The sequence below is a fragment of the Paenirhodobacter populi genome, assembly GCF_004022215.1.
Taxonomy (GTDB): domain Bacteria; phylum Pseudomonadota; class Alphaproteobacteria; order Rhodobacterales; family Rhodobacteraceae; genus Rhodobacter; species Rhodobacter populi.
Genome location: NZ_SAUZ01000010.1, coordinates 1 through 55,412, shown reverse-complemented (window position 1 = coordinate 55,412; position 55,412 = coordinate 1). Strand labels below are relative to the sequence as shown.

The 55,412-nt window shown below is 66.4% G+C and carries 55 protein-coding genes and 4 pseudogenes (1 of these 59 running past the window's edge); 30 read left to right on the top strand and 29 right to left on the bottom strand.

The features are described 5' to 3' along the window. The 3 genes in view from D2T30_RS09555 to D2T30_RS09545 are tightly spaced (at most 58 nt apart) and all read left to right on the top strand, a layout consistent with a single transcriptional unit that may run on beyond the window. A protein-coding gene (locus tag D2T30_RS09555; protein WP_128208686.1) for a gamma-glutamyltransferase family protein crosses the window boundary here: on the top strand, positions 1-83 show its 3' end. It extends 1,516 nt beyond the left edge of the window; 83 of the gene's 1,599 nt are visible here — the last part of the coding sequence; the start codon falls outside the window, past its left edge; the stop codon is at positions 81-83. A 26-nt stretch (positions 84-109) separates the two neighbouring features. Next, positions 110-1,528, top strand: coding sequence for an amidase family protein (locus D2T30_RS09550; RefSeq protein ID WP_128208685.1), 1,419 nt, complete (start codon positions 110-112; stop codon positions 1,526-1,528). Positions 1,529-1,586: 58 nt separating this feature from the next. Next, positions 1,587-2,276, top strand: coding sequence for a GntR family transcriptional regulator (locus D2T30_RS09545; protein WP_128208684.1), 690 nt, complete (start codon positions 1,587-1,589; stop codon positions 2,274-2,276). Between the two features lie 53 nt (positions 2,277-2,329). Here D2T30_RS09545 and D2T30_RS09540 read toward each other — a convergent pair whose 3' ends face one another. Next, positions 2,330-2,515: a hypothetical protein gene (locus D2T30_RS09540; RefSeq protein ID WP_128208683.1), complete on the bottom strand. Its 186-nt coding sequence runs from the start codon at positions 2,513-2,515 to the stop codon at positions 2,330-2,332. Positions 2,516-2,844: 329 nt separating this feature from the next. On the opposite strand from D2T30_RS09540, the gene D2T30_RS23050 reads away from it, so the two are divergent. Further along, on the top strand, positions 2,845-3,015 hold the full coding sequence (locus D2T30_RS23050) for a hypothetical protein (RefSeq protein WP_164884270.1): 171 nt from the start codon (positions 2,845-2,847) through the stop codon (positions 3,013-3,015). 267 nt (positions 3,016-3,282) lie between these two features. Here D2T30_RS23050 and D2T30_RS09535 read toward each other — a convergent pair whose 3' ends face one another. From D2T30_RS09535 to D2T30_RS09490, 10 genes are all read right to left on the bottom strand, one after another. Beyond that, entirely contained in the window at positions 3,283-4,578 is a 1,296-nt protein-coding gene (locus tag D2T30_RS09535) for a TRAP transporter large permease (RefSeq protein WP_128208682.1), read from the bottom strand. Then, a complete protein-coding gene (locus D2T30_RS09530; RefSeq protein ID WP_128208681.1) occupies positions 4,578-5,087 on the bottom strand; it encodes a TRAP transporter small permease in 510 nt (169 codons plus the stop codon). Before D2T30_RS09530 ends, D2T30_RS09535 begins: the two co-directional genes overlap by 1 nt. 69 nt (positions 5,088-5,156) lie before the next feature. Then, a complete protein-coding gene (dctP, locus tag D2T30_RS09525; RefSeq protein WP_128208680.1) occupies positions 5,157-6,182 on the bottom strand; it encodes a TRAP transporter substrate-binding protein DctP in 1,026 nt (341 codons plus the stop codon). Positions 6,183-6,310: 128 nt separating this feature from the next. After that, positions 6,311-7,165, bottom strand: a complete 855-nt coding sequence (locus tag D2T30_RS09520) for a fumarylacetoacetate hydrolase family protein (RefSeq protein ID WP_128208679.1) — start codon at positions 7,163-7,165, stop codon at positions 6,311-6,313. Between the two features lie 53 nt (positions 7,166-7,218). Continuing rightward, positions 7,219-8,274, bottom strand: coding sequence for an amidohydrolase family protein (locus tag D2T30_RS09515; RefSeq protein WP_128208678.1), 1,056 nt, complete (start codon positions 8,272-8,274; stop codon positions 7,219-7,221). Positions 8,275-8,326: 52 nt separating this feature from the next. Beyond that, positions 8,327-9,634 carry an FAD-dependent monooxygenase gene (locus D2T30_RS09510; RefSeq protein ID WP_128208677.1) on the bottom strand — a complete coding sequence of 436 codons (1,308 nt, stop codon included), beginning with the start codon at positions 9,632-9,634 and terminating at the stop codon, positions 8,327-8,329. A gap of 24 nt (positions 9,635-9,658) precedes the next feature. Beyond that, positions 9,659-10,876, bottom strand: coding sequence for an MFS transporter (locus tag D2T30_RS09505; protein ID WP_128185482.1), 1,218 nt, complete (start codon positions 10,874-10,876; stop codon positions 9,659-9,661). A gap of 161 nt (positions 10,877-11,037) precedes the next feature. After that, a complete protein-coding gene (locus D2T30_RS09500; protein WP_128208676.1) occupies positions 11,038-11,433 on the bottom strand; it encodes a nuclear transport factor 2 family protein in 396 nt (131 codons plus the stop codon). Beyond that, positions 11,433-12,215: an SDR family NAD(P)-dependent oxidoreductase gene (locus tag D2T30_RS09495; RefSeq protein ID WP_128208675.1), complete on the bottom strand. Its 783-nt coding sequence runs from the start codon at positions 12,213-12,215 to the stop codon at positions 11,433-11,435. Before D2T30_RS09495 ends, D2T30_RS09500 begins: the two co-directional genes overlap by 1 nt. 8 nt (positions 12,216-12,223) lie before the next feature. Next, positions 12,224-12,934: a dienelactone hydrolase family protein gene (locus D2T30_RS09490; RefSeq protein ID WP_164884269.1), complete on the bottom strand. Its 711-nt coding sequence runs from the start codon at positions 12,932-12,934 to the stop codon at positions 12,224-12,226. 215 nt (positions 12,935-13,149) lie between these two features. Between D2T30_RS09490 and D2T30_RS09485 the strand changes: the two genes are divergently transcribed. Next, positions 13,150-13,539: a 5-carboxymethyl-2-hydroxymuconate isomerase gene (locus D2T30_RS09485; protein ID WP_128208673.1), complete on the top strand. Its 390-nt coding sequence runs from the start codon at positions 13,150-13,152 to the stop codon at positions 13,537-13,539. 71 nt (positions 13,540-13,610) lie between these two features. Here D2T30_RS09485 and hpaD read toward each other — a convergent pair whose 3' ends face one another. The 3 genes from hpaD to D2T30_RS09470 form a co-directional block, all read right to left on the bottom strand. Beyond that, positions 13,611-14,618 (bottom strand): 3,4-dihydroxyphenylacetate 2,3-dioxygenase, encoded by a 1,008-nt coding sequence (gene hpaD / locus D2T30_RS09480; RefSeq protein WP_128208672.1) that lies wholly within the window; start codon positions 14,616-14,618, stop codon positions 13,611-13,613. A gap of 124 nt (positions 14,619-14,742) precedes the next feature. After that, the gene (locus D2T30_RS09475) at positions 14,743-15,552 is read right to left on the bottom strand and encodes an IclR family transcriptional regulator (RefSeq protein ID WP_128208671.1); all 810 of its coding nucleotides are present in this window, start codon (positions 15,550-15,552) and stop codon (positions 14,743-14,745) included. Between the two features lie 48 nt (positions 15,553-15,600). Further along, positions 15,601-16,248, bottom strand: coding sequence for a GntR family transcriptional regulator (locus tag D2T30_RS09470; RefSeq protein WP_128208670.1), 648 nt, complete (start codon positions 16,246-16,248; stop codon positions 15,601-15,603). A 189-nt stretch (positions 16,249-16,437) separates the two neighbouring features. Between D2T30_RS09470 and D2T30_RS09465 the strand changes: the two genes are divergently transcribed. From D2T30_RS09465 to D2T30_RS09445, 5 genes are all read left to right on the top strand, one after another. Next, complete coding sequence (locus D2T30_RS09465; protein WP_128208669.1) at positions 16,438-17,688, top strand: DUF3500 domain-containing protein; 1,251 nt, start codon at positions 16,438-16,440, stop codon at positions 17,686-17,688. Then, the gene (locus D2T30_RS09460) at positions 17,685-18,536 is read left to right on the top strand and encodes a fumarylacetoacetate hydrolase family protein (RefSeq protein ID WP_128208668.1); all 852 of its coding nucleotides are present in this window, start codon (positions 17,685-17,687) and stop codon (positions 18,534-18,536) included. Before D2T30_RS09465 ends, D2T30_RS09460 begins: the two co-directional genes overlap by 4 nt. Beyond that, positions 18,533-19,351 carry a 2-oxo-hept-4-ene-1,7-dioate hydratase gene (gene hpaH, locus D2T30_RS09455; RefSeq protein WP_128208667.1) on the top strand — a complete coding sequence of 273 codons (819 nt, stop codon included), beginning with the start codon at positions 18,533-18,535 and terminating at the stop codon, positions 19,349-19,351. Before D2T30_RS09460 ends, hpaH begins: the two co-directional genes overlap by 4 nt. Position 19,352: 1 nt before the next feature. Next, positions 19,353-20,129, top strand: coding sequence for an aldolase/citrate lyase family protein (locus tag D2T30_RS09450; RefSeq protein ID WP_128208666.1), 777 nt, complete (start codon positions 19,353-19,355; stop codon positions 20,127-20,129). Positions 20,130-20,261: 132 nt separating this feature from the next. Beyond that, positions 20,262-21,413 carry an autotransporter domain-containing protein gene (locus D2T30_RS09445; RefSeq protein ID WP_128208665.1) on the top strand — a complete coding sequence of 384 codons (1,152 nt, stop codon included), beginning with the start codon at positions 20,262-20,264 and terminating at the stop codon, positions 21,411-21,413. Positions 21,414-21,548: 135 nt separating this feature from the next. Here the strand turns inward: D2T30_RS09445 and D2T30_RS23045 are convergent, their stop codons facing one another. Beyond that, positions 21,549-21,701, bottom strand: a complete 153-nt coding sequence (locus D2T30_RS23045; RefSeq protein WP_164884268.1) for a hypothetical protein — start codon at positions 21,699-21,701, stop codon at positions 21,549-21,551. Here D2T30_RS23045 and D2T30_RS23595 point away from each other — a divergent pair. The 5 genes and pseudogenes from D2T30_RS23595 to D2T30_RS09420 form a co-directional block, all read left to right on the top strand. Beyond that, positions 21,700-22,473: pseudogene (locus tag D2T30_RS23595) on the top strand (NtaA/DmoA family FMN-dependent monooxygenase); the annotation flags it as partial. The gene D2T30_RS23045 and the pseudogene D2T30_RS23595 overlap by 2 nt on opposite strands. A 115-nt stretch (positions 22,474-22,588) precedes the next feature. Further along, on the top strand, positions 22,589-23,629 hold the full coding sequence (locus D2T30_RS09435) for an ATP-binding cassette domain-containing protein (RefSeq protein ID WP_128208664.1): 1,041 nt from the start codon (positions 22,589-22,591) through the stop codon (positions 23,627-23,629). Positions 23,630-23,638: 9 nt separating this feature from the next. Further along, the gene (locus D2T30_RS09430; protein WP_128208663.1) at positions 23,639-23,836 is read left to right on the top strand and encodes a hypothetical protein; all 198 of its coding nucleotides are present in this window, start codon (positions 23,639-23,641) and stop codon (positions 23,834-23,836) included. Beyond that, complete coding sequence (locus D2T30_RS09425; RefSeq protein ID WP_128208662.1) at positions 23,836-24,246, top strand: Rossmann-fold NAD(P)-binding domain-containing protein; 411 nt, start codon at positions 23,836-23,838, stop codon at positions 24,244-24,246. Before D2T30_RS09430 ends, D2T30_RS09425 begins: the two co-directional genes overlap by 1 nt. After that, positions 24,129-24,743 (top strand): NAD(P)-dependent oxidoreductase, encoded by a 615-nt coding sequence (locus D2T30_RS09420; RefSeq protein ID WP_241651236.1) that lies wholly within the window; start codon positions 24,129-24,131, stop codon positions 24,741-24,743. The genes D2T30_RS09425 and D2T30_RS09420 overlap by 118 nt, the downstream gene beginning before the upstream one ends. Positions 24,744-24,812: 69 nt before the next feature. Here D2T30_RS09420 and D2T30_RS09415 read toward each other — a convergent pair whose 3' ends face one another. The 4 genes from D2T30_RS09415 to D2T30_RS23590 form a co-directional block, all read right to left on the bottom strand. Then, entirely contained in the window at positions 24,813-26,423 is a 1,611-nt protein-coding gene (locus D2T30_RS09415; RefSeq protein WP_164884266.1) for a GMC oxidoreductase, read from the bottom strand. 198 nt (positions 26,424-26,621) lie between these two features. Next, entirely contained in the window at positions 26,622-27,386 is a 765-nt protein-coding gene (locus D2T30_RS09410; protein WP_128208660.1) for a DeoR/GlpR family DNA-binding transcription regulator, read from the bottom strand. Positions 27,387-27,418: 32 nt separating this feature from the next. After that, on the bottom strand, positions 27,419-28,165 hold the full coding sequence (locus tag D2T30_RS09405; protein WP_128208659.1) for a cysteine hydrolase family protein: 747 nt from the start codon (positions 28,163-28,165) through the stop codon (positions 27,419-27,421). 7 nt (positions 28,166-28,172) lie between these two features. Next, positions 28,173-28,358 carry a hypothetical protein gene (locus D2T30_RS23590; RefSeq protein ID WP_241651234.1) on the bottom strand — a complete coding sequence of 62 codons (186 nt, stop codon included), beginning with the start codon at positions 28,356-28,358 and terminating at the stop codon, positions 28,173-28,175. 398 nt (positions 28,359-28,756) lie between these two features. Here D2T30_RS23590 and fabG point away from each other — a divergent pair, with 398 nt between their 5' ends. After that, positions 28,757-29,473, top strand: coding sequence for a 3-oxoacyl-ACP reductase FabG (gene fabG, locus D2T30_RS09395; RefSeq protein ID WP_128208658.1), 717 nt, complete (start codon positions 28,757-28,759; stop codon positions 29,471-29,473). A gap of 29 nt (positions 29,474-29,502) precedes the next feature. Here fabG and D2T30_RS09390 read toward each other — a convergent pair whose 3' ends face one another. From D2T30_RS09390 to D2T30_RS09380, 3 genes are all read right to left on the bottom strand, one after another. Continuing rightward, positions 29,503-30,792, bottom strand: coding sequence for an aspartate aminotransferase family protein (locus D2T30_RS09390; protein WP_128208657.1), 1,290 nt, complete (start codon positions 30,790-30,792; stop codon positions 29,503-29,505). Continuing rightward, positions 30,789-31,778, bottom strand: coding sequence for a phosphotransferase enzyme family protein (locus tag D2T30_RS09385; RefSeq protein WP_128208656.1), 990 nt, complete (start codon positions 31,776-31,778; stop codon positions 30,789-30,791). The genes D2T30_RS09390 and D2T30_RS09385 overlap by 4 nt, the downstream gene beginning before the upstream one ends. An 854-nt stretch (positions 31,779-32,632) precedes the next feature. After that, on the bottom strand, positions 32,633-33,823 hold the full coding sequence (locus tag D2T30_RS09380; protein WP_128208655.1) for an MFS transporter: 1,191 nt from the start codon (positions 33,821-33,823) through the stop codon (positions 32,633-32,635). On the opposite strand from D2T30_RS09380, the gene D2T30_RS09375 reads away from it, so the two are divergent. Beyond that, positions 33,822-34,226: an ArsR/SmtB family transcription factor gene (locus D2T30_RS09375; RefSeq protein WP_241560524.1), complete on the top strand. Its 405-nt coding sequence runs from the start codon at positions 33,822-33,824 to the stop codon at positions 34,224-34,226. The genes D2T30_RS09380 and D2T30_RS09375 overlap by 2 nt on opposite strands. Positions 34,227-34,296: 70 nt before the next feature. On the opposite strand, the gene D2T30_RS09370 is transcribed toward D2T30_RS09375, so the two are convergent. Continuing rightward, positions 34,297-35,019, bottom strand: a complete 723-nt coding sequence (locus tag D2T30_RS09370) for a DeoR/GlpR family DNA-binding transcription regulator (protein ID WP_128208654.1) — start codon at positions 35,017-35,019, stop codon at positions 34,297-34,299. A 165-nt stretch (positions 35,020-35,184) separates the two neighbouring features. Here D2T30_RS09370 and D2T30_RS09365 point away from each other — a divergent pair, with 165 nt between their 5' ends. The 13 genes from D2T30_RS09365 to D2T30_RS09305 all read left to right on the top strand — a co-directional run bounded on the left by D2T30_RS09365 (position 35,185) and on the right by D2T30_RS09305 (position 50,404). Further along, complete coding sequence (locus D2T30_RS09365) at positions 35,185-36,231, top strand: autoinducer 2 ABC transporter substrate-binding protein (RefSeq protein WP_128185521.1); 1,047 nt, start codon at positions 35,185-35,187, stop codon at positions 36,229-36,231. A gap of 75 nt (positions 36,232-36,306) precedes the next feature. Then, positions 36,307-37,800, top strand: a complete 1,494-nt coding sequence (locus D2T30_RS09360; protein ID WP_128208653.1) for a sugar ABC transporter ATP-binding protein — start codon at positions 36,307-36,309, stop codon at positions 37,798-37,800. Positions 37,801-37,808: 8 nt separating this feature from the next. Next, positions 37,809-38,786 carry an ABC transporter permease gene (locus D2T30_RS09355; protein ID WP_128208652.1) on the top strand — a complete coding sequence of 326 codons (978 nt, stop codon included), beginning with the start codon at positions 37,809-37,811 and terminating at the stop codon, positions 38,784-38,786. Positions 38,787-38,798: 12 nt separating this feature from the next. Beyond that, positions 38,799-39,809 carry an ABC transporter permease gene (locus tag D2T30_RS09350; RefSeq protein WP_128208651.1) on the top strand — a complete coding sequence of 337 codons (1,011 nt, stop codon included), beginning with the start codon at positions 38,799-38,801 and terminating at the stop codon, positions 39,807-39,809. After that, positions 39,806-40,900, top strand: coding sequence for an aldose 1-epimerase family protein (locus D2T30_RS09345; protein WP_128208650.1), 1,095 nt, complete (start codon positions 39,806-39,808; stop codon positions 40,898-40,900). The genes D2T30_RS09350 and D2T30_RS09345 overlap by 4 nt, the downstream gene beginning before the upstream one ends. Before the next feature lie 3 nt (positions 40,901-40,903). Next, a complete protein-coding gene (rbsK, locus tag D2T30_RS09340) occupies positions 40,904-41,851 on the top strand; it encodes a ribokinase (protein ID WP_128208649.1) in 948 nt (315 codons plus the stop codon). Further along, positions 41,848-42,822: a deoxyribose-phosphate aldolase gene (gene deoC / locus D2T30_RS09335; protein ID WP_128208648.1), complete on the top strand. Its 975-nt coding sequence runs from the start codon at positions 41,848-41,850 to the stop codon at positions 42,820-42,822. The genes rbsK and deoC overlap by 4 nt, the downstream gene beginning before the upstream one ends. Before the next feature lie 9 nt (positions 42,823-42,831). Further along, positions 42,832-45,210 (top strand): aldehyde dehydrogenase family protein, encoded by a 2,379-nt coding sequence (locus tag D2T30_RS09330; protein ID WP_128208647.1) that lies wholly within the window; start codon positions 42,832-42,834, stop codon positions 45,208-45,210. 277 nt (positions 45,211-45,487) lie between these two features. Further along, the gene (locus D2T30_RS09325) at positions 45,488-45,889 is read left to right on the top strand and encodes a hypothetical protein (RefSeq protein WP_128208646.1); all 402 of its coding nucleotides are present in this window, start codon (positions 45,488-45,490) and stop codon (positions 45,887-45,889) included. An 8-nt stretch (positions 45,890-45,897) separates the two neighbouring features. After that, positions 45,898-46,128, top strand: coding sequence for a hypothetical protein (locus tag D2T30_RS09320; RefSeq protein ID WP_206612904.1), 231 nt, complete (start codon positions 45,898-45,900; stop codon positions 46,126-46,128). Beyond that, on the top strand, positions 46,128-47,099 hold the full coding sequence (locus D2T30_RS09315) for an ROK family protein (protein ID WP_164884264.1): 972 nt from the start codon (positions 46,128-46,130) through the stop codon (positions 47,097-47,099). The genes D2T30_RS09320 and D2T30_RS09315 overlap by 1 nt, the downstream gene beginning before the upstream one ends. Then, on the top strand, positions 47,096-48,193 hold the full coding sequence (locus tag D2T30_RS09310) for an N-acetylglucosamine-6-phosphate deacetylase (protein WP_128208644.1): 1,098 nt from the start codon (positions 47,096-47,098) through the stop codon (positions 48,191-48,193). The genes D2T30_RS09315 and D2T30_RS09310 overlap by 4 nt, the downstream gene beginning before the upstream one ends. Positions 48,194-48,754: 561 nt before the next feature. Next, positions 48,755-50,404, top strand: a complete 1,650-nt coding sequence (locus D2T30_RS09305; protein ID WP_241651233.1) for a flavin-containing monooxygenase — start codon at positions 48,755-48,757, stop codon at positions 50,402-50,404. A 34-nt stretch (positions 50,405-50,438) separates the two neighbouring features. Here D2T30_RS09305 and D2T30_RS09300 read toward each other — a convergent pair whose 3' ends face one another. The 6 genes and pseudogenes from D2T30_RS09300 to D2T30_RS09275 all read right to left on the bottom strand — a co-directional run. Continuing rightward, positions 50,439-51,320 (bottom strand): helix-turn-helix domain-containing protein, encoded by an 882-nt coding sequence (locus D2T30_RS09300; protein WP_128208643.1) that lies wholly within the window; start codon positions 51,318-51,320, stop codon positions 50,439-50,441. Positions 51,321-51,428: 108 nt separating this feature from the next. Further along, complete coding sequence (acmB, locus tag D2T30_RS09295; protein WP_128185543.1) at positions 51,429-52,622, bottom strand: methyl acetate hydrolase AcmB; 1,194 nt, start codon at positions 52,620-52,622, stop codon at positions 51,429-51,431. Positions 52,623-52,729: 107 nt separating this feature from the next. After that, on the bottom strand, positions 52,730-53,734 hold the full coding sequence (locus tag D2T30_RS09290) for an AraC family transcriptional regulator (protein WP_128208642.1): 1,005 nt from the start codon (positions 53,732-53,734) through the stop codon (positions 52,730-52,732). 151 nt (positions 53,735-53,885) lie between these two features. Further along, positions 53,886-54,197 (bottom strand): annotated as a pseudogene (locus D2T30_RS24095) (aldehyde dehydrogenase family protein); the annotation flags it as partial. A gap of 167 nt (positions 54,198-54,364) precedes the next feature. Further along, positions 54,365-54,778 (bottom strand): annotated as a pseudogene (locus D2T30_RS09280) (sugar phosphate isomerase family); the annotation flags it as partial. 22 nt (positions 54,779-54,800) lie between these two features. Further along, a pseudogene (locus D2T30_RS09275) lies at positions 54,801-55,104 on the bottom strand (transposase); the annotation flags it as partial. Positions 55,105-55,412: the final 308 nt, after the last annotated feature.

Sequence of the window (55,412 nt, the reverse complement as noted above, 5' to 3'; positions counted from 1 at the left end):
GGAACGGCGTGAACGAAGGCATGGCGGAACCCTGGCATCTGTGGTCCGATGCGGTCGCCGAAGGCGAACCGCTGCTGCCCTGAGAGATTGAAACCAACGGAGTCGCAAGATGACATCCACACCCGAAGGCCCGCTCTGGAGCCTGCCCGCCAGCCGTATCGCCGCATTGGTCCGCGCGGGCACCGTCTCGGCGACCGAGGTCGCGAAATCCGCGCTTGGCCGGCTTGATGCCGTGAATCCGGCGATCAACGCGGTGATCGAATGCCGGCCCGAGGATACGCTGGCGGCCGCGGCCGCCGTCGATGCGGCGGTGGCGCAGGGCCGCGATCCCGGCGTTCTGGCCGGCGTGCCGATCACCATCAAGGTCAATGTCGATCAGATCGGCTATGCCACGACGAACGGGCTGAAGGCGCAAAAGGACCTGATCGCGAAAACCCACAATCCGGTGGTGGCGAACCTTCTGGGCGCGGGGGCGGTGTCGCTGGGGCGGACCAACACGCCGGCGTTCAGCTATCGCTGGTTCACCGGAAACCTGCTGCATGGCCATACCTTCAACCCGCGCAACAGGGCGCTGACGCCCGGCGGATCCTCGGGTGGCGCGGGGGCGGCGGTGGCGGCGGGGATCGGCTCGATCGGGCATGGCACCGACATCGCCGGATCGGTGCGCTATCCGGCCTATGCCTGCGGCGTGCACGGGCTGCGCCCCACCATCGGGCGGATCGCCGCGCATAACGCCACCGGCAAGAACCGCACCATCGGCGGCCAGATCATGGCCGTGTCCGGACCGCTGGCCCGCAGCGTGGACGACCTGCGGCTGGCCTTCACGGCGATGGCGAAGACCGATCCGCAGGACCCGTGGTCCGTGCCCGTGCCGCTGTCCGGCCCCGCCGTGCCGCGGCGGGCGGCGCTCTGCCTGAAGCCCGACGGAATGGACACCGCGCCCGAGCTGCAACAGGCGCTTCTCGACGCGGCGGCAAGGCTGCGCGATGCCGGCTGGCAGGTGGACGAACTGGACGCCCTGCCGCCGATCCGCGAGGCCGTCGCCGTGCAGCTGACCCTGTGGATGGGCGACGATTACGCCGGTCTGGTCGCCGCCGCCGACCGCGAGGGCGACCCCGGCGCCATCGCCGCCCTTGCCGGGCAACGGGATTTCGCGCTGTCGATCGGGCTGCCGGAATTCTCCGCCGCGCTGAGCCAGCGCATCGGCATCGCCCGGGCCTGGTGCGAATTCACCGAAAGCTATCCGGTCGTCCTGCTGCCGCCCTGCGCCGAGCTGCCCTTTGCCGACGATCTTGACCTTCGCAGCGCGGCGGATTACCGGCGGGTATGGGATGCGCAGATGTCGATGATCGGCCTGCCGGTCAACGGCCTGCCTGCGCTGACGCTCAACACCGGGCTGACGGCGGATGGAACCCCTGTCGGGATCCAGATCGTCGCCGGCCGGTATCGCGAGGATATAGCCCTCGCGGCCGCAGAATCGATCGAGGCGCGCGGCACGCCGGTGTCGATCGCCGAACCGCAGCCCTAGCCCGGGCGTTGCGGTGCCATAACCGCGCCGGGGACGCCCCGGCGATGAAAGAGGTTCCATGTCGCTCAGCAAGTTGCGCCCCGTCGCCCGTCAGTCGACCGAATCCATCGTCACGGACAACCTGCGCGACTTCATCCTGTCGGGCGAGGCGCGCCCCGGCGAGCGGCTGACGGAAATCGCGCTGGCCGATCAGCTTGGCGTCGCGCGGGCGACGCTGCGCACCGCGCTGCACCGCCTGACGGTCGAGGGGATCGTGGTGCAGATCCCCTATACCGGCTGGCAGGTGGCCTCGCTCACCCCGCATGACGTGTGGGAGATATGGACCCTGCGCGGCAGCCTCGAAAGCCTCGCCTCGCGGCTTGCGGCGCAAAGGCGGGAACCGGAAATCCGCGCCGCGCTGGAAACGGCATTCTCGGCGCTGAGGACGGCCTGCGAGGCGGGCAACCTGAAAGAGATGATCGACGCCGATTTCGCCCTGCATCAGGTCATCATCGACAGCAGCGGCCACCGCCGGCTGGCCGCGCAATACCGCATCGTCGAACAGCAGGTCCGGCTGTTCATCGCGACCAGCAACACCCATGTGGCGACCGGCCCCGGGGATATCATCGCCCAGCACCAGCCGCTGATCGCCGCGCTGCGCGCGGGCGATGCCGAAGCCGCCGCGGCCGCCGCCTGGGAACATGACGAGACCGAGGGGCTGCGCCTGACCGCATGGCTCCGCGGTCAGGGGGACACGCCCGCCGCCTGACCAGCACCCGGGCGCGGCGCGCCTTCAGCCCGGGGGCGATTGCCCCGACAGGGCTAGGGCGAAACGCTCCGGCCATCCGCGCCGAAGAAATGAAGCTTGTGCGCCGGAAGGGAAACCCTGTCCGCCACGGCAAAGCCGCCGCCGTCCTCGCGGTCGATCACGGCGCTCAGATCCCCGCCCGGCGTCGCGAGACGCACGATGACCTGCCCCCCGACCAGCTCGTGCGAGATCAGCCGCACCGGGATTTCCAGATCCCCTGCCGCGCCCCGGCGGACGGCACCACCCCGGCCGGGAAGATGGCGGCATCAAGCATGTTCATGCCCGGCGATCCCGGAAACCCCGCGACGAAGGCGCGATGGGCGTTCCTTGCGGCGGATCAGCGCCACGCGCCCGATAGAATCGGCGGCCTTAGATTTCAACGCACAGCCGCGCGAACGTCTGTCCGGGATCCTGCTCCAGATCGAGAACAGCCATTTCCACGCAAGGCACCTTGCGGCAAAGATGTCCCGCGCCGAGACGACGAACCCGTTACCGTACTGGCGGCGATGAAGTGGGGGGCAGATGCCCCATGCCTTCGGCCCACGCGCTGGTGGGAGAGCGGCCGGTCGTCACGATCCGTAACGGGCGGGTGTGGATCGCCGAATTCGGATACGTCCTCGACGGGCTGGACCGGCACGAGGCGCTGAGGCAAGGCCAGATGACCGGTCTGGTTCAGATATGGCATCAGCGCAGGGGCTGATCCTTCTGCGAGAGCAACCCTGAAGGCAGGCGTTCATCCATCCCGTATTCCTACGCAACGATGCGCGTGGTCAGCGTATCGATCACATGGTGCATCGTCGCGCCGAGGACGGGTTACGGGACCGGGGCAAGACGGCGGGGGATCGACGCAGCGCAAGCCTTCCGTCGTTGCGGCCCGGGGATCCCGGGCCGGCATCGGGACAGCGTGGCAGACCGCCGGTGTCACGGCCCCCCGGGCCGCCCCCTCGCGCCCCGAGGCGCGAAGGGATCACATCATGCTGGGCAGCCATAGCGCCAGCGCCGGAAAGCCCAGCAGCAGTGCCAGCCGCAGCACATCCGCCGCCACATAAGGGGCGATCCCCTTGAAGATCTGCTGCACCGGCAGGCTTGGCAGCATCGCTTTCAGGATGAAGACGTTCAGCCCGACCGGCGGGGTGATCAGGCTGATCTCCACCACCAGAACGGTGACGATCCCCCACCAGACCAGATCGAATCCCAGCCCCTGAATGATCGGGGCGATGATCGGCACGGTCAGGAAGATCATCGCGAAACCGTCCATCAGGCAGCCCAGCACCACGTAGAACACCACGAAACAGATCACGATCATCATCGGGCTGAGGTCGAGCGACTGGATGAACCGGATGGTGTTTCCCGAAATCCCCGACAGGTTGATGAACTGGTTCAGCACCAGCGCCCCCGCCGCCACGATGAAGATCATGGTCGAGATCTTGGCCGCCTCGACGATGCTGTCGACGAAAACCTTCCACGTCAGCTTGCGGCGCAAGATGAGGAACAGGAACGCCCCGCCCGCACCGATGCCGCCCGCCTCGGTCGCGGTAAACCAGCCGCGCGTCAGCCCGCCCATGATCAGCGCGAACAGCACCAGCAGGCCCCAGATCTTGCCAAGCGCGGACCAGCGCTCGGCCCGGCCGTAGCGGGTGCCGACCGGCACCCAGTCGGGCTTCAGCGCGGCGATCGCCATCATCACCCCGATATAGATCACCACCTGCACCAGTCCCGGAAGGATCCCCGCGACGAACAGCGCGCTGACGCTCTGCTGGGTCAGCAGCGCATAGATGATCAGCGCGCCCGATGGCGGGATCAGCACCCCCATCGTGCCGCCCGCGGCGATGGACCCGGCGGCGAAACCCTTGTCATACCCCGCCTTTTCCAGTTCGGGCAGCGAGATCTTGGCCATCGTCGCGGTCGAGGCGGAGGAGGAGGCGCACATCGCCGAAAACCCGCCGCAGGCGATGATCGTGGCCATGCCGAGCCCGCCGCGGAACCGGCCGAGCCAGCGGCGCGCCGCCTCGAACATCTCGTCGGCCAAGCCCGCCTTGACGATGAACACCCCCATCAGGATGAACAGCGGCAGCACCGAGAACTGGTAGTTCAGCGCCAGCTTCATCACCTGCTGTTCGGAAATGGCCAGCGCCGCCCCGAAGCCGCGCGGATGGATCGTGGCGATCCCAGCGGTGCCGACGAACATCATCGCCAGACCAAGGGGAACCCGCGTGAAGGCGATCAGCCCGACCAGCGCGGAGAGGACGAAAAGGGTCAGCATCAGGTGTCTTCCTCGTCGGGCAGGGCATGAGGATGCGGATGGGGGTCGGTGTCCAGATGGCGCAGCCGGATCAGCGCGAACCAGGTGGCGACGACGGTGAACACGCCCGCCGCCATCACCCAGGGCGCCATCGGGATTTCAAAGAACACCGACAGCGTGCCGAAACGTTCCAGCCGCGCCGCCTGATCGAACATCATCCAGGCGAAGGCGGCAAAGGCCGCGGTTTCCAGAATGGCGGTGAAGTACCGCTCGATCCGCATCAGGCGCGGCCGGTAGAGGTCGGAAAACAGCCCGACCCGGATATGCGCATCGTCCTTCACCACCACCGGCAGCGCGGCGAAGAAGAAGATCATCAGCGCGAAGCTGACATATTCGCTGGCCCCCGGCAGGGGATGCCCCAGCGGCCGGCCGATGCTGTCGACAAAGGCGATCGCCCCCATGAAGACAAGGGCGATGCCGGCGATCGTGGTGCAGATGCGGATGATCCAGAGGTTGATTTTGGCAATCATGGCGGTCTCCAGTCGTTCCTTCCATGCAGCCCGGGAAGACCCGGGCGGCGTCGGAGGGAACGTGCGAGATCAGTCGAGACTGTCTCTGGTTTCACGGGCAAGGACGTCGCGGTAGAAGGCCAGAACCTCGTCGGGGTTCTGCAGTCCCTTGGCGGCGGCGCGCGTCTTCCAGTCGTCGATCCGGGCCTCAAGCCTGGCCTCGAACCCCGCCAGCGACGCGCCTTCGAGCTTGTGCGTCGGGATCTTCGCCATCACCGGGTCCAGTTCGCGTTCGGCCGCATCTGCCGCCGCCCCGGTGCGTTCCGGCAGGCCCTCGGCCGCGCGCAGCACCGCCGCCTGCTGATCCGCGTCGAGTTCGTTCCACCGCTCGCCCGAGATGAAAACCGCGAAGGACAGCGAGCCGAGCCCCCCCGGCACCTCGGTGACCGAGGTGACGTAATCCAGAACCCGCGCGCTGCTGGCGGAACCCGCCGCCATCACCATGCCGTCGACCGTGCCCTTGGTCACATATTCCTGCAGGTCGGTGAATTCCGAGTTGACCGGCACCGCACCCAGCAGCCGGACGGTTTCGCTCAGCGCGCCGGGCGGCGACCAGAGCTTGACCCCCGACATGTCGCCGACCTCCTGCACATCGGTCCGGCGCAGCGACAGGATCTGCCGCCCCGGCAGCACGCTGGTCGACAGCACCTTGACGCCCTTGAATTCGTCGAAGGGCAGGAAATAGGTGTTATACGTTTCCCACAGCGCGATCGAGGCGGCACGCGCCGAGGGCGAATTCATCGGCAGATCGGCGATCCGGTTCAGCGCCACAAGCTGCGGCACCCCGCCCGAGGACACCAGCGCCATATCGGCGATGCCGTCGCGGACCATCTCATATTGCCGGTCCGAGGGCGCCAGCGAGGCATCGGGAATGACGACCTTGAGACTGCCCGCGGATTCCCGCTCGATCGCGGCGGCGAAATCGCGCACGGCGATCTGATACAGCTCGTCATGCGGCGGCAGGTAGGTGTTGAAGATCAGGCTGGTTTCGGCCATCCCCAGCCCCGGCGCAAGCGCCAGAACGGATGCGGCCAGCGTCGCACGGAATGCGTTCATGGTATCCTCCCCAATTGCCCCCGGCTCCCATCCGGGGTTGAACGTCGATCTTGGTCGGCGGCGCCGCGCCTGCCAAGGCGCGCGGCGCGAGTCTTTCACATTGCGGACAATGGCGGCATGGCCGCGCCTCAGGCGCGGGTCTCGGCGACCACGGTGGCCTCGATCGCGCCCAGACGCTCGATCTCCAGTCGCATCACGTCGCCCGGCAGAAGGAAGATCCCTTTCGGCGCGCCGATGCCCGAGGGCGTGCCGGTCGCCAGAATGTCGCCGGGTTCCAGCGTCATCACCGTGCTCAGGTAGGAAATCTGGTCGTAGATGTCGTAGATCATGTCGTTGGTGCGGTCGTTCTGGCGCAGCTCGCCATTGACCCAGAGCTTCATCCCCAGATCAAGCGGATCAGGGATTTCGTCGTCGGTGGTGATCCACGGGCCGACCGGGCCGTGGGTGTCGAACGACTTGCCCAAGGTGAAGGTCGGCGATTTCGGCAGCCAGTCGCGCGCCGAAACGTCGTTGACGATCACATAGCCCGCGATGACGCCTCGCGCATCCTCGCGCGCGACATGGCGGCAGCGGCTGCCGATCACCACGCCCAGTTCGACCTCGTAGTCCATCTTGTCCGAGGCGTCGGGCTTGACCACCGGATCGAAGGGCGCGTTCAGGCAGGAGACCTGCTTGTTGAACCACATCTGGCTCGACGGGATCGGGATGCCGGCCTGCCGCGCCTCTTCGGCGTGCTTGGCGTAGTTCATCCCGATGGCGAGGAATTTCTGCGGATCCGGCACCGGCACCTCAAGCCGCACGGCATCCAGCGCATAAGCCGGGCCGTCGAACGCCTCGAGCGCCGGGCGCAGCGCCGCCAGATCGGCGATGACCCGGCGCATCGAGGCGCCCTCCCCCACGACCGGCGTCAGATCGACGATGCTTTCGTCAACGACCTTGCCGATCCGGGTCCGGCCGGATTCGGTGAAACGGGCAATTTTCATGGGAAACCCCTGTCGGAAAGGGGGCGCCGCGGTTACGGCGCCCGATAGGTCGTTCAGATGCCGAACAGCTTTTCGGCGTTCTTCGAAAAGATCTTGGCCTTCGCCTCGTCCGAGATGTCGAGTTCCTCGACCACCGGCACCCCGTCGAAGAACCAGTCCTTGCGGATCGGATAGGAGGCTCCGTAAAGGATGTTGTCCTCGCCCAGCACCTCGACCGCGCATTCCAGCTGCTTCTTGCCCCATTGCGGAGGCCCGGAAATGTCGAAGAACAGGTTGTTCTTCAGCTGCTCGCGCAGGTTGGAATTGCCGGTGTCGAAACGGTCGACCGCATCGCCATAGGCATGGCGCGGCTTCGGCACCAGCATGTCGACGAAGGCGAAGAAGCCGCCACCCAGCATCGAATGGCTCAGCTTCAGGTTCGGGAAGCGGTCGAACAGGCCCGAGAACAGCTCGCGCCCGACGGCCGTGCCCTGCGCGATGCAGCGGCCATACTGGCGGCGCTGGTTGTTGTAGGTCAGGATCGAATTGTAATCCACCGGCAGCGGCGTGTGATGCACCACGGCGGGGATTTTGCGGTCGTTCAGGAACTCGAAATAGGGGAAGAACGCCTCGTCATCGAGGAAGATGTCGCCATATTTGCAGGCAAGCTGGACCCCCTTGAAGCCAAGCTGGTCGATGCAGCGTTCGACCTCGGCGATCATCGTCTTGTCGCCCCAGGGCGGGCAGACGGCCAGCGCGGTGAACCGCCCGCCCGAGCGGCTGACGTAATCCGCCAGACCGTCGTTGATGCGCTTGGAACAATCCAGATCCAGCCATTCCTGCCACACGGGGATACGGAACACCGCATGGTCGATGCCCGCCTTGTCCATGTCGGCCAACTGGCTTTCGATGTTGTACTGGCCCTCGGCGTAGTTGATGTTCACATAGCCCTTGGGTTCCTCGATGATGATCTGGTTGAGGTTCTTGCCTTTGATCGGCGTCATCGAGACATGGATGTTGTTCTGCCGCGGAATGCAGCGCATCATCTTTTCGCGCAGATCCTCGTCGGTGAACAGCGTATCGGGCAGCCAGTGCATGTTCGCATCGATCACGCGCGGTTTCGTCGTCATATTCATCACTCCCTTTTCGGATGAAAGTATGCAGCGCCAGGGCAGCGCCGTATCAGCGGATGTCTTCCTTGAAGGCGGTCTTCTTCATCGTTTCCTCGGTGAAGACCGGCTTGAAGGCATTGTCTTTCGCGGCATCGTCGGGACGCTTCATCCCGGCCATGCGGTGGTATTCCATGAACAGCGCCTCGATCTCGGCGCGCGGGATGATCGCGTCGATGTCGTCAAAGGGCTTGCCGCCGGATTTCTCCTCGACCAGACGGCGGATCACCTCGGGACCTTCGCCGCGGTTGGCGATGACCAGCCGGTTGACGCTTTCGCGCCGCGCGCCCTCATAGGCCTGCAACGCGGCGACGGGATCGGCGATTTCGGCCAGCTTTTCCGCGATGACGCGGGCATCGACGAAGGCCTGACACACGCCGTTGCCACCGCGCGGATACATGGCATGCGCCGCATCGCCCAGCAGCGTGACCCGCCCGAAGGACCACTGGTCCAGCGGATCATTGTCGATCAGCGGGTAGATATAGATCTCGCGCGCGTTGCGGATCATCTCGCCCACGTCGAGGAAATCCAGCTTCACCTCGTCGAAGACATGGGCGATGTCCTCGGGGCCGACGCGGACGGACCAGTCCTCGATCCCCTTGGGCTTGCCGTGCTGCTCGCACACCCAGTTGATGAGCTGGCTGCCTTTGCCGTCGACGTTGTTGGCAATCGGATAGACGATCAGGCTGCCCTGCCGGATCGGATCGCCGATGTGCAGGATCGTGCCGCCGTCGCGGTAGGGCGGCATCACGGTGACGCCGCGATACATGGCGATGCCGGAATAATGGGTGCGCCTGCTGTCGGGCAGGACCTGCTTGCGCACCGCCGAATGGATGCCGTCGACGCCGATCACCACATCCGCGCGGATGCTGGCCGGCACGCCGTCCTGCGGGGCGAAATGCACGGTGACGCCGGTCTCGTCCTGCTCGAAGCTCTGGAACCGGGCGCCGTAGACGATCGCATCGGGGCCAAGCCGTTCGATCACCGCCTCGCGCAGCATGAACTGCAAGGTGCCGCGATGGACGAAGCGCTGTTCGTGCTCGTAGCCGATGTGGCGGCCGCATTTCTCGCCGAAGATCTCCTGCCCGTGACCGGTGTAGAAGATCGATTCCGTCGCCTCGACCGAGATTTCGCGGAAGCGGTCGAGCAGGTCCAGCTCGGTCAGTTCCTTGGTTCCGTAGACCTTGATGTCGACGCCGACGCCAAGCGGCTTCAGGTCCGGGACCGCTTCGTAGATCTTCGGGCGGAAGCCCTTTTGATGCAGGCGCAGCGCGGTGGCGAGGCCGCCGGGGCCGGCGCCGATGATGGCGATATCAAGCATGTTTTCCTCCAGATCGGTATGGTCTCAGGCGACCGGCACTTCGGCCGGCGCGCCATGGGCAAGGCGGGGCGAACGGTCGGCAAGGCGGCAGACCGGATAGCGCAGAGCACAGACGGCGATGGACATCAGGAACACCGTCAGGATCGGCCCCGGGCCAAGCGCGGCCTGCGCGGCAAAGAACAGCGGCGGCCCGAGCAGCACCCCGAACAGCGTGAGCTGCGTCACGAGCCCGCTGGTCGCGCCGGTGCTTTCGGGCGAAGGGGCCACGCCGGGCACCAGCGCCCACATGCCCACCAGCAGGCCCGAGCCGAACATCAGCACCCAGACCGCGATGATCGAGGGCATGAAGCCGATATGGCTGCTGTAAAGCACGATCCCCGGCACGGCGGTGACGATCAGGCCAAGGGTGGTGATCGCCGTGCTCGACACGCCCCGGCGCAGCATGATCCCGACACCCAGACAGGCGGCGGCATTCACGATCATCGACACCGCGTTCCAGTGTTCCACCGCGACTTCCTCGACGTGGTATTTCGCCGAAAGGTAATGCCCCAGCGTCGCCAGCACCCCGGTCTGCAAGAAGGCGTCGCCGGCGAAGGAAATCCCCAGCAGGTAGACCATGGGCGCGCGCAGCACCCGGCCCACGCCGCGACTGTGATCGGGGCGGCCCTTCACCTCGGGGCGCGGGATGGCCAGCGCGGCCAGGATCAGCAACCCGGTCATGAAGGCGATGTGAAAACCGAAGGCCGCCCGCCACGTCCCGATCGCCCCGGCAATCCCGGCCGAAACGAAGGGGACCAGAAAGCTCATCGGCACGAAGGTCGACCACAGCGCCAGCGCCATGGTCCGCTGCCCGCCCGAGGTCAGCCGGATCAGCGCGGTGACGGCGGCGACGGCGGTCAGCACATAGCCCACCCCGGTCAGCGCCCGCGCCGCCAGCAGCAGGTGCAGCGAGGGCGCGACGATCACGCACAGATCACCCAAGATCATCACCACCACGCCAAGGAACAGGATCCGCCTGTCGCCCACCCGGTCAACAAAATACCCGGCCAGCAACGCCCCAAGCGCGACGATCATCGCCGGCATCGACATGATCAGCCCGACGACAGCCCGCGAGGGGGGATGGAACTCCGCGGCGATCTTGCCCAGTTCGGTCACGGCTTCGCTGACGCACATCGCGGCGGCGACGCCAAGGCCATACACAATCAGCACCCGCGCCAGCGGGGCCTTGATCAAAGTCGACATGTGAGTTCCTCCCAGAACCTCGGCGGGGCCGGTCTTTCCGCATCTGCGCGGAGTCTCCCTGGCCGGCCTGCCTTCACTTGCGCCACATTGCCCCGGATCGTTCGCCTGTCCTAACGGAACTTCCGCATCGTTTCATATTGCGGAAGGGGGCGGCGGACGGATCATTTCCGCAAGGTGATCTGCGACAGCAACACCTGCCAGCCATCGCCCCCGCGCAGCGCGACGACGGTGCCGAAGGCGGTCAGATCGACGATCTCGCCACTGTCGAGCCGGCGCACCCGGTTCACCGTCGGCCCGGTCATCAGCGCGCCGTCCGCCCCGGTCGTGCGCAGCTCGACCGGGCCGCGCGTGATGTCCACAAAGCCGCCCATCCGCCCGACATGGGCGATGAACTCCGCCTTGCCATGCACCATGCCCGAGGAATGCACATGCACCAGATCCGGATGCAGGATCCGGTCGAGCGCCGCCGCATCGCCAGAGATCAGCGCCCGGCGGCGTTCCCCTTCAAAGGCCATAAGCTCCTGCCCAAGGGGGCTGTCGTGCGCGATCAGCCCCATCAGATCAGCCCCTCGTAGGTGCCGCCGTCAAGCTGCAGGTTCTGCCCCGAGATATAGCCCGCCTGCGCCGCGCACAGAAAGGCGCAGGCATCGCCGAACTCCGCCGCCTCGCCAAAGCGCTTCGCCGCGATGGTCGAGATGGTGCGGGCGCGGACCTGATCGCGGGTCAGCCCCTCGGTCTTCATGAAATGCGCGGCGATGGCGTCTTGCCGCGGCGTGTCGATCTTTTCCGGCATCAGGTTGTTGACGGTGACGTTGTCGGCCACCACTTCGCGCGCCACGGCCTTGGAAATCGCCGTCAGCGCGGTGCGCGCCGCGGTCGACAGCCCCATGAAATAGCGCGGGCTCTTGACCATGGCCGAGGTGATGTTGACGATCCGCCCGAATTTGCGCGCGCGCATGCCGGGGATATAGGCCCGCATCAGCTGCACGGCGGGGATCATGTTCATCTCCATCGCGCCGATCAGGGCCGCCTCGTCCCAGCTTTCCAGCCCGCCGGGTTTCGGCCCTTCGTTGTTGGTGACGAGGATATCCACCTCGGGCAACTGCGCAAGGATCGCTGCGCGTCCCCCGGCGGTGTTCAGGTCGGCCGCGACGTAATCGACGCGGGCGCCCGGAAAGGTGTCGCGCAAGTCATGCGCCACGCGGGCAAGCTTTTCCGCGTTCCGCCCGTTGAGCGTGACCGCCGCCCCCTCGCGGGCAAGCGCGGTGGCGCAGGCAAGGCCAAGCCCCTGCGAAGAGGCGCAGACGAAAGCGGTGCGGCCGGTAAGTCCCAGATCCATGATATTCCTCAGGCGAACAGATGCGCAAAGAAGTCCGACATCGCGGCCCAGGAGCGGCGATCGGCATTCGCGTCGTATTTGGCGAAGGGCGGGCGGCGGGGGTCGTCCGGTTCGGTGAAGGCGTGCTTCACCCTGCCGTATAGGTTCAGCTCCCATGGCAGGCCCGCAGCCTCCATCCCGCTGGCGACGCGCCCCAGATCCTCGATCCCGGACATCGGATCGGCGGCACCGGCGCAGATAAGCAGCGGGCTTTTCGTCGCGGCGCTCCAGTCGCTCTCCACAAGGTCGAGCCCGGCGTGGAAACTGACCCCGCCGGTCAGCGCCCCACCCGAGCGGATATATTCCAGAACCGTGCTGCCGCCGAAGCAATAGCCAAGCGCGCCGCTGCGCGCGCCATCGACCTCGGGCTGGGCGGTCAGGGCGGCGCGGGCGACCTCGACCCGGGCCATCCAGCCCGCGCGGTCGCGCGCACAGCCGCCAAGCGCCGCGCCGACCTCATCCGGCCCCTGCGGCCGTGCCCGCCCACCCCAGAGATCGAGCGCGAGCACCGCATAGCCCTGCGCCGACAGGCGGCCCGCGACGCCGATGATGAAATCGTCCAGACCATGCGCCCCATGCACCAGCAGGATGCCCGGGCGGGGGCCGCCGTCCGCGGGCGGCTCGAAATGCCCCAGCATCCCGATCCCCGCATGGCTATAGGCAATGTCTCTTGCGGGCATGGCCCTTCCTCCTCCTGTCATTGCGGCGATTGAACGGCGCGGGATGGGAGGGCACAAGCGCGGCGGCGGGTTTTGTTCACATTGCGAAAACGCGGGGGCGGGTGGCGCCGGGCATCCACATCGTGAACAGATCGGCGTCCCGCGCTTGCATCCCGCGCGCCCGCGCGCTGCCATGCGCGCGAGGCCACCAGGGCCCTATCAGACAGGACGCCGTCATGCCCCATTGCATCGTCGAATATTCCAGCAACCTCGAATCCAGCGGCCGGATCGGCGAGTTGCTGGAAAAGATCGCCGCCCATTTCCGCACCGCCCCCGATGTCTTTCCGACCGGCGGCGTGCGGGTGCGGGCCTGGCCCGTGTCGCAATACGTGATCGCCGACGGCAATCCCGAACATGCCTATGTCAACGTCACCTGCCGCATCGGCGCGGGCCGCCCGGCCGAGGTGCGCAAGGCCTTCTTCTCGAAAGCCTATGAGATCGTCGTCGCGCATTTCCGCGAGGAAAGCGCCCGGCGCGGGCTTGGCATCACCTTCTACGTCGATCAGGCCGATCCGGAAGGATCGTGGAAGACCAATTCGATCCACCAGCACATGAACAAGGGCTGATCTGCCCGCAAAATGAAACGCCGGGCGATCCCCTCGCCCGGCGTTTTGCAATATCCACAGGCCCCTGCCCTTCAGTCCGTCATCTCAAGGAATTTCTCCAGCGTCGGCACATCGGCGGCCAGATCCGGCTCCACCGGCTCGGCGCCCTCGAACACGGTCGCCTCGTTGAACCATTTGGCGCGGGCGGGCATGCCCCACTGATCGGCGCGCTTCGGGTTGCTCAGGCTCCAGCCGATCGGCGGTTCAAGGTCGATGTTCTGGTAATGGGTGTTGAACAGCTCGATCCGATGCCCGTCGGGGTCGCGGAAATAGATGAACATCGCGCCCGAGATCCCGTGCCGCCCCGGCCCGCGTTCCAGCCGCCGGCCAAGACCGAGCGCGCCCGCCACGTCGCAGGCATGCATCAGATCGGCGGTGTCGCGCAGCAGATAGGCGAAATGGTGCAGCCGCGGCCCGGGCCCGTTGGTGAAGACCTGATCGTGCGGATTGCCCTTGCGCTGCATCCACACGCCCCAGAGGTCGACGCCCCCGCCCGGCTCTTCGGAATAGGTGTATTCCGAGGTGCGGAACCCCAAAGGATGCCAGAAATCAAAGGCCCGGCGCACGTTCTGCGCCTGTATCTGCCAATGGTCGATCCGCTGCGCCGCTGCGCCGCGATACTGGTCATAGGCCATGAACATCCGTTCGCGGAACGGCATGGAGGAGGTGAACTCCACCGGCATGCCGATCGCGTCGCGGACATGCAGCGTCTTGCCCTGATAGGGCACGTCGACGATCTGCGCGGGCACGCCGATGCCGTCGAAATGATCCTTCGCCTTCAGGATGTCGTCATCCGTCAGCACGCGAAAGCCGAGCCGCTGGCAGTTCGGCGTGGCGCCCTTGCGCAGCACGAGACTGTGATGCGCGCTTTCCTCGCGCCCGCGCAGCCAGACGGTCTCGCTGTCGGCATCGCTGACCACCAGCCCCACCAGATCGGTGTAGAAGGTGCGGCTGGCATCGAGGTCGCGCACCGTCAGCACGACATGGCTCGACCGGGTGACGTTGAAGGGCGGGTTCAGGACCGGCGCCGGAATATGCATGTTTTCTCCTCCTCTCGGGCGGCAGGCGTGCCGCGATGGGATGAACATCCCCCTGCGGCGGCGGGACAGGCAAGCGCCGGAGGGATTTCTGTTCACATGCCGGAAATCCGGGCCGCCTTGCGGGTCACGATGCCATGCGCTGCTCGAACAGCGCCGTTCCCACCCGCCGCGCGCCCTCGCGCAGCAGCGGCAGCAGACGCGCCACGCGGTCTGACCCCAGACGCGCCGTGGGCGCGATGATGCTGATCGCGCCGATCGCCCGGCCGCCGACATCGCGCACCGGCACGGCCATCGCCCGGCGTCCCTGACGGGTCAGGCTGTCATCGACCAGATAGCCCTGCGCACGGGTGTCCTCGATGCCCCGCAACACCTGGTCCATCGGGCAGTTCCAGTCGGCGAAACGGTCCGCATTCTCGGCCAGCACGGTCTTCATCCGTGCCTCGCCCAGATGGGCAAGCATCACCCGCCCGCCGACGCTGACCCCCATCGGGCGGCGCGCCCCGACATGGACGCCGCGCGCCTGCACCGGCCAGTTGCCCAGACGGCGGTCTGCGTAAACCGCGTCATTGTGCGACGGCACCGAGAGGAAGATCGAATCCCCCGTCGCCTGCGCCAGATCCTCAAGCACGATGGCCGACAGCCGGGTGATCGGACAGCGGTTGAACGGCCCGACGCCCAGCCACGCGGCCTCGGCCCCCAGCCGGTAGCGCTGCGATCCGCCCGCGCGCTCGACGATGCCCTCCTGTTCCAGCGCCTTGAGGATCCGGTGCGTCGTCGGATGCGACAGCTTCAGCGCGCCGGCGATATCCACCAGCTTTTCGCCGTCATGGTCGCCCCCCGCCAGCAGCCGCAGGATCGCAAAGGACCGCCGGATGCATTGCGTGCCGGTCACCTCGCCGCGCACGACACCCGGAATTGTCTCCTGATACCCCATTGTCTCTCCTCCCTTTCAGGCCGTCTCCTCCAGACGGCAGCCGATATTTCAGACCAGCCCCGCCGCCAGCAGATCATGCGCGGTGCGTTGCAGATGCGCGCTCAGCGCCTCGGCCGCCGCATCGGCCTTGCGGGCCAGCGCCAGATCCATGATCTCGCGGTGTTCGGTCTCGATGTCGCGTTCCAGCCGGGCGCGCGGCAACAGGATGCGCCGGTAGCGTTCCGCCTGCACGTAAAGCTGATCGCGCAGCCGCAGCCACCACAGGCTGTCGCAGGCCGACACCAGATCGTCGTGGAACTGCGCATGAAGCCGCGGCCAGTCGGGATGGGCGCGGCCCTCGGGCGTGGCGCCGGTCTTCGACAGCCGGTGCCAGGTCGCCAGAATCCGCGCCTCCCATTCCACATCGCCGAGCAGGACAGAGCTGCGCAGGCAGCGCACCTCGATGTCCACCCGCACGCCGGTCAGGTCGATCAGATCCCCGCGCGACACCGGCGCCACGGTGAAGCCGCGCTGCGGCATCGCCTCCACCAGCCGCTCCGAGGTGAGCCGCGACAGCGCCTCGCGCACCGCGCTGGCGCTGACCTCGAAATCCGTGGCGAGCGAGTCGATCGCCAATTTGCTGCCCGGCGCATAGCCGCCGTTGAGCAGTTCCTCCTTCAGCTCGCTGTAAAGCGCTGCGGTCTTGCTGACGGCCATCTGGACACCCGAGACGATTCTTCCCTCACAGGGAAACAAAAATAGATTTTCATGTCAAAATCTATTTTATGCCGATAATCCTTTTTCCGCCGAATTACGGATTTTCCGAAATGTGGAAGTTTTCCCGCCTTCCCCTTGCCGCCGGACCGGACAGCGGGCCTGATGCGGTCGAGGAGCAAGGGGAGAGCCATGACTTCAACCGACTACCGCGATTACATCCTGCCCGAGAGCTATGACCGGGTCGGCAAGTCGCATGGGCTCGACCCCGTGACCTATTCGCAGCCGGTTCTGGCGACGCCGCAGGCCGTGGCGCTGAAGGCGGAATGGGCGCGGCTGCAGGATGAGCCCTTCATCGGCATCACCCATGACGGCACGCCAGAGCCGGGGCTGTTCACACTGGCGGACGAAGGCTTCGACGTCGAACTGGCGGTTTCGGCGATGCAGGCGATGCTCGCCACCCTGACCGAAGCGGAACGCGCGGCGGCGCAAAAGCCGCTCGACCACCGCAACTGGCGCGGCTGGTACAACCCCGAGCTTGTCTTCAACACCGAGGGCGTGCGGCTGGAAAACCTGTCCGAGGCGTCGCGCGACTGTTTTTGGGATGTGCTCTCCTCCTGCACCTCGGCGCGCGGGTTCCAGAAGATCCGCCGCCTGATGAAGGCGAACCTGTTTCTGGGCGAGCTTTACGACCTCACCAACATCATGAACCAGTGGTCCTACCATTTCGAGGTGTTCGGCAACCCCTCGGTCAGCGAACCCTGGGGCTGGCACATCTACGGCCACCATGTCGGCTTCAACGTGCTGATCCTCGGGCGGCAGATGGTGATCTCGCCGACCTTCATGGGGACGGAGCCGAACGAGGTCGTGCTGAAAAGCGGTGAATTCTTTGCGATGTTCAAGGAGGAAGAGGCGAAAGGGCTGGCGCTGATGCAGTCGCTTGCACCTGCGTTGCAGGAACAGGCGACGATCTTCACCCTGATGGAAGACCCGGCCATGCCCGCATGGCGGTTCAACTTCGCCGATCAGCGGCATCTGGGCGGGGCGTTTCAGGACAACCGCATCGTGCCGGTCGAAGGCGCCTGCGCCCGCGACTTCACGCCCGAACAGCGCCACGCGCTGCTGGACCTGTGCGAGACCTTCTACATCCACTGGCCCGACGGCCCCCGCCGCGCCCGGATAAGGCAGATCGAGGATCATCTGGACCGCACCTTCTTCAGCTGGATCGGCGGGCATGGCGATGACGATCCGTTCTACTACCACATCCATTCCCCGGTGGTGATGCTGGAATTCGACCACCACTCCGGCATGTGGCTGAGCAATACCGAACCCGCGAAGTTCCACATCCACGTCATCAGCCGCATCCCGAACGGCAACGATTACGGCCGCGCGCTGATCGCAGCGCATCGGGCGCGCAACGCCGCCGAAGGAGATCACGCATGAACCTCGTTTCCTTCACCGTGGACGGTCGCCCCTTCTGGGGCGTGAGCGTGGGGGATGGCGTGCGCGCCCTCTCCGCCGAATTCCCTTATGCGACGCTGCGCGACGTCATCGCCGCCGGCGCGATCCCAGAGGTTCTGGCCGCCGCGCAGGGCCGCGCCGCCAGCCACGGCCCCGGCGAGTTCACCTATACGATCCCCGTGCGGGACCCGGAAAAGATCATCTGCGTCGGCGTGAACTTCCCCGACCGCAACGCCGAATACAGGGACGGACAGGAAGCGCCGCCCCATATGTCGCTGTTCCCGCGGTTCGCGCGCGGCTTCGTCGGCCATGGCCAGCCGCTGATCCGCCCGCCGGAAAGCGTGCAGCTGGACTACGAAGGCGAAATCGCCGTGGTCATCGGCAAGGGCGGCCGCCGCATCCCCGAGGCCGAGGCCCTGTCCCACATCGCCGGGCTGACCCTGTGCAACGAGGGCACGATCCGCGACTGGGTGCGGCACGCGAAATTCAACGTGACGCAGGGCAAGAACTGGGATCGCTCGGGCGCGATGGGGCCGTGGCTGGTGCCCTTCACCGATCCGGCGCAGATCCTTGACATCGCGCTGGAAACCCGGGTGAACGGCGAATTGCGCCAGTCGGACCGCACGGGGCGGATGCTGTTCCCGGTGGCGCGGCAGATCGCCTATATCTCGACCTTCACCACGTTTGCCCCCGGCGACATCATCGTCACCGGCACGCCCACCGGCGCGGGCGCGCGCTTCGATCCGCCCATCTGGCTGAAACCCGGCGACGAGGTCGAGATCACCGCCGAGGGCATCGGCACCCTGCGCAACGGGGTGGCCGACGAATGAGCATCACCCTGACGCAGACCGAAATCGACACCGCCGCCGGGGCGCTGTTCCGCGCCGAGGCGGAGCGGCGGCAGATCGGGCTCCTGTCGATCGCGCATCCGGGCATCACGCTGGACGATGCCTATGCGGTGCAGGCGGCGTTCGTCGCGCGCAAGCGGGCGGCGGGGCTTGGGGTGATCGGCTGGAAGATCGGCCTGACCTCGCGCGCGATGCAACAGGCGCTGGACATCACCACCCCCGATTCCGGCATCCTGCTGAGCGACATGGCCTTTGCCGATGGCGCGAAGATCCCGGCCGGCCGCTTCATCCAGCCGCGGATCGAGGCGGAGATCGCCTTCGTCATGAAAGCCCCGCTGTCGGGGCGGCAGGTCACCCGCGCCGATGTGCTGGCGGCGACGGACCATGTGGCGCCGGCGCTCGAAATCCTCGACACCCGGATCGTGCGGGCGGACCCGGCGACCGGCAGACCGCGCAGGATCTTCGACACCGTGGCCGACAATGCCGCCAATGCGGGGATCGTGCTGGGCGCGCAGCGCCATGCGCCCGGAGCCTTCGACCTGCGCTGGATCGGCGCCATCGTGAAACGCGACGGCGTGGTCGAGGAAACCGGGCTCGGCGCCGGGGTTCTGGACGATCCGGTGACGGGGATCCTGTGGCTCGTCCACCGGCTTGCCGATTACGGGCAGGGCATCGCGGCGGGCGAAGTTCTGCTGTCGGGCAGCTTCATCCGCCCGCTCGAAGCCCCGCCCGGCAGCCGCTTCGACGCCGATTTCGGCCCCTTCGGCCGGGTCACCCTGACTTTCGCGGAGGAATGACATGCCCGCCCCCCTCAATCGCCTGAAGCGCCGCCTTGCGGCCGGCGAGGTCACCCACGGCATCTGGGTCGGTCTCGCCGATCCCTATCTGGCCGAGATCGCCGCCACCGCCGGGTTCGACTGGCTGCTGATCGACGGCGAGCACGCACCGAACGACATCCGCTCGCTGTCGGCGCAGGTGGCGGTGGTCGCCGCCTCGGACAGCGTGCCGGTGATCCGCCTGCCCGACGACGATCCGGCGAAGATCAAGCAGGCGCTGGACATCGGGGCGCAGACGCTGCTGATCCCGATGATCGAAAGCGGCGCGCAGGCGGACCGCGCGGTGAAGGCCTGCCTCTACCCCCCGCACGGCATCCGAGGCGTGGGATCGGCGCTGGCGCGCGCCTCGCGCTTTGCCGCGATCCCGGATTACCTGACCACCGCCAACGATCAGATCTGCCTGATCGTGCAGATCGAAAGCCGCGCCGGGCTGGCCGCGCTGGACGAGGTGCTGGCGGTCGACGGGCTGGACGGGGTGTTCATCGGCCCCTCGGATCTGGCCGCCGACATGGGGCATCTGGGCAAGCCCGGCCACCCCGAGGTGCAGCACGCCGTCCTTGACGCCATCCGCCGCATCCGCGCGGCGGGCAAGGCGGCGGGGGTGCTGACCACCGACCCCGCCTTCATCGAGGCCAGCAAGGCGGCGGGAGCGACCTTCATGGGCGTGGGCATCGACGTCACGCTGTTCGCCGGTGCGCTGCGCGCGCTGGCCGGGACATACGCCGGCACCGGGGCCTGACCCGGCCCGGCCGCGATCCGTCACTACCGACCAGACCAACCCGAGGCCACGCCACGGGCCGATGGTCTGCACCTGAATGTTTCGGCCGGGGGAGGACCTGCCGGAATGTTTCGTTCAACATGGGAGGAACTCATGACCATAAGATCACTCATTGCCGGCGGCATTCTTGCCGCGGCGGCGGCCCTGCCCGCCTTTGCCCAGCAGGCACCCGGCCCCGCATGGCCCGCACCAGAGGCACAGGCACAAGGCCCCGCCGCACAAGGGCCCCTCGCGCAGCGCAAGGGGCCGCCGACGACCGGGGTGGCCGCCTTCCAGCGGGTCTTCGGCACCGCGGGCCTGCTGACCATCTGGAGCGCCAACGACACCTTCGGCTCGACCCAGAGCCGGATCAACGGCGGCCTGTCGCATTACGCCACCGCCGCGGCCGGCGGCCCGCAGACCGGCTACCGCGACAAGGTGTCGACGCTGCTCACCCCGATCTCGGGCCTGACGGCGATCGGCGACGGGCGCAGCTTCCTCTATGCGGGGCTGAGCATGCAATCGGCCACCTCGTCGAAGAACATCGCCTATTCCGACAGTTCCGTGGCGCTGCTGACGCTGTCCTACCTGCGGATGCCGACCGACAACCTCGTCTGGGGGATCGGCCTGCTGGGCCAGAGCGCGCATACCGACATGAAGAACAACGACGGCAGGATCAACGCCGGCAACCTCGGCCTGCGGGGCGACCTGCTCTACAAGTTCAACGAGCATTGGGCGGTGGTGAACCGCTTCGTCTATCTGAACGGAGATTCCGACACCAAGATCCCCACGCCCGTCGGCTATGTGCGGGAAAACCGCGACACCTCGATGCTGTATTATCAGGGCGATCTGGTCGGGACCTTCACCGACAAGGATGTGAGCTTCCTGAGCCCCGGCTGGGTGCTGCACCCGACGCTGGGGGTGGTGACCGAACAGCTCACGCGGGATGGCGCCACCAACAACAGGGGCGTGACCTCGCAAAAGCAGGACGTCGACTATACCGCCGTTTCCGCCATTCTTCGGCTGGAAAAGCCGGTCTTCGCTCCGGGCGCATGGTCGCCGCAGGTCGAAATCGGGCTGAAGCACGAACTGCACAATTCCCTTGGCAGCTATTCGGATGAGGACAGCTATCTCTACTCGCTCATCGGTGTCGGCCGCAGGCTCAGCGCGAACGGCTATTTCAACGCCGCTTATTCGCGCGATGATGGGCTCAACGGCAATCGCCGGACGCAGACCTTCAAGCTGATCTATTCGATGTCGTTCTGACCGGACCGGCCCCGCACCACGCATGACGTTACGGTGCGGACCATCGACAGCCTGCGGGGGCATGCCTCCGCAGGCTGAACCGGAATCGGGCGATCCGTCAGATGAAACGGTCGAGAATGCGGTAGTATTGGGTCGTCAGATAGACACCCGCTTCCTTGACCGGGCTTGGCGGCAGGCCGGGGCGGGATCATGGGGCATGGGCAGGCTGTCCTGCGCGATGGCCTGCGCGAGCAGGCTGCCATAGGCCGTCGCCATCGCGCGCCGGGCCGAGGCCGAAAAGCTCGACATGATTTTCTTTGCCGACGGTCTGGCGATCCGCGGCGCGGACAAGCCCAAAGGCACCATGTCGCACGACATGAAGAGCGCCGAACTGGAGCCGCTGACGCTACTTTCTGCCATCGCCGCGACCACCGATCATATCGGCCTCGTGGCGACGGCCTCGACGACCTATAACGAGCCCTTCCACGTCGCGCGCAAATACGCCTCGCTCGATCATATCAGCGGCGGTCGCGCGGGATGGAATGTCGTCACCTCCTGGTCGGATCAGGAGGCGCGGAACTTCAACCGAACGGAAAATCCGGCGAAACCGATGCGCTATGCGCGGGCGGCGGAATTCGTCGAGGTGGTGAAGGGGCTCTGGAACAGCTGGGAGGCCGATGCCTTCGTCATGAACAAGGAAACGGTGCTCTTCTACGATCCGGAGAAGCTGCACATCCTTGATCACGAAGGGGAATTCTTCCATGTGCGCGGTCCGCTGAACTCGGCGCGCACCCCGCAGGGTCGGCCGCTGATCGTGCAGGCCGGGGCTTCGGATCAGGGCAGCGACATCGCCGCCCGGCATGCCGATGCGGTCTATACCGCCTCTTACACGATCGAGGACGCGCAACGTTTCCATGCCGATCTGAAAGCGCGGGCGGCGGAATACGGGCGCGGGGACAATGCCCTCCTCGTCATGCCGGGGATCACCATCTACACCGGCGCCACCCGCGCCGAGGCGCAGGCGCGTTTCGACCAGTTCCAGTCGCTGATCCATCCGCTTGCGGGGCTCGGGCTGCTTTACACCTATTGCGGCGACCTGTCCGGTTACGACCTCGACGCGCATCTTCGCGCATTTCCGGCAGATCCTGAACCGCAGCCGGCTGAAAAGCACGAGCCGTTACCCCGACAGCAGCCGCATGCGGGAAACCGCGCTCCGGCTGATGCGCGATGTCGGCATCAAACGCGCCGAACAGGCGCTGGATCTGTATCCGCACCAGCTTTCGGGCGGCATGCTGCAACGCGTGCTGATCGCGCTGGTGCTGGCGCTGGAGCCCGACCTGATCGTCGCGGACGAGCCGACCACCAACCTCGACAAGATCGTCGAACGCCAGATCCTCGATCTGTTCCTTGATCTGCGGTCGCGGCTCGATGCGGGGATCATTTTCGTCACGCATGACATGGGCGTCGCCGCCTCGCTGTGCGACAGGATCGCCGTGATGCGCTACGGCGAGGTGCTGGAGACGGGACCGGCCCGGCAGATCTTCGAGGATCCGCAGCACGAATACACCCAATTGCTCATCTCGACCGCGCGCGAGATTTCGGATGCCCCCGCGAAAACGGCGCCCGCGGCGGATCTGCCTCCTGCGCCGGCGCTGTTCTCGCTTGAGAACATCGACCTGACCTTTCCCGCCTCGGGCGCCCGCCCGCCCTTCAAGGCGCTGCAATCGGTGTCCCTCGATATCCGCGAGGGCGAGATCCTCGGGCTGGTCGGGGAATCCGGCTCCGGCAAGACCACGCTCGGACGGACGCTCCTGCGGCTTTATGAACCCTCTGCGGGCAGGCTGACCTATCGCGGGCAGGACATCACCCACATCTCCGAACGCGCCATGCGCCCGATGCGGCGCGAATTGCAGATGGTGTTTCAGGATCCGGGCAGTTCGTTCAATCCGCGCTACACGATGGGCCGGTCGATGGCCGATGCGCTGCGCATGGCGGGGGTGCCGAAAGACCGCATCCGCGAACGGATCACCGGCCTTTTCACCCGCGTCGGGCTGACCGCGGCCCATGCGGATCGTTTTCCGCATGAGCTTTCCGGGGGACAGTTGCAGCGCGTCGGAATCGCGCGGGCGGTCGCGCTCGATCCGCGGCTGATCGTGGCCGACGAGGCGGTGTCCAAGCTCGACGTGTCGGTCCGGTCCGGCGTGCTGCGCCTGTTCCGCGAAATCCAGAGAGAATAGCGGCTGTCGATGGTTTTCATCACCCATGACCTCAAAGTCGCGCGCTTCATGTGCGACCGGATCGCCATTCTCTATCACGGCAAGCTTCTGGAAATCGGGCCGACGGCCCGGATCTTCGCCGCCCCCGGACATGAATATACGAAGGCACTGCTCTCCACGCTCGATTATGGCCTCGGCGGCGCGAAATTCGGCGAAAGGGCGGTCTGATGCGGCCTCTGTTCATCGACTGCTCGCCCTTCATGCACGACCGTCTGGCCGAAGTCCTGCCCGATCATGCCGCGTATCTCGACCTGCATATCGGCGATCCCGCCACGGGAGAGCTGCCCCGGCTGGCCGCCGGACGCGAGATCGCGCTGAACGGGCACAGCTATTTTTCGGCGGCCGATCTGGCGGCGCTGCCCGATCTGAAGCGGATCATCTTCCTTGGCGCGGGGGCGTCGAGCTATGTCGACATGGCGGCGGCCGCGCGGCTTGGCATCACGGTCGAGACCTGCCCCGGATACGGGGATCGCGCGGTCGCCGAGCACGCCTTTGCCCCTCTGCTGGCGGCGGCGCGTCAGGTCGCGGGAATGGACCGCGACCTGCGTCACCGGCACTGGCCCCCCTCGAGGGGATAGAGCTTGGCGGCCGCACCGTCGGCGTTCTGGGCTTCGGCGGGATCGGGCGGGCCTTCGCGCGGATCGCGGAAGGGTTCGGGATGAAGGTGCTCGTCTGGAACCGCAGCCCCGTCGAAGGCCATGAACAGCGGCCGCTGGCAGAGGTTCTGGCGCGGGCCGATGCGGTTTCCCTGCATATGGCGCTGACGGCCGAGACGCGCGGGTTCCTGCATGCCGAACGGATCGCGATGCTCCGCAAAGGCGCGATCGTCGTCAATACCGCGCGGGCGGGCCTGATCGACGAAAGCGCGCTGCGGACCGCATTGCGGGCCCGGCATCTGCGCCATGTTGCCCTGGACGTGTTTGACGCCGAGCCGCTTGCGCCGGACAATCCGTGGCTGTCGGAACCACGGGCAACGATCACGAGCCATGCGGGCTACAAGACGCCCGAGGCCAGCCGGCGGCTGATCGCGATGGGGCTTGCACGCGCCTGCATCCCGGGTGGCGAAGCGCGCTGACAGGACCGTTCAGATGCCTGCCGGGATCGGGGTTGCCGGCTGACCCGGGCGGTGCCGATCCCGCTGCGTTCAGGAAAGCCGTGCGATATGGTCGCCAAGCCGGCGCGCCAGCGCCACGATCGTGAAGGTCGGATTGGCGCTGCCGCTGGTGGGGAAGACGCTGCTGGACGCCATGAAGAGGTTGTCGAGCCCGTGGACACGGCAATTCCGGTCGACCACGCTTTCGCGCGGATTGTCGCCCATCCGGGTCGTGCCGATCTGGTGGTAGCCGTCCAGCGCCTGCGCGCGGATCGCCGCGATGCGCTCCTCGGGCGGCTGGTAGAAGTCGAGCTTCGCCCTGCCCCCCGCCGCGAGCGCCGCCGCAAGGGCGTGATGCGTCGCCAGCACCGAAGAGAAATCCTCGTCGCGATAGCGGAAGCGGATATCGAGGCCGGGATCGGCGGGATCGCCCGCATCCGACAGCAGGACCCTGCTTTCTGCATTCGGCATCTGCTCGGCGTGGAAGCGCAGCGAATAGCGGCCGGAGGGCGTCGGGATCAGGATCGGCAGCCTGGCCTTGAGCGATTGCGCCCCCATGACGCCGATCTCGCGCGCGGTGGCTCCGGGCCGGCGCAGGGCGTTGGCGAAATGGGCGTGCAATGCGCCGCGCGTCCCGTTCTGCCCGGCAAGCGTCAGCCGCGTCGATTTCGCGATCGGCGCGACGCCCGGAATGCGCGCCGCAAGATAGGCGAGCGACAGCGCGCCGCTGCCATGCCCGGGATCGCTGAGCGTCGGCGGGCGCAGCATGAAGGCGGTATTGAGCGTGCGGGTTTCGCGCTGACATTCATCCCGCAGCAGGAACCGTTTCTGCGTCCAGACGCCATACGCATCGGCCTGAAAGAGAAAATCCCGCGCCTCCTGCGGCGAGCGGAAGGTGATGCCGGCGATCTCCCCGGTCAGATGTCCCATGTAGTAGCGGCCAAGCGGCGCGCGCCCCGCGCAGAAATGCTGCGGCCATTGTCTGGCCAGCCGCAGCAGCAGGTAGGTGCTTCGCAGCCCGCCGCCGGCAATGATGAAACGGCGCGCGGCGATTTCCTGCACCGTGCCGTCGCGGAGCCGGACGCGCGCCGCATGGACCCGTTCGCCGTTTTCGGCAAGCTGCAGGTCGGTGACCGGCGAAGAGGTCAGGACCGTCAGATTGCGCGAGTGGCGGATCCGGTCGCGGTGCCGGACCATGAGCGGCGCCCGGTTCGCCAGACGTCCCGCGCCGAGCACGAGACCGTCGTCCGTGACGAACGCCCCCCCCGCCTCCGGCCCGAAGCCGAGGAAGGCCCCGGCCTCGTCATACCAGCGCGCCACCTCGTCATAGGGGATCGGCCAGCCGTCCGATGTCACCCAGTCGCGATGCTCGAAATCGATCGGATCATAGGGCACGCAGATCGTGCCCCAGGCCGAGGACGTGCCGCCAAGGCGCTGGCGCGTGGTTTCCGCCAGCGGGGCGTGGACCGAGGGATCCTCGATCCGTATCTCGGGCGAAGGTGGCGGCTGGGACCGGCGCTTGTCGCCGCCGGCTTCGAGGAGCAGAACCGGGCAACCATTCGCTTCGAGCGAAAGCGCAACCGCAAGACCGGCCGGCCCCGAACCGATGACGCAGGTGTCAAAGATCCGACCGGAACTGTCCAGTTTTTCAACAATGGCCATAACACGCCTGACGCTAAACATGAACCTGAAGTGCAGATGCAGAAGGTAGCATGGGCACAGAGGTCATGTCACAACTGCGTCATCACCGATCACAAAAAAGTCATAACACCCGGCAGGGGGAGAGATCGATATGCCGCTATTTTACGCTCCAAACCGCCCGACCGGATGGCTTTCCGCCGCATGGCAGGCAGATCATCATCAGGGCGCCAGCTGTATCCCCACCCCGGAGCGCCGCAACACCTCGGCCAGATCGCGCTCGGGGGGAAGATCGCTGACCAGCGTGTCGATCATCGGCCATGTCGCATAGACCGCCGCGAATATCTGCCCGTGTTTCGAGTGATCGGCCACCACGATGCGCCGCGCGGCGGATCGGCACATCGCCGAATAGACCGTCGCGACATCGATCAACGCATCCGACGGGCCCGTCGGGCCAAGACCGCTTGCCCCGATCAGCGCCACATCCGCCTGAAACCGGCCGAAGAACTCGACCGTATGGGCGCCCACCGTTGCCCCCTCGGTCGCGTGATAGTCGCCCGGCGCCAGCACGACACGGATCGTCGGATTGATCGACAGGACCGTGGCCACACCGAAGGAATGGGTGATGACGGTGATGTCCTTCATCTCGACCGCGATCCGGCGCGCCAGATGCACCGTGGTCGCGCCCGAGCCGATCATCAGCACCTTGGCGTCATGGATCAGCGGGATGACCGCGCGGGCGATCCGCTGGCGTTCCTCGACGAAAAGCGAATGGCGCACGCTGACGACGGGTTCCTCGGCGGCCGGGCGGATCGCGCCGCCATAGGTGCGGTTCAGCTCGCCCCGCTCCGTCATCTCGTCGAGATCGCGCCGGATCGTCTCGGTCGAGACCGACAGCCGCTGCGCGAGGTCCGCGACGCGCAGCGAGGGCATGTGTTCCAGTTCGGAAAGGATCTTGCTCTGGCGTTCGGCTTTGGACGGTCTCATCCGGGCCCCTGATTTTTGGGCGACCATAGCAGTCACGCGGATTCCGGTCCAGCACCCGGCAGGAAACCGATCAGATCGCCGGTGGTCATGACCGTGCAATAGATCATGTTCAGCACCTCGAGTTCCCGTTCATGCAGCGCCTCCGTTCCCGCGGCCGTGGCGTCATCGATCAGCAGGACGTCGAAGCTTTCATCGGCAAGGCTGCGCACCGTGGACGAAACGCATTGATCGGTGAAGATCCCGGTGCAGATGACATGGGTGAGGCCGAGGTTCGTCAGGATCAGCCGCAGGTTCGTTTCCGTCAGCGCGCTGTCCGTCGTCTTGGTGAGGACGATCTCCTCCGCGCGCGGGGCAAGCGCCGGAACGATCTGCGAGGCATGCGCCTCCGCGGGCAGCAGCAGGTTGTTCCAGCCGGGCTTGCGCTGGCTCAGAGACCGGTCGCGGCCGTCAGGCAGAAGGCAGGCGATCCGGGCGAAGATCACATCGAGCCGCCTGTCCCAGAAAGCGTCGATCAGCCGCCGGATATTCGGGATGACGGTGCCGGTCATGCGCGCACAAAACGGCGCCCATTCGGGAGCGCGGTTTTCAAGGTAGGTATTCTGGACGTCGATCACCAGCAGCGCGGCCTTGCCGGCCTCCGAGGGCCCGACGATGGTGACGAATTCTCCCTCGCGGATCTTAATGTCGATGCCGGCGACCGCATCGAAGCTGCCAAAGGTCTTGCGCACCCCGGCAAGCTGAAGCACCGGAATTTCCGATGCCGTCCTGTCTTCGGCCATCGTCGCCTCAGCCACGCAGACGCTTGGCGGCGGTCAGGATGTCCAGCGCCCTGTCGCAATCGGGCACGATGTCATATTCGGCCGAACGCGCCATGTCCTCTTCCAGCGTGTCCCACTGGATCGCGTCAAGTTCATCCCTGGTGAACAGCTTGAAGCAGTCAGGGTTGCCCATCTGGGTGACGGGGTTGAGCATGCCCTCGGCAAAGCGATGGTATGCGCGACTTCGGGATCCTGCACATATTTCAGGAATCCGGGCGCCAGCGGCGAGAGGTCCGGGCAGGTGATGCCGCCCTTGCCGTCGATCGGCCCTTTCAGGGGCGTGACGGCACGCAGGTTCAGCGCCCCGTCGGCGCGGGCGGCCGAAACCGAACAGGTGCCGCCCGTCAGATGCAGCCCCCGACTCCCTGTGGCTTCGATGCCTTCATATGTTGGAATTTCCACGAGGTGATGTGTGAAGATCAACATAAATTCTGATGGAAGTCGCAGGTTTAGCGACGATGGCGGGAAGCATGAAAATTCAGCAACAGGGAAGACACGCATGTTCGAGTCACTTTCAGGAAAGATGGTCATCGTCACCGGGGCAGCCACGGCATCGGCAAGGGAAACGCGCTCCGCTTTACCGAGGCGGGACTGAACACCGTCGTCGTCTCGCGCGATCAGGCGGATGCCGAGGGTGTCGCGGCACTGGCGGGTGACAGGGCGATCGGCGTTGCGGCGGATGTCTCCACCGCCGGGGGCTGCGCGAAGATGGTCGAGGCCGCCGTCGCCCGCTTCGGCGGCGTCGATATCCTGTGCGCGAATGCCGGGATCTTCCCGGCCGCGAAACTGGGCGAGATGACCGCCGGGGATTTCGACCATGTCATCTCGCCCAACCTGAAATCGACGTTTCTGAGCGTTTCGGCCGTGCTGCCCGAAATGATGAAGCGCAGCGGCGGGCGGATCGTCATCACCTCGTCGATCACCGGGCCGATCACCGGCTATCCGGGCTGGTCGCATTACGGTGCCTCCAAGGCGGGGCAGCTTGGTTTCATGCGCACCGCCGCGATCGAACTGGCGCCGAAGAAGATCACCGTCAATGCCGTCATGCCGGGCAATATCGCGACCGAGGGGCTGGATGGCATGGGGGCGGATTACGTCGCCGGAATGGAGGCCGCGATTCCGCTGCGCCGGCTTGGAACGGTGCGCGACATCGCGAACACGGCGCTGTTCCTTGCCTCGAACGAGGCGGGCTACATCACCGGCCAGACGATCGTGGTCGATGGCGGTCAGGTGTTGCGGGAATCCCCCGCGGCGCTCGATGCGATGTGAAGCGGCGGCGGGGGTGCCCTGCCCCCGCCTCAGTTCGTCACGATCTCGCCAAGGGCCTTCAGGAAGAAATCGGCATTGTCACGGCTGAAGGGCAGCGGCGGGCGGATCTTCAGCGTATTCGCATAAAGCCCGGCGGCGCCGATCAGGATGCCCTTGTCCTTCAATGCGTTGATCGTGCGGCTGGCCTTGGCGGCGTTTGGCGCGCCGGTTTCGGGATCAATGAAATCGAGGCCGATGAACAGCCCCGCGCCGCGCACCTCCCCCATGGCCGAAATCCGTTCCCCAAGATCGAGAAGGCCATCGCGGAAGTAGGTGCCGACCTCTCTCGCATTCTCGATCAGGCCCTCGTCACGGATCACGTCAAGAACGGCGAGCCCGGCCGCCGCCGCGACGGGATTGCCGCCAAAGGTGTTGAAATAGCCCGTCTCCTCGCAAAACCCGGCCAGCAGGTCGGGTCGGGTCACGACACCCGCCATCGGGAAACCGTTGCCCATCGGCTTTCCCATCGTCACGATGTCAGGCTCGACGCCGTGGCGACCGAACCCCCACATCCCGGCGCCCGTGCGGCCAAAGCCGGGCTGCACCTCGTCCGCGATGAACAGGCCGCCCGCCGCGCGCACGGCCGCGACCGCCGGCGCAAGAAAACCCGCGGGGTCCGGAAAGATCCCGTCGCTCGAGAAGATCGAGTCGACGATGAGCGCGGCGACACCGATTCCGGCCTCGTTCAGGCTGGCGGCGGCCGCGGCCACCGCGCGGTCGAAGCCCGGCTCCTTCGGGGCGGGGACCAGACGGACATGCGCGGCAGGCCCACGCGATTTCCATGCCGAAGGCGAAATCTCGTTCACGGCGGCAGAGTTGCCATGATAGGCGGCCTCGGTCACGATGAAGCCGCGACCGCCCGTCCCCGCCTCGGCGATGCGCATCGCAAGGTCGTTCGCCTCGGTTCCCGAGCAGGTCATCACCAGATTCGACAGGCTGGCCGGCAAGGTTTCCAGCAGCCGCTCGGCATAGTTTTCAACGATCTTCGTCAGATAGCGCGTATGTGTCGTGAGCGTGGCGGCCTGTCTGGCGATCGCCTCGGCGACGCGGGGGTGACAATGCCCGACCGAGGGCACGTTGTTGTAGACATCCAGATAGCGCCGGCCATCCGACGCCGTCAGCCAGACCCCCTCGCCCTTCACCATCTCGATCGGTTCCGCGTAAAACAGGACCGAGCTTCGCCCCGCATGCCGCTGGCGCGCCTGAAGCAGCGCGCTTTTTTCCCCGGGCGCAGTCGGATCGAAGCGGTTCAGGTTCAGAATCTGCGTCTTTCCCGTCATCTCCTGCCCTCATGCTCCAGAAAGGCGCGGGCAAGGGCGACCGTGCCATTGGCGTAATCCGGCAGTGCGGCGGCCGTGGGCGTTTCAGAATGGGTGGCAAGCCACGCCGTCAGCTGGATGCGGCGCAGCATCACGAAGGCGGGCAGCATCGCCTCGACCTCGGGGGCGAGCGGCGCGACCGAGCGATAGCCCTCGACCCATGCCTGCCGGAGCGCGGGAAGGGTCGGGTCGTCCTCGATAAAACTGACCGAGGCGGCGAAGTCATAGCCGAACCAGCTGAAACCGCAGTCGTCGAAGTCGATGACGAACAGGCGTTCACCCGAGACCAGAAGGTTCGCGGCCCGCATGTCGCAATGCACCAGACCGAAGCGGTCGGGGCCGTGACCGAAGGCGTCGGTCAATTCCTTCAGCCGTTCGGCCGCCGCCGCGATCACCGCATGCCCCTCGACATCGAGCTGCCCGGCGAGGCGCCAGTCGCCCCACCATGCCTTGGGACCGATGGTGGTTTCCCAGTCCCAATGCTTGCGCTCGAACCAGTCGGGCGGTGAGAAACGATGCGCATGGGCGTGCATCTTCGCGGTGATCGCCCCCAGCACGCGAAACCAGCGCGCAAGATCCGCGTCGGCATCGGGCGCATGCCCCGGAATGTATTCGAAACAGGCGGCAAAACGTTCTTCGTTCCCGTCGCGAAAGGCCCGCAGGAGCGTGCCGTCCAATGCCGCGACCGGCGCGGGCGTGTCGATGACACCTTCGGCGCGCAACGCGGCAATCCAGGAAAGCTCGCTCTCGATCTGCACCTTGGAATGATAGCCGGGGCGGTGGACGCGGAATACGCGCTTCGCCCCCGATGGCTCCTCGACAAGGAAGGTCGCGTTCTCCGAGATCGTCAGCAGCCGGACCGAGGCATCGGCTGCCACCCCCCATGCCGGCAAGGCCGTCCGCAGCCCGCCCTCGAGCCTCGACAGAACATCCCCTGCGTAAAGCATCCTGCCTCCGGTTGCCGAAATCATCTGACGCAGATGCAACACTTATTTTGTGGCATTGGCAACATGCGTATGACCGAAATGCAATAATTTTGCCCTGACGGGGCCTTGTCACAGAACGCACCGTCTGGAAGGATTCACATGTGCATCAGAGGGTTAAGAGGTCGGGATGAGCAAGCCTGCGCCTGCCCTCCATCGCATGACAGCTGGAAATCCTGAATGGCGCGCTGAAGCAGCCTCGATCGTTTCTGATCCGCCTTCACCTCATGATCAGTTCCGTGGGTTCGGCCCCTGATCTCACCCAGCCGGGGCAAAATGGCACGTCAATAACGGTCGTTTTTGCACGCCGGCTGATACGAGATCATCCTACGGCACCCCTTCTGAGCAGTCACGTTTGCGGGTCAGCGGTTCAGGTGGGATGCATGAGCAAGCCAGTCCCGCTGCGCCGAACCGCGCAAGGGGAGCGACGGGACAGTGACGACCGGCTGCCAATCGGTCCTTGTCACGGCCAATGCCGTGACGGATTCCGATGCGGGACTAGGCGGCGCTTACGCGGGGTCAGCTGTCCGGTGTTCCAGCCCACCTTGATCACTGTCGGCACAAGAAAATCCACATGTTGATTGGTGCCCGATCTTGTTTTCACCAGATGACTTAGTAAAGTTTCCGAAATATCTGAGCACCAGATGTGACATCCAGGCTTCAATCTTCTCGCCATGAACGGGACGTGCCCTGTTTCCGACAGACCGCCCCTCATCCCATAGAACCGCCCGGCTGATCCGGCGACCATGGCCGAAGCAGATCAAGGCAAAGATGCGGTCAGGGCCCGCGACCCTGCTCACGAACCGCCTGCGCCCATGTCATGCGGCGGCCCGGCCCTGCAAGACCGCGGCGGCAAGGGCCGCGACAATGACCACACAGCCGTAACCCGTCGCCGTGCCGACCAGATGGAAGGTCTGGACCAGAACCCCGGCCAGCACCGCCGGAACGGAAAAGGCGAGATAGCTGACCGTGAAGATCGCGGCGAAAAGCTCGCTGCGCTCGTCCGCCTCGACCAGCGGGGCAACGGACCGGACCGCGCCGTAGAAGCTTGCGCCGAATCCCGTCCCGGCAATGGCCAGGGCGATCAGATAGAGGCGCAAATCATGCAGCCCGATCGCGCCGAGCGTCAGCGCCGTCCCGATTGCCAGCGCGAGGGTGCCGTAGCGCAGGGTCGTGGGTGCCGACAGGCGCCGGGCGAGGAAACAGGCGACCGCCCCCGCTCCGGCAAGGAGCGCAACGATGGCCCCCTGCTCGACCGCGTGATGCAGGCCGAAGACCTGGGCCACGATCTGCCCCCCGAGGGACAGATACAGCCCACCCGTCGCCCAGCTTGCGAACAGGGCCGGCGCGATCCGCCAGAACGACGATCGCGCCGGAGCCGGAATGCCCACGCGCGGCAGCAGAGCGCGCCAGAGCCCTTCATGCCGCGGCGAGGTTTCCGGAAGGGTCCAGACAAGGGCCGCGAAAATCAGGCAGATCACGGCGAGCCCGTCGAAGACGGTCCGGTGGGCATCGGGCAGCACATCCAGCGCGATGCCCGATATCAGCGCGCCGGCGCCGAGGCCCAGCAGCGGCAGGATCGAATTGCAGATCGCCGCAAGACCGGGCGCCTGCACGGGCTCCAGATCGACGGTCGTGGCCGACAGGGTGGAGAGCAGGACGCCGCATGCCACCCCCTGCAGCGCGCGCGTGCCGAGCAGAGCGGACACGCTGCCGGCCTGCCCGAACAGAAGCGCGAACAGCGCCAGTATCAGGAACCCGGCGGTCAACACCGGCCGGCGGCCGAGATGATCCGACAGCGATCCGGCGATCAGAAGCGTCGCCAGCACGGTGACCGCATAGATCGCGAAGATGACGGTCAGCAGGGCGGGCGAAAAGCCGATCTGCGCCTGCAAGGCCGGATAGAAGGGCGAGGGCATGCCTGCACTGGCCATGACCAGCGCACTGCCCGATGCCACCATGACGAAGGGCGCCAGCCCGGCAGGTTGCACGCGGAGGAAGGACGGCATGGCAGGCTCCTATGGTTCGAATATGTTCGAACCATCTATGACTGGCCTTTCGCCACGGTTCAACTATATTCGAACCATGCAGCAAGCGACCCCTTCGACAGACCTCCCCCACCCCGATGCAGACGAGATCCAGCTCGGCGCGGTTCTGTTCGCGCTCAGCGATCCCGCACGTCTGGAAATCGTGGCGCAATTGCGCGATGGACCGATCGAAATGGCCCGGTGCCACCTCAATGATCCGGATGTGCCGAAGTCGACGAAATCGCATCTGATGAAGGTATTGCGTGAGGCTGGCGTCATCCGGAATGTGGCGCAGGGCCGGGGACGGATCCTGTCGCTTCGGCGCGAGGAGCTTGAACAACGCTTCCCCGGGCTTCTCGACGCCGTCCTGAACGCCCGCGGATAACAGGTATCAGGCCCCGGCGACAGCGCGGGCGAACGGCCGCGACGCCGGCCGGCCCGCGCATCGGAGGCCGTCAACGGCCGGTCCCCTCTCCCCCGCCGATCCAGCGGTCGAACGCATCGAGCCGCGCATAGGTCGCCGGGCGCAACTTGCCCCATTTGGACCTGTCGCAGACCAGATACCGCTGCTGCGAGCGGGCAAGCGCGGCACGCTTCACCGGCACCTCATGGAAATGAAAGCAGGTGACGCCTTCGGTCTCGTGCACGCCCGCGGCCGAAAAGAAGCCCTTGGTGATATTGATCCGCCCCAGCATCGCCACCGCCTCGTCGGAGGAAAAGCTTGCCGTTTCGCGGTGATAGAGACCGGCCAGCAGGATCAGGGTCACGCCCTGCAGCCGCGCCACGGCTTCGGCGATGTTCAGCGCCTGCGTGACCACAGTGATATGCGCGTTCTGCGGCACCCGTGCGGCCAGGCAGGGTGTCGTCGTTCCGCAATCCAGAAAGATGGTATCGCCCGGCTCGATCAGCGCGGCCGCCTCCGCGGCGACGATCTGCTTGGCCGCGGCCTCGCGCGTTTCGGCGGCGGTCAGCGAGTAGCCTTCCGCCCCTTCCTGGGCGCGCATGACATAGCCGCCCAGACAGACAAGCCCCCCCGCCCCTTCGCCAAGATCGCGGCGGATGGTGATCTCCGACGCGCCGATGCGACGCGCCGCATCGGCGATATGCAGGATCGTCCCGGCCCGGCAGAGCTGGTCCAGCGCCGCTATTCTGTTCGCCTTGCCCGATGGTCTGGCCACATCGCCCTCCGGTTGCGCCTCCGTATCGCCTGCCGAAGTTTCGATTGACAGAGGCACCATAGTTTTGAATGAATAAAATCATATTGAATCGATGAGATCAATATGCGCAACCGCATCGTGGCCTGTTGAGGAGCGGCGCCCCGATGTACGCAGGGAGGAAATCCGATGAAGAATCTGCTGACGTCAGCCACGCTGGCGCTGTCCATGATTGCTGGCCCGGTGCTTGCCGATCAGGTCGTGGATGTCTCGAAGGTCAACAAGGAACTGATCGCGACGCAGGATGGCAAACATTATACCATCGCGACGGTCGTGAAGGTCGACGGCATCGCCTGGTTCGACCGGATGCGCGACGGTATTTCACAGTTCAAGAGCGACACCGGCAACGATGTCTGGATGGTCGGGCCGAGCCAGGCCGACGCCGCCGCCCAGGTGCAGCTGATCGAGAATCTGATCGCCCAGGGCGTCGATGCGATCTGCGTCGTTCCCTTCTCGGTCGAGGCGGTGGAGCCGGTTCTCAAGAAAGCCCGTGACCGCGGCATCGTGGTGATCACGCATGAGGCCTCGAACATCCAGAACACCGATTACGATCTGGAGGCCTTCGACAACCTGGCCTATGGCGCGAACCTGATGAAGGAACTCGCCAAGTTCATGGGTGAAAAGGGAAAATACGTCGCTACGGTGGGATCTCTGACCTCCAAGAGCCAGATGGAATGGATCGATGGCGCCGTCGCCTACCAGAAGGAGCATTTTCCGGACATGAGCCAGGTGGGCGGTCGGCTCGAGACCGCCGACGACGCGGCCATCGACTACACCAAGCTGAAGGAGGCAATGACCACCTACCCCGACATCACCGGGATTCTGGGCGGGCCGATGCCGACCTCGGCCGGTGCCGGGCGACTGATTTCCGAGGGCGGGCTGAAGGACAAGGTGTTCTTCGCGGGCACCGGGCTGCCCTCGGTCGCGGGGGAATACCTGCAGAACGGTGACATCCAGTATATCCAGTTCTGGGATCCGGCCGTCGCGGGCTATGCGATGAACATGCTCGCCGTGGCCGCGCTGGAGGGCAGGAAGGACGAGATCAAGCCCGGTCTGAACCTTGGCCTGACGGGCTATACCGAGCTGTCGGCCCCCGATCCGCAGAGCCCCCACCTGCTTTACGGCGCGGGCTGGGTTGGCGTCACCAAGGACAACATGGCCGAATACGATTTCTGATCGGATCCTGTCACGAAGGGGCCCGCGTGGCCCCTTCCCCGGCCCTTTGCGGGCCTTATCCAAGCCGGGCGAACCATGTCGGATTATCTGATCGAGCTGAAGAACATCGGCAAGCGCTTTGGCGGCGTGCGCGCGCTGGAGGATGTGTCGCTGGCGATCCGGCCGGGCGAGATCCATTGCCTCGCGGGCGAGAACGGTTCCGGCAAATCGACGATCATCAAGGTGATGTCGGGCATCTACACCCCCGACGAGGGCGAGATCGTCATCGACGGCGAACCCGTCGGGCGGCTCGATCCGATCCGCGCGGTGGGACACGGCATTCAGGTGATCTATCAGGATTTCTCGCTGTTCGGCAACCTGACGGTGGCCGAGAATCTGGCGCTGAACACCTATCTGCTCGAAGGCCGCTCCCGCATGGACTGGCACCGCGCCCACGAAATGGCGCGCGACGTGCTGGCGCGCATCGGCGTCGCCATCGATCCGGATGCCGAGGTCGGCAGCCTGCCCACCTCGGGCAAGCAGATCGTGGCCATCGCGCGCGCCATCCTTGCCAGGGCGCGGCTGATCGTCATGGACGAGCCGACGACCGCCCTGACCCGGCACGAGGTCGAGGCGCTGTTCACCATCGTGCGCGACCTGAAAGCGCAGGGGATCGCGATCCTGTTCGTCAGCCACAAGATGCGCGAGATGCTGGAGATTTCCGAACGCCTGACGGTGTTCCGCAATGGCCGCAAGGTGGCCGAGGGTGCGATGCGCGATTTCGACGAGGCCACGATCACCCACGCGATGACCGGCCTCGACCTGACCGACGATCCCTATCGCCCCGAAATCCCCGACGGACCACCGCTGCTGGAGGTGACCGGCCTGTCCGTCCCCGGCACGGTCGAGCGGGTCGCCCTGTCGCTGCGCCCGGGCGAGATCGTCGGCATCTCCGGCCTGATCGGATCCGGCCGCACGGAGCTTGCCCGCGCGCTCTTCGGGATGGAGCCAAGGATGACCGGAGAGATCCGCCTCGACGGTCGCCCCGCCCGGCCGCGCTCGGTGCAGGAGGCCATCGCGCGGGGCATCGCCTATGTGCCCGAGGATCGCCTGACCGAAGGGCTGTTCCTGCCGCAGTCGATCGAGCGCAATCTGGTGGTCTCGATCCTCGACCGGCTGCGGCGGGGGCTGTTTCTGGACCGCCGCGCGGTCCGCGCCCGGACCGCGGAGATGTTCGCCGCGATGCAGATCGCCGCGCCATCGCCCGAAACCCCGGCCGGGAACCTGTCGGGCGGCAACGCGCAACGGGTGATGCTGGGGCGCTGGCTGCTGACCGGCGCGCGCGTCCTGATCCTGAACGGGCCGACGGTGGGGGTCGATGTCGGCTCCAAGGCGACAATCCACCGCATCATCCGCGACCTCGCCACCCGCGATGGGCTGGCGGTGCTGATGATCTCGGACGACGTGCCGGAACTGGTCACCAACTGCAACCGGATCCATGTCATGCACCGCGGCCGCTTCGTCGCCGAGCTGGCCGGGGCGGAGATGACCGAGACCCGGATCAACGACACCCTCAAGACACTGACCTGAGGCCGCCGATGAAAATCCTGAACTCCACGGAATTCGTCATTGCCTGCGTGCTGGTTGCCGCAATGGTGCTGATCGGCCTCGTCAATCCCGCGTTCTGGGGGTTCGACAACCTGTTCAGCCTTGCCAAGTCCAACGTCGTGATCGGCATCATGGCGCTTGGCGTGCTGCTGGTGATGATCTCGGGCGGGATCGACGTATCCCTTCCATCCTTCGCCGTCGCCGCGCTCTACATCGTGGTGCGCGCGATGGTCGAGCTGAACTATGACGGTGTGCTCCTCCCCTTCATCGCGGCGGCGCTGATCGGGCTTGTTCTGGGCGCCTTCAACGCGCTGATCATCGAGCGCTTCCGCATGATCCCGCTGATCGTCACACTGGGCACGGCCTCGATCGTGCGAGGGCTGCTGCTCGGGCTGATGGGAGCCTCGATCGTCAACATCAACAAGATGCCGAAGGAGCTGATCGCCTTCGGCAAGCACGATCTCGTGACGGTGCAGGCCGCGAACGGGGCGAGCTACGGGCTGACGGCGATGGTGCTGGTCTATCTCGGCCTCGCGGTGGCGATGCATCTGGTGCTGCGCTACACGATGATCGGACGGTCGGTCTATGCCTATGGCACCGACGCCGAATCCGCGCGCCGCGCCGGCTTCAACACCCGCCGCACGATCTGGTTCGTCTATTGCACGGCGGGGCTGCTGGCGGGCCTGGCCGGGATGCTCCACACCTCGATGATCTGGCAGGCGAACCCACGCGATTTTCAGGGCCTCGAACTCGACGTGATCGCGGCGGTGGTGCTGGGCGGAGCCTCGATCTTCGGCGGGCGGGGATCGGTGCTCGGAACCCTGATCGGCGTGTTCATGCTGGTGATGGTCAAGAATTCACTGATCCTGCTGAAGGTGGACACCACCTGGCAGCGTGTCGTCGTCGGCATGATCATCGTCACGGCGACCGCGATCACCGCCCGGCGCGATCGCCGGAAACTGGCCTGAGGAGGTGGAGCCATGACCACGACCCCCGAAACCCGGCCCCTGATCCGCCGCCTTCTGGGCAGTGACGCGGCCATAGCGCAGCTTGTCGTCATCACCGTGCTGATCTTTGTCGCGATGACCGCGATGAACCCGGACAAGTTCCTGCGTTACTACAATTTCGAGTCGATCTCCTACATCATGCCGGAACTGGGCATCCTGTCGATCGCGATGATGATCGCGATGCTGACCGGCGGCATCGACCTGTCGGTGGTCGGGGTGGCGAACCTTGCCGCCATCGTCGCCGGGGTCTATTTCCGCATCCCCGCCGTGCAGGAGGCGATCGGTGCCGGAGGCGCCGGCGTCGTGATGCATACCGTGGCGGCCGTGCTGATCGCGCTGCTGGTGGGGCTGGCGGCAGGGGTGATCAACGGGCTGCTGATCGCACGGCTGCGGATCATCCCGATCCTGGCCACACTGGGGACCGGACAGATCTTTGCGGGGCTGGCGCTGGTGCTGACCGGCGGGCCGGCGATCGTGGGCTTTCCGCAGACCTGGGCCTGGATCGGCACCGGCAAGATCCTTGGCCTTGCGACGCCGCTGTGGGTGCTGATCGTCGTCGCCCTGCTGGTCGCGGTCGCGCTGACGCGCACCACCCTGGGCGTCAGCCTGATGCTGATCGGAACGAACCCGCGCGCCGCGATCTTTGCCGGCATCCGCTCGGGCCGGATGATCCTTTACAGCTACATGCTGACGGGGGTGCTCTCGGCCATCGCGGGGGTGCTGCTGTCGGGGCGCACCAACTCGGCCAAGGCGGATTTCGGCGCCTCCTACCTGTTGCAGGCGGTGCTGATCGCGGTGCTGGGCGGCACCAATCCGGCGGGCGGCAAGGGCCGGGTGCTGGGCGTCCTGCTGGCCCTGATCGCGCTGATGCTGCTGTCCTCGGGGCTGCAGATCATGCGCATGTCGAACTTCCTGATCGACGCGGTCTGGGGCGGCTTTCTCGTCGTGGTCATCGCCATCAACTACCTGAGGTCGCAGAAATGACGGATATCTGCATTCCCCTGCCGCCCGAGGCCTTTCCCGCGCATGGCGAGCGGATCATCGCGCAAGGCGGCGCCTTCACCGCCACGGCGTTCCGCTACCCCTCGGGGGTCGAGGCGCTGACGATCCGCAACGCGCGCGGGCATGTGACGCTGCTGCCCTTCCTCGGCCAGATGATCTGGGACGCGGTCTTCGACGGGCGCCGGCTGACGATGGGGAACGTTTTCCCCTTTCCGCGCGCCGGGGCCTCGATCCTCGAAACCTATGGCGCCTTTGCCTATCACGCGGGGGTGCTGCGCAACGGCACGCCCGGCCCCGCCGACAACCATCCCCTGCACGGCGAGATGCCCACCGCGCGGATGGACAGCGCCACGCTGATCTTTGGCCAAAACGCGGGCGGAGATTTCGCCGAGCTTGGCGGGACCTGCGAATATGTCATGGGCTTCGGGCCGCATTACATGGCGCGGCCCCGGGTCCGGCTGCATCCGGACAGCGGCCTGATCGACGTGGAAATGGCGGTCGAGAACCTCTCCGCGCATCCGATGGAGCTGATGTACATGCTCCACGCGAATTTCGATTTCGTCGCCGGGGCGCGGATCGTGCAGCCCGCGCCCTTCACGCCCGAACGCACGCAGGTGCGCCGGACCGTGCCGGGGCATGTCACGCCCTCGCCCGATTTTCTCGCGCTGCTCGACGATCTTGCCCGCGCCCCCGCGCGGATGGAGGTGCTGGATGAACCCGACCTCTATTCCCCCGAGCAGGTCTTCTACATCCGCGCGCCCGGCACCGATGACACGGGCCGCACCCGCATGCTGATGGAGCTGCCCGATGGCATGGCCTTCTCCGTCGGTTGGCGACCGGAGGACCTGCCCTTCTGCGTACGCTGGATCCTGAACGACGGCGATGCGCAGGTCGCGGCCTTCGCGCTGCCGGCCACCTGCGAGCCCGAGGGCTACACCGCCGAAAAGGCCAAGGGCAACGTGCGCCTGCTGCCGCCGGGCGCGACGGCGCACTTTCCCGTCACGCTCGGGCTGCTCGGCCGCGACGAGGCCGCCGCCGCCCGGGCCGCGATCGCCCTTATCCGAAAGGACTGAGCCATGACCCACTCCAGACCCGGCCGCATCGCGGTCGTCGGCTCCAACATGGTCGACCTTGTGACCTACATCACCCGGATGCCCGCGCCGGGCGAAACCCTCGAGGCCCCGGATTTCGAGATCGGCTGCGGCGGCAAGGGCGCCAATCAGGCGGTCGCGGCGGCAAAGCTGGGCTCGGCCGTCAGCATGGTGACCAAGGTCGGCTCCGACCTGTTCGGTGACAACACGATCCGCAATCTGGACGATCACGGCATCGACACCCGCCATGTCGGCAGGGTGGCAGAGAAATCCTCGGGCGTGGCGCCGATCTTCGTCGATCCGACGGGCGAGAATTCGATTCTGATCGTCAAGGGCGCGAATGCCGATCTGTCGCCCGCCGATGTCGACGCGGCCGAGGCAACCCTGCGTGCCGCCGATCTGATCCTGATGCAGATGGAAGTTCCGCTCGCCACCGTCACCCATACCGTGCGGCGCGCCGCCGAATGGGGGGTGCGCACGATCCTGAACCCGGCCCCCGCCCCCGCCGGCCTGAACGTCGACGACCTGCGCGACCTGAGCTTTCTCATCCCGAACGAGAGCGAGCTGGCGCTGCTCTCCGGCCAGCCCACCGGCACCGAGGCCGAGATCGAGGCCGCCGCCCGCGGCCTGATCGCGCGCGGGATCGGCACGGTGATCGTCACCCTCGGCGGACGCGGGGCGCGGCTGATTTCGCGCGACGGGGTCGTGAAGATCGCCCCCGTTCAGGTCGCGCCCGTCGATACGACCGGCGCGGGGGATGCCTTCATCGGCGCCTTCGCGCATTTTCTGGCGGCGACCGGCGATGTGGAACTGGCCCTGAACCGGGCCGCGCGTTATGCCGCCCATTCGGTGACCGGACGCGGCACCCAGAAATCCTACGCGACGGCGGCGGCCTTCGACGCCTTCTGCCGCGCATTTCCCGAAACCGCATGAGGGCCTTTGCCATGTCAGACAGCCACCCGCGCAATCCCGGCACCGCCCTCGCCCCGGACTGGTTCGACGAGGTGCAGGTCAACCGCTCCGCCGCCGAACGGCGCGCCGCCACCCTCGCCGCCAGCCGGTCCGTCAAGAAGGACCATCAGGCGGCATGGTTGTTGCGCGCGATCCAGTGCATCGATCTGACGACGCTGGCGGGCGACGACACACCGGGCAAGGTGCGCAGGCTATGCGCCAAGGCCCGGCAGCCGGTGCGCCCCGACCTGCTGGCGGCGATGGGCGTTGCGGACATCGGCCTGACCACCGGCGCGGTCTGCGTCTATCCGACGATGGTGCCCCATGCCGTGCGGGCGCTGGAGGGATCCGGGATCCCGGTCGCCTCGGTCGCGACAGGCTTTCCGGCGGGCCTGACGCCGTTGCCGCAGCGGCTGGCCGAGATCACCTATGCCATCGAACAGGGCGCTGCGGAAATCGACATCGTGATCACACGCGCGCATGTTCTTCTGGGCAACTGGACGGCGCTGTATGACGAGATCGCCGCGATGCGGGCGGCCTGCGGCCCGGCGCATCTGAAGACCATCCTTGCCACGGGTGAGCTGGGCACCCTCACGAATGTCTATCGCGCCTCGATGGTGGCGATGCAGGCGGGGGCCGATTTCATCAAGACCTCGACCGGGAAGGAGACCGAGAACGCCACCCTGCCGGTTTCCCTGACCATGCTGCGGGCCCTGCGCGACTATGGCGCACGGACGGGATACCGGATCGGCTTCAAGCCCGCCGGGGGGCTGCGCACCGCCAGGGACGCGATGAACTGGCTTGCCCTGATGAAGGAGGAGGCCGGCAACGACTGGCTGAAACCCGACCTGTTCCGCATCGGCGCCTCGTCGCTTCTGGCGGATATCGAGCGGCAACTCGAACACCATGTCACCGGCCGCTATGCCGCCGCCTCCCACCACGCCCTGAGCTGAGGCCCACAGATGAGCATCAAGGACATCATGGAAAGCATGGATTACGGCCCCGCGCCCGAGGCGGTGACGGATGCGAAAGCCTGGCTCGCGGCCCGCGGCGGCCGGCTCGGCCATTTCATCGACGGGGCCTTCTCCGGCGCCGATCAGGCGGCGATCGAGGTCGAAAACCCCGCCACGGGCGAGATCCTTGCCCGCATTCCCGCCGCCGGTCCGGCCGAGGTGGACGCCGCCGTCGCCGCCGCGAAGACCGCCTTCCCGCGCTGGTCGCGGCTGACGGGGTTCGAGCGGGCGCAATACCTGTATGCCATCGCGCGCGGACTGCAAAAGCGCGAGCGGTTCTTTTCGGTGCTGGAAAGCCTCGACAACGGCAAGCCGATCCGCGAAAGCCGGACTGCCGACATTCCGCTGGCGATACGGCATTTCTACCATCACGCCGGCTGGGCCGCAGCGCTGGACAGCGAGTTCCCGGGGCATGAACCGCTTGGCGTCTGCGGACAGGTGATCCCGTGGAATTTCCCGCTGCTGATGCTGGCGTGGAAGATCGCGCCCGCGCTGGCGGCGGGGAACACCGTGGTGCTGAAGCCCGCCGACCTGACGCCGCTGACCGCCACCGCCTTTGCGGAACTCCTGTGCGAGGCGGGCCTGCCCAAAGGCGTCGTCAACATCGTCCACGGTGGCGGCGAGACCGGCGCCCTGATCGTGCGGCACCCGGACGTGGCGAAGGTGGCCTTCACCGGCTCCACCGCCGTCGGGCGCGAGATCCGCCGCGCCACCGCCGGCTCGGGCAAGCGTCTGACGCTGGAACTGGGCGGCAAGTCGCCCTTCATCGTCTGCGCCGACGCCGATCTGGATGCGGCGGTCGAGGGCGTCGTCGACGGCATCTGGTTCAATCAGGGCGAAGTGTGCTGCGCGGGGTCCCGGCTGCTGCTGCAAGAAGGCATCGCCGAACGTTTCCTGACCCGGCTGCGCGCCCGGATGGACAGGATCCGGCTGGGCGATCCGCTGGACAAGTCGACCGACATGGGCGCCATCGTCTCGGGCAGGCAGAAGGCCCGGATCGAGGCGCTGCTGCGCGATGCCCGGGCCGAGGGCCATACCCTTGAACAATCCGCCTGTCCGCTGCCCGCCCGCGGGCATTTCGTGGCGCCCGGCTTCTTTGCCGATACCGAGCCGGCCGCCACCGTCTCGCAGGTGGAAATCTTCGGCCCGATCGCTGTGACCACCACCTTCCGCACGGTGGATGAGGCGGTGAGCCTTGCCAACAACACCGCCTACGGCCTCGCGGCCTCGGTCTGGTCCGAGAATGTCAACGCGGCCACCGAGCTTGCGGCGCGGGTGAAGGCGGGCGTGGTCTGGATCAACGCCACCAACATCTTCGACGCGGGCGCGCCCTTCGGCGGGATGAAGGAAAGCGGTTTCGGCCGCGAGGGCGCGCGCGAGGGGATGTCCGCCTATCTGCGCCCCGCCGGGGGCAAGCGCCGCGCCGCGCTGAAACCCGCGCCCGTCGATCTGACGGCCTTCACCGGGACCGAGGCTGTCGGCCCCGGCCTGATCGACCGCACGATGAAGAACTATATCGGCGGCGCGCAGGCCCGTCCCGACGGCGGCGCAAGCTATGTGGTGCGTGGGCGGAAGGGCGAGGCCCTCGGTCTGGCCCCGATCTCGGGCCGCAAGGATATCCGGAACGCGGTCGAGGCGGCGCTGAAGGCAGGTGGCTGGGCCGCGAATGCGCATGCCCGGGCGCAGGTGCTGTTCTTCATGGCGGAGAATATCGCCGCGCGCGAAGCCGATCTGGTCGCCGCGCTGGTGCAGGCGGGGGTGAGCAGAGCCGACGCGGGCGCCGAGGTTCGCAAGACGCTGGAGCGTGTCTTCTATTACGCGGGCATGGCGGACAAGGACGATGGCCGCATACACGCGACGAAGCCGCGCCACCTGACGCTGTCGGTCAAGGAGCCTCTGGGCGTGGTCGGCGTGGTCGCGCCGGATGAGGCGCCGCTCCTGTCGCTGATGTCGCTGATCCTGCCGCTGATCGCGACGGGAAACCGGGTGGTGGCGGTGCCCTCGCCCGCCCATGCGCTGATCGCGCAGCCGCTCTATCAGGTCTTCGACACCTCGGACCTGCCGGGCGGTGTGGTCAATCTCGTGACCGGTGAACGCGACGCGCTGGCGGCTGTTCTGGCCGATCACGACGCGGTCGACGGGCTTTGGTATCACGGTCCCGCCGAGGGCGCCGCCGGGGTCGAGGCCCTGTCCGCAGGCAACCTGAAACAGGTCTGGACGAACGGCGGACTGGCCCTCGACTGGCTGGACGATGCGACGGCGCGGGGGCGCGACTGGCTCGACCATGCCACGCAGGTCAAGACGATCTGGCTACCCTATGGCGCATGAGGCCGGCCGGCCAATGTAAAAAGCGCATGAGCCAAGAGCACCGCTCCGTCGCACGGACGGACCGGCCTTACCCGACCAGACCGCATCCAGACCGCGCGACCGCGACGGTTTCCAGCGCGTCCATGGGCCGGGTGACGGCCGGCTCGCCGATCTTGTCCAACGCGCCGCCGGGGATGCCCTTCAGGAATTTTGTTGGGATGAAAATCCTGCGATACATGTCCTTGTTGAACGAAACAAATCACCGCCGTAGAAGTCACTTCAGGCAAAGAGTTGGCCAATGGACTCGACCGATGACCTGTTGCGCATGGTGCGCGCCGCCGAGCCGGAGCTGACGCCCAAGCTGCGCGGGATCTGTCGGCTGATCGAAACCGATCCGGTGATGTTCCTCCGCTCCGCCGCGGGCAAGCTCTGCACGCATACCTCGGAGCCCACGCTGATCCGGTTCTGCCAGCGGTCCGGTTACGCGGGCCTTGCCGATTTCCGCATGATGGATGCCGCCGATCGCGTCATCCTGCTGGCCGACAGCGCCGGGTTCGGAAAGCCGCGCCTGCACCGGATCCGCGCGATGGAACATGTGTCGGTTCTTGTGACCGATCTGCCGTCCGACCATGAAACCGCCTGCCGTATCCGCGACCGTGGTGTACAGGTCGTCAGCACAATCGAGGAACCTGCCCTATGATCGCCCCCATGATCGATGCCGAAATCTCCGGGATCCGGCGCGAAATCCACGCGCAGCCGGGTATCTGGCGCACATGGGCGGAGCCGTTGGCCGCGAGATCCGCCGAGATCCGCCGCTGGATCGCCGCAAGGGGGATCGAGCGGGCGCTGTTTTGCGTCGCGGGAACCTCGGCCTTCATCGGCCTGACGCGCGTGGTGACCGGGGTGACGATCTCTCCCCTGAACGCCCGGAGCGCATGATGGCAACCGACCTGCTTTGCGGCGCGATCGACCTGGGCGGCACCAAGATAGAGGCGCGCCTGTTCGACGGCGCGATCGAAACGGTGAAAACCCGGCGCATCCCCACCCCCACGGCGGATTTCGACAGCTTCATCGCCGCGCTTGGCGATCAGATCGTCTGGCTGTGCGAGATGGCCGCCGATCCCGCGCTGCCGGTCGGGCTGGCGCTGGCGGGCTGGATCGACCCGGCGACGGGGAACGCCTTCGCCTCGAACATCCCGGTCACCGGGCGCGCCATCGGGGCGGCGCTTGCGGACCGCTTCGGGCGGCGCTTTCCGCTGCTGAACGACTGCATGGCCTTCGCCTATTCCGAGGCCCATGGCGGCGCGGGCGCGGAGGCGGAGGTCGTGCTGGGCGTGATCCTCGGCACCGGCATGGGCGCGGGGCTGACCGTCCGGGGGGAGTTCCCGCCGCGCCTGAACGGCGTCGCCGTCGAGATCGGCCATGTCGGCATGCCGGCCCGCGCGCTGGCGGAATTCGACCTGCCGGTCTGGCCCTGCGGCTGCGGCAAGGCGGGCTGCATGGAACGCTACGTCTCGGGCACCGGGCTGGCGGCGCTGGCGTGCCACAGGCTCGGCCGCGAGGTGACGGCGCCCGACCTGATCGCGGCGGCGGCGGGTGGGGACCGGCCCGCGGCCCGGGTGCTGGAGATCTGGGCGGATCTGACGGCCGAGGCGCTTCTGTCGCTGCAACTGATCCTCGATCCGGGCTGCATCGTTCTGGGCGGCGGCCTGTCGAACATGCCGGATGTCGTCGCGCGCCTGACCCGCGCTTTTGACGCCCGCAGGCTCGGCCCGATCACGCCGCCGCCGCTTCGCCTTGCCCGCTTCGGCGACAGTTCCGGGGCCCGCGGCGCCGCGCTTTACGCCCGCGCCCAAAGCCGCATCAAGCCTGACGCCGAAGCGCCAGCAATCAAGGGAAATGAACCATGATCCGTCTTGTCGCCGCCGAGGAAACCTTCCTGAACGGTGCCCTGCACAGGGGATATGTCGCCGAAATCGACGCGGGCGGCATCCGCCGGCTGCGCCCCCGCCGCTCGGACGAAACGCCCGACCTGAACGTCCGCGTCCTGATGCCCGCCGGGATCGACCTGCAGGTGAACGGCGCGGGCGGGGTCATGCTGAACTCCGACACCAGCGCGAACGGCATCGGCCATATTGTCGCGACATTGCGCCGGCTTGGCACGGGCTGGGTGATGCCGACGCTCATCACCTGCGAGGGCGACCGCATCCTGCGCGCCGCCGAAGCCGCCGTCGACAGCCTCGGGATGGAGGGGTTCTACGGCCTGCATATCGAGGGGCCGCACCTCAACCCCGCGCGCAGGGGCACCCACAGGCTCGACTATGTCCGCCCGATGGATGCCGATACGCTGAAGGCGCTGGAGATCCTGCGCCGCGCTGATGTTCCGGTGATGCTGACGCTGGCGCCCGAGGTGGTGCCCGCGGAAACCATCCGCCGCATCGCCGATATGGGGGTGATCGTCTCGGCCGGGCATACGGCGGCAACGGCGGATGAGGTGAAGGCCGGGCTGGCCGCCGGGATCACCTGTTTCACCCATCTTTACAACGCGATGCCGCCGATGACCTCGCGCGAGCCGGGGGTGGTGGGCACGGCCATCGGCTCGACCGCCCATACCGGGATGATCGTCGACGGCCATCACGTCAGTTGGGAAATGGCGGGCATCGCATGGCGCGCGCGGCCCTTGGCGGACCGGGTGTTTCTGGTCTCCGACGCGATGTCGACCATCGGCGGCCCGGATCATTTCGAGCTGTATGGCGAACGGATCGAGGTCCGCGACGGCGCGCTGGTCAATGCGGCGGGCGCGCTTGCCGGGGCGCATGTCGATCTGCTGACCTGCCTGCGCAATCTGGTGGTGCATGTGGGCGTGCCCCTCGCCGAGGCGATCCGCGCGGTGACGATCGTGCCCGCGAATGTCATGGGCCGCACCGCCCCCACCCTTGCGGCGGGCACGGCACCGGAGGAATTCGTGATGCTCGACGCGGATCTCCGGCGCGTCATGCCGTGACGCCCATGCCTTCAGGGGCGCCCCCCATCATCAACGCGGGTCAAGTCCCGCGCAATCGCCGGGAATGACCCGTCAACCGCGATGACGGATCGGCTCCCGCCGCCCGAAATGGCGCCCCCCGCATTGAAGCGCGCGAAGGGCGCGCTGCTGATCCCGCCCCTCCACTTCCGGGCCCGGCCGTGATCCGCGTTCGCGGATACAGACCGCGCAGGTCCAGAGGGCCGATCGTCGTGCGAAAGATTTTCATCTTCCTCACCGCGATGACCAAAAACAAGCGGACCGGGCAGGAAAACCGCGCGATCGCGCCACCCGACCCGAGCCAACGCACCTCCATGCCCAACCTGGAGATGGACGGGACCTTTCGACGGGCTCGCTTGAACGACAGACAAAGCCTTGGCCGCAAAAGGGGCGGCCCGCACTTTCCCGCCTCCGGATCGTTCAAAACCTCGTCCCGGATCATTCAAGACCTCCGGATACCCTTCCGCTAGCCTTTTCAATCTGAACGGCAGCAGCCGTCAGCCGCGAGGGGGAGGTCCTTGCGGCAAAATGGGAGGAAAACAGATGAATGTCGCAGTTTACATGGGCCGCGCGCGGCCCGTAACGAAATCGCCTGTCGTGCTGGACGCGCTGATCATCGGGGCCGGCGTGGCCGGGCTCTATCAGTTGCACCAGCTGCGCCAGCAGGGATTGTCCGTGCTGGCGGTGGATGCCGCCTCGGATGTCGGTGGCACCTGGCACTGGAACCGCTATCCGGGCGCCAAATTCGACAGCGAGAGCTATATCTACCAGTATCTCTTCGACGAGAAGCTCTACAAGGACTGGACCTGGAGCGAACGCTTCCCCGCCCAGCCCGAGATCGAGCGCTGGATGCATTACATCGCCGACCGGCTGGACCTGCGCAGGGACTGCCTCTTCTCGACCACGGTGACCGAGGCCCGCTGGGATGAGGCCCGCAGCCGCTGGACGGTGAAAACCGATCAGGGCGATGTGTTCGACACGCAATTCCTGATCGGTTGCTGCGGCATGCTGTCGGCGCCGCTGGAAAACCGCTTCCCGGGCCAGCAGACGTTCAGGGGCCGGATCTTCCACACCGCGCGCTGGCCGCAGGAGCCGATCGCGCTGGCCGGCAAGCGCGTGGGCGTCGTCGGCAATGGCGCGACCGGCATTCAGGTCATCCAGACCATCGCCGATCAGGTCGGCGAGCTGAAAGTCTTCATCCGCACGCCGCAATATACGCTGCCGATGAAGAACCCGAAATACGGCCCCAATGAGGCCGCCGCCTACAAGGCGCGCTTCGACGAACTGAAGCAGAATCTGCCGCGGACCTTCACCGGGTTCGAGTATGATTTCAAACACAGCTGGAACGACCTGACCCCCGAACAGCGGCTTGAGGTGCTGGAGGAGATCCATGCCGACGGCTCGCTGAAACTCTGGCTCGCGGGCTTTGCCGAGATGTTCTTCGACCCCGAGGTGAGCGAGCAGATCTCGGAATTCGTGCGCGGCAAGATGCGGGCGCGGCTGAAGGATCGGCGGCTGATCGACATTCTTGTGCCCGGCCCCGACGATTACGGTTTCGGCACCCATCGCGTGCCGCTGGAGACCAACTACCTCGAAGTCTATCACCGCCCCAATGTCCATGCCGTCAGCGTGAAGAACAACCCGATCGCCGAGATCGTGCCCGAAGGCATCCGGCTGGAAGACGGCACCGTGCATGAACTGGACGTCATCATCCTCGCCACGGGGTTCGACGCGGGCTCGGGCGCGCTGAGCCGGATCGACATCCACGGTCGCGATGGCCATGTCCTGCGGGAAGACTGGAGCCGCGATATCCGCACCACGATGGGGATGCTGGTGCATGGCTATCCGAACTTCCTGATCACCGCCGCACCGCTGGCGCCCTCGGCGGCGCTTTGCAACATGACGACCTGCCTGCAGCAGCAGACGGAATGGATCTCGGGCCTGATCGGCTGGATGGGCGCGCATGGCAAGACCGTGGTCGAACCCACCGCCGAGGCCGAAGAGGACTGGGTGCGACACCATGACGAGACGGCGAATGCCAATCTGATCTCGCGCACCAATTCCTGGTATGTCGGCTCGAACATCCCCGGCAAGCCGCGCCGGGTGCTTTCCTATACCGGCGGCGTCGGCACCTACCGCGCAAAATGCGACGAGGCCGCGGCGCAGGGCTATCGCGGCCTTGCGACCCGATAAGACGGGGCGGGCGGGGTCATCCCCCGCCCGCGCTTCAGCCCGATTTGCGGAAAGCGGCCGGGGTCATCCCGGTTTCGCGCATATAGACGCGCGTCAGATGCGCCTGATCGGCGAAACCGCACAGGGCCGCGATCTCCTTGACCGCCAGATGCCCCCCGGCGAGAAGCCGCCTTGCCCGCTCGACCCGGCGCATCATCACATGGCGGTAGGGCGGCATGCCGAAGCTCTTGCGAAAGCGGCGGGCGAACAGATCCGTGCTCATGCCGAGCTGCGTGGCCATGTCACCAAGCGTCATGGGTTCGCTCAGATGATCCTCGATATAGTCCCCGATCCGCCGCATCTCGGCCGGGCTGAGACGATGGCTGGACACCCCCGCCGGCAGCACGACCGAGGCATAGCGGCGCAGGATATGCACGCAAAGCGCCCGGCTCAGCGATTCCACGTAAAGCGCACCGCCGATCCCCTGCTGCCCGGCCTCCTGCGCGATGGCCTCGATCACTCCGGTCATCACCGGATCATCGGTGCGCAGCACATCGGCCAGCTCGACCTCGCGCACATGGCAATCCATCGCCTCGCCCGCCACCTCGGCGAGCAGACCGGGCGCGAGATAGAGATGCGTGACGGTGATCGGCTCGCTCCAGCGCCATTCCGCGCGCTGCGCCCGGGTCAGAAGAGAGACCGCGCCCGGCCCCAGCGTATCCGTGGTCCAGCGCCCGCCGAAGCGGCGCTGCATCGGCGTCACCCCTTTGCCGTAAGAGACCAGCATGAAATCCGACAGCGCGGGAACCACGCTGTCCTGGCCCAGATAGTGATAGCGGCGCAATCCGACCCGGCGCCAGCCGCGGTCGTCGCCATGCAACAGAAGATCGCCCGGCACCCATTCGGGCAGCCGGTCGGGTGAAACGGTATCCTGCATTTCAGCCCCCATTTCTCTGAGAGGCGCAGGCACGACTGTCATGCCTTCGCCCCAAGGGAGAGCGGAAGCGGGCCGCCGGTTCTGGCGGCCCTCCCCAGGGTCTCGGTCTCAGGCCGCCTTGGCGCCTTGCAGCGCGGAATAGACCGCCGATTCCAGATTCAGATAGCCGGTGAACGAGGTCGCATCGCCAAAGGGCAGGATCTGGGTCGCCCAATAGCCGCCGATGCCGTTTTGCCGGTCGATCCAGTAGAACAGATTGGCAAGGCCCGCCCAGCCGATGGCGCCTTTCGGGCGCCCGGTCGGAGCCTGTTCCTCATTGGTCATGAAGGTGTAGGACCACCCCTTCTTCAGGCCCGGGAAGAACTCGGCATCATTCGACAGAGACGGGATCACGCCGGGCAGCATCCCGACCTTGTGGCGGCTCTCCAGCCCGTTCCTCACCGCCCATGCGACGGTCTCGGGCTTCAGCACGCGGCCGTTCGGTCCGGCACCGTCATTCAGCCACATGCGGATGAATTTCATGTATTCGCCCACCGTCGAATAAAGCCCGTGCCCGCCGCAATCCACCTCGGGCGCGTCGGGCAGCGCGAAATCGTCCAGCGGCGTCAGGCTGCCGTCGGCGTTTCGCGCATGCATGGTCACGGTGCGCGCCTTCATCGCCTCCGAGCGGGTGAAGCCGATTTCCTCCATGCCGAGGCGGTCGAAGATCCGTTCGCGGCAGACCTCGCCAAGGCGCTTGCCGCGGATTCCCTCGACCACCTGCCCCGCCCAGTCGATATTCGTGCCATATTCCCAGACCTCGCCCGGATCGCGCAGAAGCGGCGTCTCGATCGAGGCGCGCGAACAGGTCACGACACTGGGCTGGCCATGTTCCTCGGCCATGCGGCGATAGTTTTCATTGAAGAAATCATAGCCGAACCCGGCGGTGTGCAGCAAAAGCTGGCGCGTGGTGATGTCGGATTTCGGCGCGCGCAGCTTCGGCTGGCCATCGGCGTCGAAGCCCTCCAGAACCTGAAGCTTACCGATGGCGGGCGCGTAATTCTTCGCCGGCGCATCAAGATCGAGCAGCCCCTCCTCCACACATTGCAGCGCGGCGGTGCCCGCGATCGCCTTGGTGGTCGAGAAGATCGCGAAAACGCTGTCGAGACCCATCGCAGCGCCGCCGAGACGACTGTCGCCCGCCGCCCCCTCCCAGATGTTCTTCTCGCGATCAGTGATCATGGCAACCACGCCGGGAACCCGCACCGGGCCTGTGGTCACATCTTTCAGAACCGCGTCCAGCGCGGATGACAAATCGGCCATCTTCTCCTCCCTAAGTCGATGGTGACTTTCAGACTGCGGGACGCGCGCGCATTGCGCTATCCGGTTTCGGCAGCCTCTGTCCCGGATCGGAAGCGAATTTTCCCGCCCTAGCGGCGCCCCGGGGCACGCGCCAGCGTGGCCGACGGCGGCTCGCCAAAGCGTGCGCGGTATTGCCCGGCCATCGCCCCGAAATTCACGTAGCCCCAGGCCGCCGCAATCGAGGTGACGGTCTCCTCCGGTCCGGCGGCCAGCAGGGCCTTGCGCAGCCCGCCCAGCCTTTGCGCGCGCAGGAAGTCGCGCGGCGCGATGCCGCGAAAGCGCTGGAACCCCTCGGACAGGGTGCGCGCCGAGACACCGATCCGGCGCGCAACCTCGCCGATGGTCGGGGCTTCGTGCGCCAGGCTCTCCATCAGCATCTCGGCCTCGCGCACATAATGCGGCGCGGCGGCGCGGGCGCCGGCCTGCAATTGCACCCCGGCGCGCTCGGCCCAGTGGTACAGCAGGTCGAGGCAGATCATCTCCTCCAGATGCCGCGCGAGCGGCGCCTGCGGGCCAAGGTCCGCGCCCGAGCGGATGGTCTGGGTCAGATAGACCAGCAACGCATGCCAGCGCGAGCCCGGCCCGCCAAACCCGGTCCGCTTCGTCCAGAGCCGGTCGTCGGGGATGAAACCGAACCAGCGATGCGCCACCTCGGCCATCGCCTGGTGCGGGATGGTCAGGTTCAGCTGGAAATGGTCGGGATCGGCATCAAGCCAGTAATCGGTGCGGCTGCAATCGACGACAAAACTCTCGCCTGCGCCGGTATGGGCGACGGTTTCCTCGGTCTCTTTGTGCCGCAGCGCCCCGTTCAGCGTGGTCAGAACAAGGATATTCCCCGCCTCGGGATCGAACTGATCCAGATGCACCGGCACCCCGTAAGAAAACCGCGTGACCTTGATGCGCGCCACCTCGGCCCGTTGCAAGGTGGCCGCGGGGCGGATCAGCCGGCCCGAGGTCCGAAGCCGATAGGGCATATAGACCCTGCGGCAGAACTCATTGACCTCGTCCCAGTCACGGGACGTGCCATTCACAGCCTCCGGCATGGCCAGAAGGGGCATATCGGCATTGAGCATACCACCCCTCCCCTGGCAGCCTGCACAATGGCTTATTCTTGCAGGTCAGGCGCCTTGGCCCAAGAAAAATCTTGCGATCGGCGGATATGTTTTGGGCTGTCTGCGCAGCTTCCGGCACGGCTGACCCAGAACCATCCCCGAAGCCTTGAGATTATCTCGACCGGCACCAGCCCGGCTGCTCTGACCTGGCCCTGCACATTTCGCCACCTGCCCGCGTCTCTGGGAGTACCGGAATTCTGACCGCTGCTCGACCAGAGCCAAGCTCCATCGAGCAGTTGAGGACTTGATCGGCCGCCTTGCGCAGCGAGATCCGGCCCACGCTCGTCGCCCCGATGAAGGAGATTTCCCACACGCGCAAATCGTCGATCATGACGTCGACCACTTCGGAAGTGGCAGAGCTCGTCACCACGTTGACATCCCCCGGCGGCACATCCGCCTCCGTCAAGAGCGTGGCAAGCATATAGGCGGTAACAGGTCACGAAGCTGATGGCGTTCATGATCATGGCTGCTGCTGACGACGATTGCCCCCGGCATGTCAAAGGCGGCATGGCTATTGCCGCGACCTGCCTCGGCTGACGGGTCGAGCGGCCTCACGTCTCGTAAGGTAGGTCCGGTGCGATCCGTACCGCCTCACACCGCTTTCCAGCGCGGGCGCAAGTGCCTGTCTGTGATCAGCGTATCGACATCGGTCAGATTGGCAATGCGCGCAGGTGCCGACCGGTGGAACTTGCCATGATCCGCCACGATGAAACGCCGCCGCGCCTGCCACAGGATCGCCTGACTGACCCGCACCTCCGAGAGATCGAAATCGAGCATATCACCATCGGCATCGACGGCCGAGCACCCCATGACGGCGAAATCCGGCTTGAACTGGCCAAAGAACTGCGCCGTCAGATTGCCCAAGAGGCCACCGTCGGCGCGCCGGCGCGTGCCGCCCGCCACGATGATCTCGCAGCCCGGGCTGAAGCGCAGGATGTTGACGATATTGATGTTGTTGGTGATCACCGTCAGGTTGCTGTGCTGCGGCAGCGCCTGCGCCACGGCCTCGGTGGTGGGGCATCGTTCATTCGCCGTGGAAACGGATGCCCGTGCCGTCGATCAGCAGGTTCAGGGCTGGCCAGCACACCGATCGGGATCTGCACCGCGATCAGCGTCTGACGGCGGTGCAGGGTCGGATAGTCCGGTACCGGCCATTTGATCAGGCTCGCGACCAGGCCGACGGTCGGGCGAAGTGGCAGGCCGAACAGGACTTTCAGCGTCAGGCAGGTCTGAATTGCATTCGTCGGGAAAACAGTCCCCCGAACTGTTTTCTGATCCGCCTCATTCCGAGAAGGCCTCTGGCTGCGCTTGCCGGATCTGTCGGCGTGCCACGAAGCGCGGAATGGAGAGTTCCCTGCGGGCGAACCCGCTCGACATTCGGGGGCAATATGAGAAGCAGCTGAAGGACTTGCAGGAGGCCTATGGCGAGGCCATGCTGGAGCTGCGTGCGCGAAAAATACCGGGCCCTGCTGGAATGAGCCATTGGATCGCCATCGGTCCGAGCCCAATGGCGATGCGCCCTCGCATCGAGGCGATCCCGTCCGTGGCCACGGCCCCGAACGCTGGTCGACCGACGTGTGCCGGGTCTGGGCGGGGCGGGATGGCTCGCACTGGCGCTGGTCATGGATTGCCACACCCG

What these genes read in the sequence shown, in the direction of transcription:
- D2T30_RS09550 (WP_128208685.1), top strand. Translation starts at nt 110, where the DNA reads ATGACATCCACACCCGAAGGCCCGCTCTGGAGCCTGCCCGCCAGCCGT.
- D2T30_RS09545 (WP_128208684.1), top strand. Translation starts at nt 1,587, where the DNA reads ATGTCGCTCAGCAAGTTGCGCCCCGTCGCCCGTCAGTCGACCGAATCC.
- D2T30_RS23050 (WP_164884270.1), top strand. Translation starts at nt 2,845, where the DNA reads ATGCCTTCGGCCCACGCGCTGGTGGGAGAGCGGCCGGTCGTCACGATC.
- D2T30_RS09535 (WP_128208682.1), bottom strand. Translation starts at nt 4,578, where the DNA reads ATGCTGACCCTTTTCGTCCTCTCCGCGCTGGTCGGGCTGATCGCCTTC.
- D2T30_RS09530 (WP_128208681.1), bottom strand. Translation starts at nt 5,087, where the DNA reads ATGATTGCCAAAATCAACCTCTGGATCATCCGCATCTGCACCACGATC.
- dctP (WP_128208680.1), bottom strand. Translation starts at nt 6,182, where the DNA reads ATGAACGCATTCCGTGCGACGCTGGCCGCATCCGTTCTGGCGCTTGCG.
- D2T30_RS09520 (WP_128208679.1), bottom strand. Translation starts at nt 7,165, where the DNA reads ATGAAAATTGCCCGTTTCACCGAATCCGGCCGGACCCGGATCGGCAAG.
- D2T30_RS09515 (WP_128208678.1), bottom strand. Translation starts at nt 8,274, where the DNA reads ATGACGACGAAACCGCGCGTGATCGATGCGAACATGCACTGGCTGCCC.
- D2T30_RS09510 (WP_128208677.1), bottom strand. Translation starts at nt 9,634, where the DNA reads ATGCTTGATATCGCCATCATCGGCGCCGGCCCCGGCGGCCTCGCCACC.
- D2T30_RS09505 (WP_128185482.1), bottom strand. Translation starts at nt 10,876, where the DNA reads ATGTCGACTTTGATCAAGGCCCCGCTGGCGCGGGTGCTGATTGTGTAT.
- D2T30_RS09500 (WP_128208676.1), bottom strand. Translation starts at nt 11,433, where the DNA reads ATGGGGCTGATCGCGCACGACAGCCCCCTTGGGCAGGAGCTTATGGCC.
- D2T30_RS09495 (WP_128208675.1), bottom strand. Translation starts at nt 12,215, where the DNA reads ATGGATCTGGGACTTACCGGCCGCACCGCTTTCGTCTGCGCCTCTTCG.
- D2T30_RS09490 (WP_164884269.1), bottom strand. Translation starts at nt 12,934, where the DNA reads ATGCCCGCAAGAGACATTGCCTATAGCCATGCGGGGATCGGGATGCTG.
- D2T30_RS09485 (WP_128208673.1), top strand. Translation starts at nt 13,150, where the DNA reads ATGCCCCATTGCATCGTCGAATATTCCAGCAACCTCGAATCCAGCGGC.
- hpaD (WP_128208672.1), bottom strand. Translation starts at nt 14,618, where the DNA reads ATGCATATTCCGGCGCCGGTCCTGAACCCGCCCTTCAACGTCACCCGG.
- D2T30_RS09475 (WP_128208671.1), bottom strand. Translation starts at nt 15,552, where the DNA reads ATGGGGTATCAGGAGACAATTCCGGGTGTCGTGCGCGGCGAGGTGACC.
- D2T30_RS09470 (WP_128208670.1), bottom strand. Translation starts at nt 16,248, where the DNA reads ATGGCCGTCAGCAAGACCGCAGCGCTTTACAGCGAGCTGAAGGAGGAA.
- D2T30_RS09465 (WP_128208669.1), top strand. Translation starts at nt 16,438, where the DNA reads ATGACTTCAACCGACTACCGCGATTACATCCTGCCCGAGAGCTATGAC.
- D2T30_RS09460 (WP_128208668.1), top strand. Translation starts at nt 17,685, where the DNA reads ATGAACCTCGTTTCCTTCACCGTGGACGGTCGCCCCTTCTGGGGCGTG.
- hpaH (WP_128208667.1), top strand. Translation starts at nt 18,533, where the DNA reads ATGAGCATCACCCTGACGCAGACCGAAATCGACACCGCCGCCGGGGCG.
- D2T30_RS09450 (WP_128208666.1), top strand. Translation starts at nt 19,353, where the DNA reads ATGCCCGCCCCCCTCAATCGCCTGAAGCGCCGCCTTGCGGCCGGCGAG.
- D2T30_RS09445 (WP_128208665.1), top strand. Translation starts at nt 20,262, where the DNA reads ATGACCATAAGATCACTCATTGCCGGCGGCATTCTTGCCGCGGCGGCG.
- D2T30_RS23045 (WP_164884268.1), bottom strand. Translation starts at nt 21,701, where the DNA reads ATGTCGAGCTTTTCGGCCTCGGCCCGGCGCGCGATGGCGACGGCCTAT.
- D2T30_RS09435 (WP_128208664.1), top strand. Translation starts at nt 22,589, where the DNA reads ATGCGGGAAACCGCGCTCCGGCTGATGCGCGATGTCGGCATCAAACGC.
- D2T30_RS09430 (WP_128208663.1), top strand. Translation starts at nt 23,639, where the DNA reads ATGGTTTTCATCACCCATGACCTCAAAGTCGCGCGCTTCATGTGCGAC.
- D2T30_RS09425 (WP_128208662.1), top strand. Translation starts at nt 23,836, where the DNA reads ATGCGGCCTCTGTTCATCGACTGCTCGCCCTTCATGCACGACCGTCTG.
- D2T30_RS09415 (WP_164884266.1), bottom strand. Translation starts at nt 26,423, where the DNA reads ATGGCCATTGTTGAAAAACTGGACAGTTCCGGTCGGATCTTTGACACC.
- D2T30_RS09410 (WP_128208660.1), bottom strand. Translation starts at nt 27,386, where the DNA reads ATGAGACCGTCCAAAGCCGAACGCCAGAGCAAGATCCTTTCCGAACTG.
- D2T30_RS09405 (WP_128208659.1), bottom strand. Translation starts at nt 28,165, where the DNA reads ATGGCCGAAGACAGGACGGCATCGGAAATTCCGGTGCTTCAGCTTGCC.
- D2T30_RS23590 (WP_241651234.1), bottom strand. Translation starts at nt 28,358, where the DNA reads ATGCTCAACCCCGTCACCCAGATGGGCAACCCTGACTGCTTCAAGCTG.
- D2T30_RS09390 (WP_128208657.1), bottom strand. Translation starts at nt 30,792, where the DNA reads ATGACGGGAAAGACGCAGATTCTGAACCTGAACCGCTTCGATCCGACT.
- D2T30_RS09385 (WP_128208656.1), bottom strand. Translation starts at nt 31,778, where the DNA reads ATGCTTTACGCAGGGGATGTTCTGTCGAGGCTCGAGGGCGGGCTGCGG.
- D2T30_RS09375 (WP_241560524.1), top strand. Translation starts at nt 33,822, where the DNA reads ATGGCAGGCTCCTATGGTTCGAATATGTTCGAACCATCTATGACTGGC.
- D2T30_RS09380 (WP_128208655.1), bottom strand. Translation starts at nt 33,823, where the DNA reads ATGCCGTCCTTCCTCCGCGTGCAACCTGCCGGGCTGGCGCCCTTCGTC.
- D2T30_RS09365 (WP_128185521.1), top strand. Translation starts at nt 35,185, where the DNA reads ATGAAGAATCTGCTGACGTCAGCCACGCTGGCGCTGTCCATGATTGCT.
- D2T30_RS09360 (WP_128208653.1), top strand. Translation starts at nt 36,307, where the DNA reads ATGTCGGATTATCTGATCGAGCTGAAGAACATCGGCAAGCGCTTTGGC.
- D2T30_RS09355 (WP_128208652.1), top strand. Translation starts at nt 37,809, where the DNA reads ATGAAAATCCTGAACTCCACGGAATTCGTCATTGCCTGCGTGCTGGTT.
- D2T30_RS09350 (WP_128208651.1), top strand. Translation starts at nt 38,799, where the DNA reads ATGACCACGACCCCCGAAACCCGGCCCCTGATCCGCCGCCTTCTGGGC.
- D2T30_RS09345 (WP_128208650.1), top strand. Translation starts at nt 39,806, where the DNA reads ATGACGGATATCTGCATTCCCCTGCCGCCCGAGGCCTTTCCCGCGCAT.
- rbsK (WP_128208649.1), top strand. Translation starts at nt 40,904, where the DNA reads ATGACCCACTCCAGACCCGGCCGCATCGCGGTCGTCGGCTCCAACATG.
- deoC (WP_128208648.1), top strand. Translation starts at nt 41,848, where the DNA reads ATGAGGGCCTTTGCCATGTCAGACAGCCACCCGCGCAATCCCGGCACC.
- D2T30_RS09330 (WP_128208647.1), top strand. Translation starts at nt 42,832, where the DNA reads ATGAGCATCAAGGACATCATGGAAAGCATGGATTACGGCCCCGCGCCC.
- D2T30_RS09325 (WP_128208646.1), top strand. Translation starts at nt 45,488, where the DNA reads ATGGACTCGACCGATGACCTGTTGCGCATGGTGCGCGCCGCCGAGCCG.
- D2T30_RS09320 (WP_206612904.1), top strand. Translation starts at nt 45,898, where the DNA reads ATGATCGATGCCGAAATCTCCGGGATCCGGCGCGAAATCCACGCGCAG.
- D2T30_RS09315 (WP_164884264.1), top strand. Translation starts at nt 46,128, where the DNA reads ATGGCAACCGACCTGCTTTGCGGCGCGATCGACCTGGGCGGCACCAAG.
- D2T30_RS09310 (WP_128208644.1), top strand. Translation starts at nt 47,096, where the DNA reads ATGATCCGTCTTGTCGCCGCCGAGGAAACCTTCCTGAACGGTGCCCTG.
- D2T30_RS09305 (WP_241651233.1), top strand. Translation starts at nt 48,755, where the DNA reads ATGAATGTCGCAGTTTACATGGGCCGCGCGCGGCCCGTAACGAAATCG.
- D2T30_RS09300 (WP_128208643.1), bottom strand. Translation starts at nt 51,320, where the DNA reads ATGCAGGATACCGTTTCACCCGACCGGCTGCCCGAATGGGTGCCGGGC.
- acmB (WP_128185543.1), bottom strand. Translation starts at nt 52,622, where the DNA reads ATGGCCGATTTGTCATCCGCGCTGGACGCGGTTCTGAAAGATGTGACC.
- D2T30_RS09290 (WP_128208642.1), bottom strand. Translation starts at nt 53,734, where the DNA reads ATGCTCAATGCCGATATGCCCCTTCTGGCCATGCCGGAGGCTGTGAAT.